Below are 56,477 nucleotides of genomic sequence, written 5' to 3' on the forward strand. Positions count from 1 at the left end.
GCCTTCCTCCTTCGGCGCGAACATGCTCGCCGCCGAAATGCCGGAGACATCGCCAACGACCACGCCATCCCTTCGGTAGCGTAGCGGAAGGGCAATGCCGAACGGCGTATTCAGCCGCACCGTCTCTCCGGCAATCAGCTTCTTGATCTTTGGGCCGTCCAGTTCTTCGGCCGCCGCGGCTCCAGCAGTCAGGCACAGCATGGACAGCAGAGCCAATGCGAAGGATCTTGGAGCAGGAAGTGACATGATCAAGTCCTTCTTGGTCTTCCACCTTTGCGGGCGTGGCAGGGGGCGGACCAGTCCCGTCAGCGCCGGGAAAATTCCACCCGCGTCAGTGCCACCGGTAGCCCGAACTTCGTCACAAGCGCCTTGTTCAGCAATGTGCCGTCGTCCTGCAGGCTCATCGTGTCGTGAAACCGCACGCGGTTGCTCCTGTTCCTGGCGTCGAGGTCGACCAGATAGCTGAAGCGGGCCGTACCGCCGCTGATCGTCACCAGCGTTTCACCGATGACGTCCTCGCGTGTGCCGCGATACTTGTCCTTGGCGATCTTTTCGAACCGCCAGGTCTTTCGGTCGTGCTCGCCATTGTCGTAGACGAAGTCTTCCACCAGGGTCAGCGTCTTGCCGTTCCATTTGCCGAAGAGATCGACGGTGAATTTCCGCTTCACGCCATTGATGGCGCTGAAGCTGCCAACGGCGGATGTCCTTCCGGCAAAATAGCCTTCCAATGAAAAGTCCCCCGCAGCCGCGGGTGACCAGCCAAGCAGAAGCGTTATTGCCAGACCCGACAGGCCTAGTTTCCCGCTGTCCATCGCATGCCTCCAATCTCTCGAGAACTTGCACACGGATTGTGATACGGCGCCGCGACCCGGGTGGATCACCGGGCGGGCGCAAGCGGGTTTGGCAACCCCAGTCAAGATTCGCTTGGTGAGGGACGGGCTGCGCTCGACAAGGCCCTTCCACATCGGCGAGAAGCGCAACGTGCCCAGTTGGAGGCGCACCTCCGCCAGGCTCGCACGTCCGGTTCAACTCTCAAAAAAAGAAGAAGCACCCAGCCCACGCTGGAGACCGGGGCACACCCGCCGGACGCCTTTAGCTCTTTACCCTTTTCTATCGATTGTCGAGTAGGAGGCCAAGTGTTCCAGCGATGCAGACGCCGGAGTCGTGACCGGGCTCGACGGATAGCAGGCCGGGATTTTCCAGTTTAACAAAAGCGAAACGCCACCGTCGCCTTGGTCTGAAGTCCAGCTTTAGGCTGTTGCCCAGCCGACGACGGGCAAGACGAATTGGAGCAGGGACCTACCTATGAGCAAAGCAGCTGGGGCAGCGCGCGAAACAGAACGGTTTTTTGGCTGCGATCGTCTCGGCCTTCCGGTCATCGCCTTTGGTCATGATGGAAGCGTTCGATATGCGAACGGGCCTGCAATTCGACAGGCAGGAGTTGACCCGTCTTCGCAACGAGCGTTCTTCGATCGGCTTTATCGCTCTCGACGACTTCCAGAACACGCATCCGGCATTCGGCGGTCTGGCACCGTCGAGTTGGGCGATGGCAGCAGCCAGGTAATGTGGGAAACGACGGACGACGATCTCGTCGTTGTCGCCCTGACTCCGGCAGAGGAGCCGGGGGCCGAGCATGGTGTCTTTCCCTTGGATGAGCTGACCGGCCTCTGCGGCCGTGCGGAACTCCTGTCCCGGCTGGAGGCAGAAACTGCGGATGCCGCGGAGGCGCGCGATGACATCGTCGTATACGCCCTGGATCTCGACCGCTTCAAATTCGTAAATGATACGCTTGGGCACCCAATCGGCGATGCCCTTCTCAAGGCAGTTGCCAAGCGCTTGCGCAACGCTTGCCGCAAGGAGGACATCGTCGCTCGTGTCGGGGGAGATGAATTCATCATCCTCCAGACGCATGTCAGCGGCGCTGCCGACGCAACAGGCCTTGCCGAAAGGCTGGTGGACCTTGTCGGCCGCACTTATGTGATCAGCGGCCATTCGGTGAATATCGGCGTCAGTGTCGGCATCGCGTTTTCAGGAGCCGATGCCTGCACGGCCGAGAGGCTGCTGCAAAACGCCGACCTTGCCCTTTATCGCGCAAAGAACGAGGGTCGCGGCCGGTATGCCTTGTTCGATCCGGAGCTGCACGAAAGGATGCAGCGTCGAAGGGCGCTCGAGATCGATCTGCGCAGGGCACTGGCCTTCAAGCAGTTCGCGCTCGTCTACCAACCCCAGATAGATCTCGCCAATAATTGCATCACTGGTTTTGAAGCGCTCATTCGATGGCATCACCCCCAGCGAGGGGTCGTCTCGCCGTTGGATTTCATTCCGCTGGCGGAAGAGATCGGCCTGATCACGCAGATCGGCGAATGGACTCTTCGAACTGCATGTACCGACGCGTCCAGATGGCCGGGCGATTTGTCCGTGTCGGTCAATGTGTCTCCCGTGCAATTCAGAGGCGGCAACTTGGGCGATGTCATCGTGTCCGCCCTGGGCAACTCTGGCCTGGCACCCCGGCGGCTTGAGCTGGAAATCACCGAAAGCGCTCTTCTGAGTTACACCGACGAAGTTCTCGCAACACTGAATGCGGTCAAGGCACTTGGGGTGCAGGTATCCATGGATGACTTCGGAACCGGCTATTCCTCGCTCAGCTACCTCCAGAAGTTTCCCTTCGACAAGATAAAGATCGATCAGTCGTTCATCCGCGGCGCAGACGACCGGCTTGAGTGTCAGGCTGTGCTCAGAGCCGTTGCAGGACTTGGCGTGAGCCTCGGCATGAAGACCATCGCCGAGGGGGTTGAGACCGAAGAACAGTTGGAACGGGCGCGCGCCGAAGGCTGCACCTCCGTGCAGGGCTACCTTACCGGTCGGCCGATCCCCGAGATCGATATCGACTCGTTTCTGAGCTCATGGAACCAACAAAAAAAGGGGATTGGGAGTGAGTAAAGAGCTCTATCGACTCGTCTATTACAGCCGCAACCGGATACCCAAGCATGGCGAGGAGTTTAAGCGGGCGATCGAGCAGATCCTTGCGACCAGCCGTGCAAACAACTCGCGCTGCAACGTGACGGGTGCATTGATCTTCAACTCGGGTTGCTTCGGCCAGGTTCTGGAAGGCCACCTCAAAGACGTCGAGGAAACCTTCGAACGCATCCAACAAGACGACCGTCACGGTGACGTGTCACTTCTTGCCATAGAGCCGATCGAGCACCGCAACTTTGCTCAATGGTCGATGGCTTTGGTCAGCGGCCTGCCTGAAAATGACAGCGCATTGACGTCGATAGGATCGCAAAGCGGGTTCGACCCCAGCAAACTCAACGGCGATGAACTCCATGCCACGCTGCACCGGCTGCTCTTGGAAGAGGAAGCACTTCTGAGGTGACGCACTGCGAGTTCCGCTTCGGAGGGGATATGGATCGTCTACTGGGTTCCGCCGATCGATCCCAAGGGGAAACTTTCGGGACCGTCTCGAAGGACGCCAGCTACGATTTTCAGCGAACGCCCCGTGCCACTGCGGTTGAGTGACGTTGCCCCCATGTTTTATCCAGTTCTAAGTTCGTTTTCGGCAATGGCGCCGGATGGGGCAAGGTCTTCGGCGATCCCGTGTCGCAACCGCACTGCTCGAAAGGTTGCTTCACCATGCCATCGTTATCCAGAATGGCCTCCTCAGGAGGTGCAAAGGATCTTGGTCCGTTAGACTAGCCTACAGCTTTTCCCGCAAAACCTCCTGGCGGCCGCCGATTGCTCGGGAAGGAGGGCTTTTCCCTCCTTCCCGGTTCAACTCAGCGGTACGGATAGCCGGCCTTCTCCATGTCGGCAGCGTATTTTTTGAAGATCTCGACGACGCGCGCCGCCCGCGGGCTCTCGCTCGCGACTTCGTCCCAGAAGCTCTCGGCGTCCTTGACGACCTTTTTCCACTCCTCGGTGGGAATCGAGGTCAGTTCCATTTTCTCGCCCTCGACGCGGAGCTTCGCCTCGCCGCCCCAGTACCAGACCATGCGGTAATAGTGCGATTGGTCGATGGTAGTGCGGTAGAGCTGCTGTAGATGCGGCGGCACTTTCTCCCAGCTCGGGGTGTTGACGTAATAGGAGCCGAACCAGGCGCCGGTGATGGAGTTGGACAGGGCATAGTTGCAGATGTCGGCCCAGCCCATCTCGTACATTTCGGTGAAGCCGGACCACAGCACGCCGTCGAGATCGCCGGTGCGCAAGGCCACTTCGACATCGTCCCACGGGACCGTCACGGGGATGAGGCCGTAGCGCGACAGGAAGCGGCCGGCAGTCGGGACGCCGAAGACACGCAATCCATTGAGGTCGGCAAGCGAGCGGACCGGCTTCTTGACAGTAAAGACATGCAACGGATCCCAGGCGCCTGTCGAGAGGTAGGTGACATTTTCGACTTCAGAGTAGGCTTCCTGCCAAATCTTATCGAGGCCGCAATACATGAACAGGGCGCCGATGTCGGGACTGTAGCGCGTGGCAAACGGGAAATAGCCACCGAACACCGCAATGTCGACGGGCGCGGCCATAGTTGCCTCATCCGACTGGATGGCGTCGAGCGTGCCATTCTGCAGGGCGCGGAAGAGCTCGGAAGTGGGCACGAGCTGGTCGGCATAATAGAGCTCGATCTCCATCTCGCCATTCGCTGCGGCGTTGAACGCATCGACCTGCCGCTTGATCACATGCTCACCGAGCGACGGCCCGGCATAGGTCTGCAGCCGCCAGCGGATCGGCGCCTGGGCGCGGACGATGGCCGGGGCGGCCAGGGCCGCCGGCGCGGCGAGGCCGGCCGCGGCGAGAAACTTGCGCCGGCTGGCGAGGATCCTTTCAGATGGGGAAGGCCTGTTGCTGTCTGTCATTCTTTCTCCTCCTGTGGTTAGCGGCATCAGCCTCGGAAATAGCTGGGGAGCCAGGTTGCGATCTGCGGGAACAGCATGAGCAAGGCGATGGAAAGCCCCATCATCAACACGAACGGAACGATGGAACGGTAGATGTCGATGAGCGTGATCTCCTTCGGCGCCATTCCGCGCATCAGGAACAGATTGTAACCGAAGGGCGGCGTGATATACGCGATCTGACAGGTCATCGTGTAAAGGATGCCGAACCACACCATCTGGTGATCGATGCCGAGGTCGAGCCGCTGCACCAACGGGATGTAGAGCGGCGCGACGATCACCAGCATCGCCGTGTCGTCCAGGAACATGCCCATCAAGATGAAGCTGAGCTGCATGAGCAGGATGACCATCCAGGGCGACAGTTCCCAATTGTGGATGAAAATGTTCTCGATGGCGCGGACCGCGCCAATCCCGTCGAAGACGGACGAAAAGGCGAGCGCGGCGAGCACGATCCACATGAACATGGCCGTCACTGACATAGTCTCGCGCGCCGTCTCGATCAGCAGCCCGATGCTCAGGCGCCGCTTCCAGGCCGCCGCCACCGTGGCCGAGGTCGCGCCAACAGCCGAGCTCTCGAGCAGGTTGGTGTAACCCGTCACGAACAGCCCGATCATGAGCAGAAAAATGACGACCGGAGCGATGCCGGCGCGCAGGAGAAGAATCTTCTCCCGCAGCGGCATGGCTAATTCCTCCTCGCTCAATTCGGGAGCCAGCTTCGGATTGATCTTGACCCGAAGATAAACATAAGCGGCGAAGATCCCCGCCATCATCAGGCCCGGGAAGATCCCCGCAAGCCACAGATCCGATACCGGCTGGCGGGCGATGACTGCAAAGAGCACCATCACGACCGATGGCGGCAAGAGTATGCCGAGCGTCGATCCGCCCTGAACGACCCCGGTGATCAGCACCTTGTCATAGCCGCGGCGCAGCATTTCTGGCAGTGCTATCGCCGAGCCGATTGCAAGTCCGGCGACCGACAGGCCGTTGATGGCGCTGATGATCACCATCAGCAAGATAGTGCCCATGGCGAGGCCGCCGGGGAGCCTGCCGCACCAGATATGCATCATCTTGTACAGATCTTCGGCAATGCCTGACTTCGCCATCATGTGGCCCATGTAGACGAAGAGCGGTAGGGTTAGCAGCGCGTACCAGGAGAACAGCTTGAAGACCGCGTTGAACGGCAGCTCGGCCGACGCGTTGCCGTAGAGTGCCAGGGCAGAGGCACACGCTACTGCGCCAATCATCGCAAAGACGCGCTGGCCAGTCAGCATGAGCAGAATCATGCCGGCGAACATGATCAGCGCAACGGTCTCATAGCTCATCGTGCGTCTCCGTCACGGATGCGCAGGACGTCACGCAAGAAGATCGCGATGCATTGCAAGATCATGAGCAGGACACAAATATTCATGAGAATCTTGATCGGTACCAGGGAGGGCGCCCAGAGCGACGGAAGGCGTTGATTGGTGATCCAGGAATATTGCAGTGAGGAGATGCCGCCCCACAGCAAGACCGCCAGATAGAAGATGACCAGCCAGATCGTGATCGAATCGACGATCGCCCGGCCGCGCACGCCCAGGCGGGCATAGAGCAGGTCGAGGCGGACATGACCCTCGTCCTTCAGAGTCTTGGGGCCGGCGAGGAAGTAGAAGGCGGCTAGGGTGAATTGGGCTGTTTCCAGGGTCCAGTTCTGTACGACGCCCAACGCCTTGTCTGAAAAAACGTCGTACAACAGCACCAGGATCATGACATAGATCAGGACCATGGCGAACCAGCCGATCCAGTCCGACATGCCGTCCATGAACCGCACATATCTTTGAGCCATCGAAGACATTGATTTCTTTCTTGTTCCGCCTGCCTGCCTGCTAGATGAGCTTGACCTTCGCCGCGTCTAGCGCAGCCTGGACATCCTCGCCCGGCAGCTGATCGCTGACGATCATGTCCACATCTTCGAGAGGGCAAACCCGGTGCAGGGCACGCTTGCCGTATTTGGCCGAGCCTGCGACGACAATGATCTTTGACGCGTGCGCGCACATGGCACGCGCGATCGCCGCCTCCTCGAAATTGGCGTCCATGGGACCCACTTCCGCGTCTAGCGCCGCCACGCCGATAACGGCATAATCGGTGTGAAACTGCGTGATCTGCGCCAGCGCTACGGGCCCGACGGTCTCGACGTTGTCCGCTGCAAAACTACCTCCCAGAAGGAATACCCGGGCCTGCCCTGAGCCCAACACGCGGGCGATGAGCAGGGAATTGGTGATGACCGTAATGTCCTGCGCATCCGCCAGCGCCTTCGCGCAGGCCAGCGTTGTGGTTCCCGTATCGATGAAACAAGTATCGCCAGGAGAGATCAGGTCTCGGAGCTTCTGGGCGATAATCGCCTTTTCGGCCGCCTGTTCCGACATGCGCTCTTCGAAGCTGCTCTCCACATGCAGGCGGATGCGGCGCGCACCTCCATGCACCTTCTGCAGCGCGCCAGTCTCGGCGAGATGAGCCAAATCCCGGCGGATGGTCTCGGCTGAAACGCCGAAGTGTGTCGCCAGATCCGGCACCGACACTTCGCCGTCCCTTTCGACGCACAACAGGATTTCTGCTTGTCGATCCCCCGGCCTCAATGCCCAACCCCCACATCAGACGAAGTACCTAACGCCACAATTTCTGCCTGTGTCAACAGATGGCTGAGCATGAATTGCCCTTTTGCGCAAATCCCGCTGTAATAATTGACTATTTGGTCATCTTGCGGAAGAATCCCCCATTCAACGAGGGACAGGAGTTCCAATAAAGATGCCGGTTCAGGCACTGACAGGGCGCTTTGACGTGGCAATCATCGGCGCGGGCGTAGTCGGCTGCGCCATTGCCCGGCGGTTCGCGCTCGCAGGCGCACGCGTCGCCGTGATCGAAAAGGCGGTGGACATTCTCGACGGTGCTTCCAAAGGCAATTCTGCCATTCTGCACACCGGCTTCGACGCACCGCCAGGCTCGCTTGAACATGCCTGTATCCGGGCGGGCTATGAGGAATATTTGTCCATGCACGACCGGCTTGGTTTGCCGGTTTTGCGCTGCGGCGCGCTCGTCATAGCCTGGAACGAGGAGGAGCAAGCGGCCCTGCCGGCGCTAATGGATAAGGCGCGCGAAAACGGCGTAACGGATATCGAGCCCCTGGGGCAGGCTCGACTCCGCGAAGCCGAGCCTGCACTCGGGCCGGCGGCGTGCGCGGCTTTCCGTGTTCCCGGCGAATATCTCATAGACCCATGGGCAGCTCCCTTCGCCTACCTGCTGCAGGCGGTCGAGAACGGCGCCGAGGTCTTGCGCGGTGCCGAGGTCACGGCCGCGCGGCGGGAGGGCGATTGGCTGCTCGACACAACGCGCGGAGAGGTGCGCGCTGGGCTGGTGATCAATGCGGCCGGAAATTTCGGCGATCTGGTCGACGAACTGCTGATCGGGCGGCGCGATTTCACCATCAAGCCGCGCAAGGGCCAGTTCGTCGTCTATGACAAGCCGGCTGCCGCGCTGGTGCGGCACATATTGCTGCCCGTGCCGACCGCGATCACCAAGGGCGTCGTCGTCTGCCGCACGGCGTTCGGCAATGTTCTGGTGGGGCCGACCGCCGAAGATCAGGAAGACCGGCTGCGTGCCGGGCTTGACCGGGAGAAGCTTGCCGCCCTGATGCGCCGCGGAGAGGAGATCTTGCCTGCGCTGAAGGATCACGAGGTCACGGCAATCTATGCCGGCCTGCGGCCCGCGACCGAGCGCAACGATTATTGCATCACCGCGCATGAAGGGCTGTCCTGCATCACGGTCGGCGGCATCCGCTCGACCGGCCTCTCGGCAGCGCTCGGCATTGCGCAGCATGTCGAGCGGCTGGCGGGCCTCGTGCTCTCGCCTCCTGCCAATCCTGTCTGGCCGAGCGTCCGCAATATTTCGGAGTTCCAGCCGCGCGATTGGGAAAAGCCCCGCCATGGCGGCGTCGTTTGCCATTGCGAGTTGGTCACCCAGCGCGAAATCATGGATGCGCTTTCCGGTCCCCTGCCGGCGCGTTCGCTGGCAGGGCTGAAGCGGCGCACCCGAGTCACCATGGGGCGCTGCCAGGGCTTTTACTGCTCAACAGAACTGTCGCGCCTGACGCGGGGCCATTTCGACCAGCCCATGTCGGAGACGATGGAATGAGCCTTCCTTCCCAGGTCGATGTCCTCGTGGTCGGTGCCGGCCCCGCCGGGCTAGCAGCAGCGACGGAGCTCGCCGGTCACTGCAATGTTCTGGTTGTGGACCGGGAAAGCGCCGCGGGCGGCATTCCGCGCCATTGCGGCCATTATCCCTTCGGCATGCGCGAGTTTCACCGCCTGATGAGAGGCCCGGATTACGCAAGAGCGCTGGCAACGCGCGCTGAGGCTGCTGGCGTGCAGCTGGCGCTGAATGTCAACGTAATCGCGCTCCATCCCGGCCCGTCCGTCACGGTCACGGCCGATGGCGGCGTCTCAACAATCGCGGCCAGACGCGTGCTGCTCGCCACCGGCGTGCGGGAAAGTTCCCGCGCCCAGCGGCTGATCGGCGGCACGAAGCCGGGGGGCATCCTGTCGACGGGGGCGCTGCAGGGCCTGGTCTATCTGGAGGGCAGCAGGCCCTTCCGCCGTCCGGTCATTCTCGGCACGGAACTCGTTTCCTTCTCGGCTATCATGACTTGCGCCCATATCGGCATTCGCCCGGTCGCCATGATCGAGCCCAACGTGGCGCCCACAGCGCGCTGGCCCTCGGCGCTCTATCCGCGCCTCAAGGGGATTCCGCTGCATCTGTCGACACAACTTCTCGCCATTGAGGGCCGCGATCGGGTTGAGGGCGTGGTCGTCGAAGGCCCTGCCGGGAAGCAGCACATCGAAACGGACGGCGTGATCATCAGCGGCAGATTCCGGCCCGAGGCGGCGCTGCTTGCCAATGGACCTGTGGCGCGCGATCCGGCGAGCGGCGGTCCTGCCATCGACGCTATGGGCCGCTGTTCCGACCCGACATATTATGCCGCCGGCAATATGCTGCGCCCAGTGGAAACCGCCGGCTGGTGCTGGGCGGAAGGGCGGGTGGTCGGCCTGGCGATACTGGCCGACCTGAAGGATAAGGCGCCAGCGCAGCGCCAGCCGGTGACCCTGTCCGGGGATGCGCTTTCCTGGGTCGTGCCGCAATTCCTGAGCGGGTACCGCGCCCTCGACTGGCTGCAGCTGCGCGTCAACCGGCCGGTCAAGGGGCGTCTGTCCGTGCGCGTGAATGGCCACGAGGTTGCCTCGCGCCGCATCCATAGCCGCCAGGAGCGGCGCATCCTCTTGCCAATGCCGTCTCAGGATGGCCCAGTTACGATCCTTCTGGAGGAATGATGCGAGCGCTCGCCATCGATCAGGGAACGACTTCCACTCGAGCCTTCGTGGTCGACGAGTCGGGAAATCGCCCCGTTCACGCAGTCGAGCACCGGCAATATTATCCGCAACCCGGCCGTGTCGAGCATGATCCGGAGGAATTGCTGTCGAGCATCCGCGCCTGTCTCGACGCCGCGCCGGATGTCGATTGCGTCGGCCTCGATAATCAAGGTGAGAGCTGCCTCGCCTGGGATTCGCGCACCAAGCAGGCAATCACGCCGGTCATCGTCTGGCAGGACGACCGGACGGCGGACATTTGCGAGCAGCTCAAGCAGCAGGGCCTCGAACGGATGGTGCGCGAGCGGGCCGGCCTGCCGCTTGATCCCTACTTCTCTGCCTCGAAGCTTGCCTGGATTCTGCAGCATGTCCCTGAGGCAAAGAAGCTTACCCAGCTGGGACGGTTGCGGCTCGGCACGACGGACGCATTCTTCCGCGACCGGCTGACTGGCAATTTCGCCACCGATCCGACGACGGCCTCGCGCACTTCGCTGATGAACCTGCGCACGCGCGAATGGGACCCGGAGCTTTGTCGCATCTTCGGCGTGCCGATGGAGGCCCTGCCGCCGATCCGCCCGACGTCCGGTTATCTTGGCAAGCTGCCACATGGCGCGCCGCTGACGGCGAGCATTGTCGACCAACAAGCGGCGCTGTTCGGCCATGGCGCGCGTCTTCCGGGCCATGCGAAAATTACCTTCGGAACCGGCGCCTTCGCGTTGGTGCTGACCGACGGGCTTCAGGACAGCGGCACGCTTCTGCCGACCATTGCATGGGCCGAAAGCGGCGCTGAGCCGATGCACGCGCTCGATGGCGGCGTTTATACCGCATCTTCTGCTGTCAACTGGGCGCACAACCTCGGGCTTTTTGATGAATTGTCGCAGATTGACCGGTTTGCCTGCAAGCCCGCCATTTCGCGCGGCCTGGTCTTCGTGCCAGCGCTATCTGGCCTTGCCGCGCCGCATTGGGATAGATCGGCGCGCGGCGCATGGTTCGGCCTCAGCCTCGACACGACGCGGCTCGACATGGTGCAGGCCGTACTGGAAGGCATAACCTTCCGCGTCGGCGAAGTTCTTGCCGAGATGGAGAAGCGGGTGGCGATCCGGCCGCCAATCAGCATTGATGGCGGCATGAGTCGCAACCCCTGGTTCTGCCAGTTCATCGCCGACATTCTCGGCCGCCAGATCCGCGTCTCCGGCGAACCGGAGCTCACCGCGCTTGGCTGCGGTCAACTCGCAGCGCGGGGAGCAGGAGGCGAACTGCCCTATGCACCGGCGGACAAGATCATCGACCCGCGGCCCATCCCTGCAGCCTGGGCGGAAACCTTCCGCACCGCGCGTGAGTCGGTGCAGCAATTCGGCCGGCGCTGAAGCCTCAAGCCACCTCCCTCGCGCCGCCGGGCTTGGTGCCCGGCCAGTCACTCGCCGCCATCGACGGCGCGCGCAGGGCCAGTCATGGTAGAAACCGGCCGGCGACAACGAGATGGCTCCGGAGATTTCCCTGGACCTGGCGAAACGCCCATCGGCACACATTGGCGATAGAGTGCTTTAGCGCCTCCCCACCGCTCTGCTGACTGATGTAGGGTCCTTGAAAAGGTGTATCCTAGCAGATTGCAGGCACAGCGACCCCGCGTGGCTTGATCGATTCGACAAAGCCATCGAACAAACGGGGTGCCGCCATGAGCGTCCGTGCTTCATCAGCCTAGATATTTTGATGGCAAGAGCGATTGCGACGAGCATACGGGGTTTGCGCACCAACACAGCCATGAGTTCTCCGGCGGAGCCTTGCGGCTAGGGGGTGCCTTCTTGCGCCGCTCGAACGTAATCGAGCGCAGCCGTCCGATCATGCGCGAACTCATGCTGGAGACGGGCGAAACATCCAATCTCGGCATCGACAAGGACGGGAACGTGTTGTTCGTGAGCCAGGTCGAAACGCATGACTCGATCCGCGCCTTTTTTTTCCGCTCGGAACATTGTCCCCGCTGCACGCCTCCGGTATCGGCAAGGCGCTTCTGAGCGCGTATGACGAAGACCGGCTTGCCCAATTGTTCGAAGGAAGACCTGGAACGGTTCACGGAAAACACGGTACGCAGCTTCGACCAGCTTCGGGATGAACTGAACAGGACGCGGGACCGGGGCTACGCCTTTGATGACGAAGAGCGGACGACGGGGATGCGCTGCGTTGCAGCCCCGATCTTGAACGTCCACGGTGAAGCGGTTGCGGGGATTTCCGTATCGGGACCAAAACACCGCGTTGGCGATTCCGACGTCCACCGGATCGGCGAGCAAGTAAGACGCGCCGCAACAATGGTGTCGCGACGCCTTGGCGCTCCCTGATGAAATTCCCGCCAACTGGTGCGCCGCCGCGGCGAGAGGCGGTTCCGGCCTCCTGTCGCCCAATCGTTGGTGACGGGCGCGCTGAACACGCGCCCCGCCATCTTGCCGTCAATCCGCAAATTCAAGCGACGAGGCGGCTTGAAGTGCGTCTGTCACGATCTTCACGGCATTTGCATCCAGCGGTGTCTGCGGGCGGATCGGATCGCCAACCGCATAACCCTGGAACTGCAACGCCGCCTTGAGGCAGCTTGCCAGGCGAAAGCGCGCGAAGACTTCGTTGAAGCCCCACAGCCGCTTCTGAACCCTGGTGGCATACTCCCATTCCCCGCGCTTGCAGGCGCTGTAAAGTTCGACGCTCTGCTCGGGCAGCACGCAGGCAGGACCTGCAAACCAGCCCTTCCCTCCCATCATGAGCACGCTGACAGCAATGTGCGACGATGCGGCAAACACGTCGAGCTTGCCCTCGCAGCGGTTGAGGATCGACAGCAGGCGGCCCGTGTTCGTCGAGGCATCCTTCAGGCCGACAATGTTCGGATGTTCCGCTATCGTGCAGATCGTGTCGATGGAAAGATCCGTGCGCTGAAAATTCGGGTTGGTATAGACAACGATAGGGAGATCCACACTGTTGGCAATGTCGAGGAAATAGCTCCTGACTTCCTGTTCGCTGAGCGGAAAATAGGAATCCAGAACCCCTACGATGCCATCGACGCCAATCTTCTTGTAGAGTTTTGCCTGCTCGATGGCTCCTTCGGTGGAGACGCTTGCGACACCCGGCACGACCGGAACCCGCCCGCTGCTCGCCTCAACGACGACCTCCACGATACGGCGCTTCTGCTCGTCAGTGAGATAGGCATATTCGCCGCTGCTGCCGAGGGGGGTCAGTCCGGTCACGCCTTTGACGATCAGGTCGTTGCAAAGATCGCCCAACACTTTTTCATCGATGTTGCCGTCGGCTGTCAGCGGGCTGACAAGGTACGGTATGACGCCGTAAAAATGCGACATGTATTGTCTTTCTGCCGTTCGTTGGAAGATTGAAGGATACAGGGCTGACGAGTCAGGCCGAGAGGATGACGCGCTCGAAGGCAGCCGAAAGCTGTTTGGCAGCCTTCCTCAGCATCGCCTCGAGTGGCTCCTCGTCCAGATTGCGTATGCGCGAGGAGGGACCGACGATCGACACGGCATAGATCACGCCGATCTCCTTCAGATGGACCGGAGCGGCGATGGCCATCAGCCCGGAATCGATTTCCTCGCGGCAGTAGGCAATGCCCTTGTCGCGGACCCGCACATACTCTTCGCGGACCTTCTCCGGGTCCGTAATGGTCTTTTCCGTCAGCGGGGCCAAGGGCTGACTGAGCACGCGGTTCCAGACCGTCTCGGGCTGATAGGCAAAGATCGCCTTGGCGGCCGCGGCCGCGTGAGCGGGAACGACGCGCCCGGGATTCACATAGCCATGGGCATCCTTTGCGGGCGACGCCATCACCAGGTTTTCCACCTTGTCGCCACGCAGCACGGACAGGAATGCGGTTTCGTTGGCTTCCTTCGCCAGTTCATGCAGCACGGCATGGGCCACCGTCACCGTCTGGTCCGGATCCATTATGCCGCGCAGCAAGCCGCGAATCCGGTCCCCGAGAACATAGATCGCCGAAGAGCCGATGGATTCGTTCTTCTCAAGCTGGACGCAACCGGCACTTGCAAGCGTCTTCAACAGGCGGCTTGTCGATGCTTTCGGCAGGTTCAGGTCATTGCGAATGTCGGTGAATGATCGCCCCTGAGGATAGCTGACAAGCAATTCCAGAATCTGCAACTGCCGCTCCAGCGGATCGCGGCTCTGCTTTTCAGTTTCCTCCATGGCCAGGCCCCTCCCGTATTTGTGCTCATTTCTATCCGGCTTTTATCTTGACCGCTTTCGACCTGTCCAGTAAGAAAGTTCCATTAAATGGAAATAAAGTTCCGTTTAATGGAACTCGTACTTGAGAAAGCAGGGAGGACACGGCGTGGCTTTCAAGTTGAGAATTACAGGTGCTGCAATTGGTGCGGTGATTGCTGGTTGCGCAAGTTTGGGAGTAGCGCAGGCCCAGGACAGCAACGTTACGCTGCGCCTGTCCCATAATCTTCCAACCAACAACGCGCTCCATTACGGCGTCATGGAGCCTTGGGCGAAGGCCGTTTCCGAGGCGTCCGGGGATACGATCAAGATCGATATCTATCCGGCACAGCAGCTCGGCGCCGCCAAGGACCACTACAACATGGCGCGCGACGGCATTGTCGACATCGCTTTCTATCTCGTCGGCATCGAGCCGGGCCGTTTCCCGATCGTTTCCGGCGCTGAAATCCCGTTCCTTGTGTCGAACAACGACAAGGGATCGCGCGCGCTCTATGAGTGGTACTCGTCTTACATGGACGCCGAGATGCCCGACGTGAAGGTCTGCGCCATGTTCTACGACGGCGGCGGCAGCATCCATTCGCGCAAGAAGGTTGAAGTGCCCGAGGACCTTCAGGGCATGAAGATCCGCTCGCCCAACAAGATGGCTGCGGAACTCTACCGCCTGGCGGGTGGCGCACCGATCCAGATGTCGGCGAACGATGCTGCGGAAGCTGTCGAGCGCGGCGTGGTGGATGCGGTTTCCTTCCCGTGGAAGCTGACGACTTCGCTCGGTGCGGATCGTGCGTTGAAGTACCACATGGATACCAAGCTCTATTCGCTGGCGACGGCGCTGCTGATCAACAAGTCTTCCTATGATGCCCTTTCGGACAAGCAGAAGGCCGCGATCGACCAGAATTGCGGTGCTGACGCTTCCGAACACATGCCCAAGGCATGGACGGAATATGAAGATGAGGGCCGCGAGATCCTCAAGAACAAGGAAGGACACGAGATCGTGTCGCTTTCCCCGGAGCATCTTGACCTGTGGAAGGCGATGGCCGCAAGCGTGCGCGCTGCCTGGGAGAAGGAAGTGGCGGCAACCGGCGCTGACGGGGCCAAGATCTTCGACGAGTTGAAGTCGAAGCTGGATAGCTACAACGCGAGCTACTGACCCGGGAGAGGTTGCGCCATGCGTATTCTGCGATCCGCACTCGACCTGGTCCCTGCACTTCTCTTGATGTGCATGGTCCTCTTGACCGCGCTTTCGGTGATGAGCCGCTTTGCAATCAACATGCCGCTGCCGGATGACTATGAGCTGACGCGGCTACTGTTGGGCGTAGTTGTATGTTGGGGTGTTGCCGGTGCTTTCCGGAATGAAAGCCACATCTACCTGGATGTGTTCTGGGGGCGCCTGAGCGACAGGGTGAAAAATGTGGTTAGCCGTATTGGCGCGCTCATCTCGTTTCTGATCATGAGCGGCTATTGCGCAGCCCTTTTCATCAAGGTGCAGGATACGATGCGCGCGCACTTGCAGACGCTCGACCTTGGAATCCCCATTTGGGGATTCCAGGCGGCTGCCTGGCTGGGCATTCTTGCTGCCGCCCTCTTGCTGTTGAAGCAGGTTGTTTCGCCCGCGCGACAAGAAACCACCCAGATCCTCCTGTGACGAGCGAGGCGTCAGCGGATACCTGACGCCTCAATTCGCGGCCCGGGCCGACCTCACCACAAGATCTATCCGGAAAGTATTCCAACATGGATACCAATCTCGTCATTGGCGTCGGCTTCGGGCTGATGCTGCTCCTTTGCGCCCTACGCGTTCCCATTGGCCTGGCCATGGGATCAGCCGGAATGGTCGGATTTGGTCTTTTGACCGGATTTGCACCGGCATTCAAACTTGTGTCCCACTCGGTAATCACGACGTTTTCCGACTATACGATGGGGCTCATTCCGCTGTTCGTCCTGATGGGCGCTGTCGTCGTCGCATCCGGCATCAGCGCCAACATGTTCCGTGCCGCACAGGCATGGTTCGGTGGCTTTAGGGGAGGACTGGCGACAGCTACCATCGCGGCCTGCGGCGGGTTCGCGGCAATTTGTGGCTCATCTGCCGCCACGGCCGCAACGATGACGCGCATCGGCCTGCCGGAAATGCGCGGCTACGGCTATTCCGACAGGCTGGCGACCGGCGTTATCGCCGCCGGCGGCACGCTCGGCATCCTTATTCCGCCCTCGATCGCGCTGGCGATCTACGGTCTCATCACCCAGCAGAGCATTGGCCTGCTTTTCATGGCAGCGATTGTTCCCGGCCTCTTCGCCGTCCTTTTTTACATGCTGACGGTTCGGATCTGGATCTGGAGACGGCCGCAAGACGCACCGACGGGCCAGCCGACACCGCTGGTGGAGCGCGTTTCATCCCTCGGCAAGCTGTCACCCATGCTGCTTCTCATCATCCTGGTGATCGGCGGCATTTATGGCGGGCTGTTCACGCCGACTGAAGCAGGCGCCATTGGCGCAGCCGGCGCAATCGTCATCAGCTTTGCGATGGGAAGCTTCTCCGGCAAGCGACTTGTAGCGGCCCTGATTGAGAGCGTTCACACCGGCGCGGCAATCATCACCATCCTGGCAGGTGCCTTGCTGTTCGGCTATTTCCTCACGATCACGCAGACGCCGCAGAAAATCTCCACCTTGCTGATGGAAGCAAATCTCGGCGCCTATGGCACACTGGCAGTGATCCTGCTCGTCATGCTCCTGCTCGGCTGCATCATGGATGCAACGGCTGTCGTGCTGATCACGGTTCCGATCGTCTTTCCGATCATCACCCAGCTTGGTTTCGATCCGATCTGGTTCGGCGTAGTCGTCACCATGACCGTCGAGATCGGCATGATCAGTCCGCCATTCGGTTTGAACGTGTTCGTCATCAAGGGGCTGTCACGCCAGACCGACATCTGGGAAATTTACAAAGGCGTCACCCCCTTCATCATGGCGGACATTCTTCGCATCGTCCTGGTGTGCGCTTTCCCGGCGCTGGTGATGTTCCTTCCAAACCTCATGAAGTAGCCGCGGCATCCGCCACCAGGCGTGGGAATTTTCCCCTGGCCTATAGGCCGCAGGGTTCCGGGCATTCGCCAGCGGACCCCGTGGACTCGCATATTTCGAAATTCAATGTTCCTGCAGGAGTAGTCTGGTGCCGTTTGTAAACATCAGGAATGGGCAGCTCTATTACGAGGAGGCCGGACAAGGCTCGCCTCTCCTGCTCATCCCGGGTCTTGGTGGGGTGGGAAGCTTCTGGAGAAAGCAGGTCGAGTTCTTCCAGAACCATTTCCGCGTCATCATTCACGACCATCGCGGCACGGGACGCAGCATGGCCGAAACGGAAAAGTTCTCGGTCGATCTCATGGCGGATGACGTCGAAGCCCTGATTGCGCAGCTTGGCCTCGGCGATATTCACATCATTGGCCACTCGACCGGCGGCGCAATTGCACAGACCCTGGCCATCCGCCAGAAATACGACCTGCGCAAGCTGGTTCTCAGCGCCACCTGGGCCTATGGTGACGAGTATTTCCGCACACTTTTCGGAACGCGCCTGCAAATTCTCGAGAAGATCGGAATGCATGCCTACGAGCAGTTCGGACGCATCGTGCGTTATCCGCCCTCGTTCCTCGGCAAGAACCCCGAGTTTCTGCAGCCATCCGGCAACAATGAAAGCGGCGACGCGCCGACTATCGCGTCGCGCATCCAGGCCTTGCTGGATTTCGATTCTCGCGATCAGCTCGATCGGATCGACGTCGATACGCTGCTGATTGGCGCGATCGACGATGCCGTCACTCCGCACCACCTCTGGGACGAACTCGCCGAAGGCATCAAGGGCGCCAAAATGGTGAAGCTGCCGGAAGGGGGGCATTTCTGCCCCCAAACCGCAGCCGACGCTTACAACACTCACGTGATGAACTTCCTGCAAGGCAGGGCGTGATCGCGTCTTCGATCCCCAAAAGACCAATCATTTCCCGGGAGAGCCACATGTCGTGGAAAAAAGAGACTATGCCGACGATGATCGATGCGGTGTCGGCCTATCGTGAAACGCGGATCGAAGAGCGCTTGCCGCGCTGGGAAGCCCGATTGCGCGTCAACGAGGAAGAGTTGCGCAACTTCATGGCAATTCCGCTGGCAACGCATGAGCCCCAGTTGACCGCGCCGCGCCTTCCGCTCAAGACGGAAACTGTCACCGGCTCGGGATCGTACACCGCGAGCAATGCCAGCGCGTTGGCTGACAAGGTGCGCTCCAGGGAAGTGAGCGCGTTGGAGATTGCCGAGGACTATATCGCCAGGGCGGAGGCCGTGAGGAGCCTCAATCTGTTCACGTCATTCGACGGCGACCTCATGCGTGAGGAAGCACGTTCCATCGACGCGCGCATCGCGAAGGGAGAAGACGTCGGCCCTCTGGCGGGCGTGCCGGTTCCGATCAAGGACTTCATGTTCGTGAAAGGCTATCCGCGCACCGGCGGCACGCGCGCGTTGCCGGCAAGCACCGACCATCACGATGCGCCCGTCGTTGCCAACGTCCGCAAGGCAGGCGCTGTCATGGCAGGCATGACCAACCTGCACGAGCTTGCCTATGGCGCGACCGGCATCAACCCGCATTTCGGTCGCGTCGGCAACCCACACAGCCCCTATCATCTGGTTGGGGGTTCAAGCTCGGGCGCGGCAGCCTCCATTGCCGCTGGTCTCACGCCGGTGTCGGTAGGAAGCGACACATCCGGTTCCATCCGCATACCCTCCACCTTTTGCGGCGTGGTCGGGCTGAAGCCTTCCTATGATCGCATCGAGCGCGGCGGCGTTCTGCCGCTGGCATGGTCACTGGACCATCTGGGACCGATCGGGCAAACCGTCGAGGACGCTGCGCTTCTCTACGCTGTGATGGCGGATATCGATCCTTCTACGGTCTGCCCTTCGGCCGACACCGCGATTGCCGGCATTCGCTTCGGCAAGCCGTCTCATTACTTCTACGACGAGGTCGATGATGAAATCCTCGCCCGCATCGACCAGGTTATCGAGAGGCTGGCGCTCAAGGGCCACAGCATCAATCCGGTCACCGTTCCTGCCATTGAAAACTGCCTGCCAATCCATATCCAGACGGTGACCGCGGAAGCTGCCCAGGTCTATTGGGAAGCGATCGAGAAGGCGCCGGAGGTTCTGGGAGAAGATGTTCGGGTGCGGCTCGAAGTCGGACAGTTCCTGTCGAGCGTCGACTATGTCAAGGCGCAGCAACTGCGCACCATGCAACGCGAGAACCTCCAGGCCGTGCTCAAGGACGTCCATGTTCTGATCACGCCGACGGTCGCAACCGTGGCACCCCGCATCGAAGACGAGTTTGTCGTCATCAACGGCAAGGTTCGTCCGATGCACCCGGCCCTGACGCGGTTCACGACCCCGTTCAACCAGTCGGGACTTCCTGCGATCACGCTTCCCTGCGGCTTCAATAGAGACGGACTTCCGATGGGGCTCCAGCTCGCCGCGGCCTTTGGTGAAGAGAAACTGCTTCTGCAGGTAGCGCAACAGGTTCAGGCGGTCATCGCCGAACTGTGACGCGCGTTACGGTGGGAGGCGGTTGCGCAGTACCGCCGTACCCACCCCGGTTCTTACGAGGCTGGTGATGATGTGTCCTTGAAGGTCATCAAGAAATCGCCATGAAGCCACCTTAGGTAACTGATAAAAGGGCTTGATGTTCAGAATGCACGTGTCCACCGACCAATGGCAAACTATTGGTTGTGGTCAGTCGACGATGACGGCAACGAGGACGCGGCTCCGGTGTCGAGCCCACGTGGCTATCGGCGAGGCGCGGGACGGTCCCGCGCCCGCCGCCCGCTTAGAGCCCGAGCTTGTCCAGGGGCGGTCCAGGATATCGGCTGTAGTCGGGCGCGCCTTCTGGCGTTCCCAGCAAGTCGCGCACCGCACGGATCCCCTGGTCCATGGCCGAGTGGGCATACGCGTAGGCGCCACTGTCGGCGTTGGCGATGGCGATACGCCCCCAAGGCTTGCGCGCCGTCATGATCGGCAGTGGACCATCTGGCCAGTAGGCATCCCATGGCCGCATGTATTCATAGGCATATCCATGAGCCCAGCGATTGCAGGTGATTGCCTCGATGTCGCGAGCGGCGTCGAAGCCCCCGGCGCCTAGCGCGCGGTTCAGCATGTCGCGGATCGAGCGCTCCATTTCCTCGAAAGTGAGGCTGTAGAGTTCCCGGCGCCCGGCGAGGAACTGGTTGCGCGCGGTGTCGGCCGGCGGCGCGAAGACCTTGGTGAGGTGAAGTACCACCGGGTCGGAGGGTTTGTCGGCGAACCTGTAGTCACCCACCGACACCGGAAAGTCGATCGAGGCGCCGCTCCAGAAGTTGCCGCGTGCACTGAAGCGGTCAATCTTGAGCTTGTCGAAAGCCTCCCAGTTGCGGATCAGCACGTTTGCGTAGATAAGCGGCACCTTCTGCTGGTCGTTGAGCGCCGTCACCTGCTCTTCTGACAACTCGTCGGTAAGGTATGGGATGACGCGGTTCCAACAAGCGAGCACGACATGGTTGCCGGTAACCGTGAACGGCTTGCCATCTTCGCCGGCATAGGTCACCACCACTCGCTCCGCGCTTTCCGGACTGCCGTCATGGGCCACCTTGACAACAGTTGAGTTCAGCCGGATGCGCACTGGATCACCCGGAAGATCGAGCTTGCTGTAGTCGAGTGTGCCGGTAGAAATCTCCTCCATCGTAGAGCCGGGCAAGGCCGCCGGGATCAGACCGCGCACGAGGGCGCGAGCAATGCCCGCATTGCCTTCGGGGAAATGGTGGATGTAGTCGTCCGGCCCGGCGAAGTTCACCCGGCCGCTGGGAGCCATGTTTTTGTGGACCGACTCGCCAAGGTCCATGCCATCAAACCCGGGGCTGCCATTGGTCCAGGCGTCGAGCGCGCTGGTGCCGTCGATGCCAACACCGAAATAGCCCATGGTCGTGGTCTTGTAGAGGTCGACGAGCTGCGGGTCGGCTTTCACGAAGTCGAGCAGGAACTGCTTGTAGGTGATGGCGCTGAGTTTCTGGAGCTTGTCCTCGCGCGTCAGACCCGGCAGGTAGTCGGCAGGAGCGTCGATGAGCTTGATGAGATCGGTCTTTGCCTTGTCGTTCAGCGGAGTCTGCGCGACCCACGCGGCGGTATCCTTGGTACGGACGACCAGCTTATCCTCGCCCCATTGCTCGGAGAAGAAGAACAGCGCCTTGTTTGACAGGCCCCGCTCGTCGCGCCATTTCTGATTGAACCAAGTCTCGAAGCGGCTGAGGTCGATTCCCACGTCGCTGATCAGTTTCTGCACCGCTGGGCTGAAGAAGCTTGGCGTGTCGATCGACTGCGAGCCACCATAACCGACGATCTTCTGGCCGTTCGAGGCAACATACTCGTTGCGCTTGGCATGGCCGCCGAAATCATCCAGCGGGTCGATCACCAGCACGCGCTTGTCCGGACCGGCCTGCTGGCGGTAGATATAGGCTGCAGTAAGGCCCGAGATGCCGGCGCCAACGACAACGAGATCATAATGTTCACCGGTCGGGGTGATTGCGCCAGCCATCTCCCAGTAAGCGCCGTCCCGTACCGCATGCATGACGTTCTGCGCTGCATCCGTTTGGCCGCGCAGGCCAGCGACCCCGGGCGGGTAGGCGGTGGCAGGGCCCGCTTGCGCCTGGACGGCGCTGGGCTTGAACGCTCGCATCGCCAGAGCCCCACCCACGGTGAATGCGAGTCCATCGAGGAAGTCGCGCCGGCTGATCGGCCGGTCCATGCCCAGTCGCTTGTCTTCTTCAGTCCAGTCCATTTTTTTGACTTCCTCAATCGTTACATTCAAATACATTCGCTCAATTTGCCAATGACCTTTCGGCCCAAACACTAATTAATATGGCACTGTATTGAAAGCGTATTTTGCTGCTAGACGGCATGTCAATATCGACCCATAGCACATTCTTCAACTGGTGAAGCATTGATCAAAATATTCTCAGGTGGAGCCCCTTTTCCCTGCGAACAGTAAGATCCTGTGACTTATCGAAGCTATACTCGCTCAGCCGGTTATCCCTCGAGAAGACATCGTCGCGAGAGGCGGCACCGACCATCTGGTGGCGAGGGCGATACGCGGTCGTGGCATGGCGGCCACCATGGGTACCGGCGCGCATCGCGTGAGAGCCGCGATTTGAAGCCACATTCTGGAGATCGGTTGTGCCGGGTAGTTAGCCACATAAAGCATTTTCGGCTCGTACTGCGGCACATAGATCTTGTCTGCGACCGCTGACTGGATGATGACCTTGTCGTTTTCCCCCGTCACGTTTCGAACAGATAGTGGATCTGCAGCCACAGTGGTGAACCATCGTCGCACATAAGATGTTGCAGCGGGGCCTCAAGAGCCTTCATACCCTCGCTGACCATTGCCATCCTCCGGGCTGGAACATTCGCGTCGATTTTCGCCAAGAAGGCCTTTATTGCGTGCAGGCCTGCCCAAAAATCAGCGGTTCCTTTGTGCCCCGTCACGGAAAGCGGCGTGTTCGTTTCGGGGGCCTCGCAGAGGCCTTCCGGTCGGTGGCTGAGATCTTCAACCATGGCCTCGAGCTCCGCGGCACTGTAGTGTATCCAGTTGACGCCTAAGCCGCCGCATTCGTTGCAGCCGCTACCTACGTCACAACCGAATATGTTGCTGTGCTGGTACCGGGCGATTGGTCGACCTTCTTCGATGTCATAGCAACCACTGCACGGTTGCCACCCCCAGGCAGCGCCACTAAGACTTTCCTCCTTAATGGTTTCGGCGATCGATGTCGCGAAGTCGGGCTCGGCCGTGGCTTTGGTAACTGCGAACTCTCGCTCGATCTGGTTGCGAACACGATGGGCGGCGCAGACTGCCGTATGATGTTCCCGTCCATCCTCCCCTTCGGCGCCAATACTGGTCGAGCAAATCCGATAACTGCATTCGTGCTCTCCTGGATGTCAGATACTGCGGCCGAGCGTTGTGCTCGGCGCCATCTAGGAGCCGGCCGCAATAGGCTTTGCCGACGCGCACAGTCTCATGTTCCCAGTCGGCGGGGCAATGGTCATAGGAGCCGAAACCAGGACCCACTCCGCCCCGCAGATTTCGAAGATCTGGGACGCCGATCCACTCGCCGTCCTGCTTGTGGTGGTAGGCGGTTCCGGTGTCCGCGCAGTCGTCGCGCAGGGACGCATCGATGCGCAGCATCTTGGCGCCGAACTTCTCCTCACGGGCGCGGCCGAAATGCCGGCGGCGGCCGAAGATTTCGACGACTCGAAGCCTTCGGTGTCGGGGGTTTCTGTCATGCTTTCATCCTCGTTTGCATGAGCGCCCAAACCTTCCGGGCGCGGTGTTCATCGGAGCGGATAAGGAAACGGAACAGATCTCGGGCGAACATTGCCCAGGCGTTGTGGTCACCATGGAGGATGATGCCGGCGTCCTCGAGTTGCCCGCGCTCGAGATTGAGCAAGATCCGCAAGCCGTTGTGAAACTCGTCGAGGGTCAAGGCGGGCCCTCCCCACCGCCGCTCGTAGCGTCGATGTTGCGGTACTCACCGGTGAAGGACACGGCTATCACCCAAGGGTTGGCATCCCAGCCGAAGCCGCGGGAGGCGTTGAGGCCGTCCCAAAGATCAACGAAAGGAAGTATGAACCCGCTTGAAGACGTGTTTCTGAGGGTACCGCCAGGTCAGCGGGTCGAACCAACATAGGGTTCGACGCCTTCCGCCCGCGCGTCATCTTCGCTGATCTCTTGCAGCCGCTGCACGCGCACGTCGGTGACGGTCAGCGTGAGGCGGGAGGCCCAGCGAGGCATATGCATGCGTCCGCCAATGCTCGCGCACCCATAGCCGGTCGCCCGGTCGCGCGCTCACGCCATGCCTGCTCGATGGCCGACTTGCTCGGGAGCTGAATGTCGTGAAAGCCGAAAACTGTACGCCAGGACCGTGCAGCGGCCGGCGGCGGCAGCGCAGCAAAGCCGGCGAACATCTCAGCCATGTTGGCGACGCCATAGCGCTCGATGGCGCGGGTAGCCTCTATGTGCTTGGCGATCGCCGCGATGTTGTCGGCTACGCGGTCGTAAGTATCGCATGGCAGGCAGTGCGGCTTGTCGCCGAGGTGGAAATACAGCGCCACCCGGGGATCGGTTGGCTGAGGCTGGCCAGATCGCGGCCGGCCGTCGAGCCGAGGCTCGATGTTTCGTGGAGATGACGTACTGGCGCACCCCGAGGCGATCGATCTCCAATTCCAGGCGGTCGACGGCGTCAGCGATGGTCAGCGATTTCGTTTCCATGTAGCGGCCGTTATGCACCTTCTTGTTGAAGGGCGCCGATTTGCGGCTGGTGGATCGTGGGCGGCCGGCCGGCCATGTCAGCGGATAAGCAGACGTCATGTCACTTCCTCCGATAGGAACCGCTATTGGGCTTGCCGTCCTCACGGGTGAGGCCGGCGAGCTTGGTCACGCTGGTGGGTTGCTGAAATTGGCGGTACGCGGGATTGACCGTGTAGACGTTCCTGTCGCGATCATTGATCGCTGTGGCGCAACTGGCGCCGGCAGCGACGAGTGCATCAACTCAAGCGACTGCGTCCTTCCGATCCGAGAAGTCGTCTTCAATCCAGGAGCGGGTCTTGCCGCTCTCCTCGACCCAGCCGACAACGCGATACATCCCGATCGGCGCCCCGAGTTCGATATGAGGGCGCGTGGTTTGCCAGCGCCGAGGGGTTTTTCCGGCACCGACGTCATGCGGGATCTCCGCCTGGTCGCTGCGCCTTGCCCTCGTCGACCTTGCGGTGCTCGTCTTTGAGCCAGGCCAGCAGGTCGGCGCTGCTGGTGAAGGCGCCGAGCGGGAGCTCCAGCCGGTGCTGATCGTGATGTGCGGAAAACACGATCCAGCCGCCATTATCGGCGGACAGCACCCGATAGCCGAGCTGCGGCAGCGCGGGCTTCTGGGGGATCGACTCGACGCGGGCGCCGAGGGGCGTCGCTATCCCTTCCGACGTCACCATGACACAGCTCCGACAGCTCGCCGCGCGATCGCACGGCGGCCCCCGGGACTGTGTAACATGAATTAAGAATGCCGGATTTCTGCGGATCTACGGGACCAATCGAATCCCATCCTCTCCGCCAGCGCTCATTACCAGCGATCGCGGTTCCCCGGCTTTCCTTCCGACCCACTGAACGAATCGTCCCCAAAGGCCCTTGCGTGCGCCATGCATGCCCAAGCCGGCAGGAAGATTGCTGAACCCTCGCCGAATCGGACTGATGCGCCTCGCCCGCTGCATTTCCTTTCCTGGCTCCGCGGCACGTCATCGACCAAGAATCACGGACGACAAGGCCATGCGGCCTGGAACTGCGTGCGCCTCGGCGCGGGAAGGTTGCATTTGAATCAAATGCCCCTGTGCATATTGAGACTTGGATAAAGGAATCGCTGCCCAATGGCGGCATGGAAACGACAGACCGCTACGACCTTATTCTCGATCCCTCGGACACCTGGACCGTGTGGGACCTCATCAACGACGAACCGGCGATGTTCGGCGATCATCTCCTGGCGGGGATGACCGAGACCGAGGCAAAAGCCGCGCGCGATGTGATGAACGACGCCTGGCGACGGCTTAACGAGAACGCCAAGCTGCAGAAGCGGACAAACGCGGCATAGCCAGGCGCGCCGGATAGCCCGGGCGAAGCGACTCGCGACTCAAGCTGCCCGACCCATCCGTCGCCCTGCCTAAGGCCGGGCCATCAGGCCGTCGCTTCCACCATAGCGGCGAGCGAGCGGAGAACCGTTTCCCGTTCATCCGGCGTAAGGACGTCCACCTCGAAAAGCCGCAGGCTCCGCATGCCTTCGAGCGCGAGATAGACGATAAGCGCCTTGGCTGCGTTGCTGGAGTTCGCTTCGAGGCGGTCGAGAAGCTTTCGGTTGAAGCGCCTGACGGGGGCCAGGAACTCGGGGCTCTCCGCCATCGCCGCCAAAACACCCGAAGCGGGCGGCTGGGACTGCTCGAGTTCGGTGACAAACATTTTTAGGTAGGACGAGATCAGGCTGTTGGGACAACCCTGTTGCTGCTCCTCCTTCCTGTTCAGGGCCGCGTCGAACTCGCTCAGATGCTGCTCCACCAGTGCCTCCAGCAGCTTGGCCTTGCTGGGGAAGTGATAGAGAAGACCGCCTTTCGAGACCGCGGCACGCTGCGCGACGGCATCAAGCGAGAGGTGAGCCGGCCCGACGTCGCGCGCTACTTGTGCGGCCGCCGCTAGGATTCTCTGCCGGGATGTCACCTTCTCAGCCGCCATTGGAATCTCCGAAATACATTGACATTACCGTCCAGACGGTACAGTAAATGCCACCAAGTTTTCAACCACTGCTTTTTCCGGAAGGCAGCGTGGGGATGAAGACGTGTGCCTGAGCCAGCTCAACCCAGTTTTTCGATGTCGGTGACGCTATGATAAAGCGCTTCCTTATTGCCTTTGTTCTCCTTGTGCTCGTTTGCGGCGGGATCGTCGGTTTCAACCTGTTCCGCGACAACGCCATCAAGCAGTTTTTCGCCAACATGCCGGTGGCGACGCTCACCGTGTCGTCGCAAGAGGTCGAACCGGTTACCTGGACGCCCGGTATCGAGGCCATCGGCACGGTCAGCGCATCAAGGGGTGTCGACCTGACCGTCGAGACCGCCGGGCTGGTCAAGGAAATCCGTTTCACCGCCAACGAGCAGGTGAAGGCCGGCGCCGTGCTTATCCAGCTCGATGACGCCGTTCAGCAGGCGGATCTTGCCGCGGCCAAGACGCAGGCCGCGCTCGACAAGACGACCCTGGAACGCGCCGCTGTGCTGCAGAAGCGCGGCGTGGGTTCGGATGTGACGGTCGATTCCGCTCGCGCCGCAGCCGATGCCTCTGCCTCGCAGGTCGCCAAGCTTCAGGCGCTTGTGGACCAGAAGCAGCTTCGCGCCCCCTTCAACGGCACCGTCGGCATTCCCAGGGTCGATCTGGGCCAGTATCTCGCCCCCGGCACCATCGTCGCCACCCTTCAGGACCTGGAGACGATGTATGTCGATTTTTCGATTCCCGAACAGCAGATTGGATTGCTGAAGATCGGCGGCCATGTCCGCTTCGGCGTCTCGTCCGAGGATATGCCGTTTGAAGGAACCATCATCGGCGTCGAGCCGAAGGTAGACCCGGTTTCGCGCCTCGTGGCGGTTCGGGCCGAAGTGGCCAATTCCGGCGGAAAGCTCAGCCCGGGCCAGTTCGTCCAGGCGCGCGTTATCCTGCCTGAGGAGAAGAACGTGGTCGCGTTGGCGCAGACCTCCGTGGTGACCAGCCTTTACGGAGACTATGTCTTCGTGATCCGCCCGGAAGAGCCGCAGGCAGCGGCGAATTCTGGCGGCGCGGGCGTCGTGGACGAGGCCAAGGCCTCCGAGCAGCCCGAGCCGAAGCTCGTAGCACGTCAGGTTTTCGTGAAGACGGGACGCCGCTCCGACGGTCTTGTCGAGATCCTGCAAGGGGTTGCCGCGGGCGACCAGGTGGTGACGGCAGGCCAGAACCGGCTTTCCAACGGCGCGCCGGTGGCCATCGACAACACCGTCAACCCTGCCCTTCCGACCCAGCCGGAGCAGGCAAAGAAATGAGCTTTTCCGACATCTTCATTCGTCGGCCGGTCCTGTCGACGGTCGTTGCCCTGCTGATCCTGCTTCTCGGCTTCCAGGGCATCTTCAATCTTTCGGTGCGGCAATATCCGAAGGTCGATGAAACGGTGATCACCATCACCACGGCCTATCCGGGCGCGAGCCCGGATCTGATCCAGGGCTTCATCACCGCGCCGATTTCCTCTGCGGTCTCCACGACCGAGAACATCGACTATGTCACGTCGCAGAGCCGGCCTTCGGCCAGCATCGTGACGGTGCAGATGAAGCTCGGCTCCGATCCCGACGTGGCGCTGACCGAGGTCATGTCCAAGGTGCAGCAGGTCAAGAGCAAGCTGCCGAGCGACGCCAAGGACCCGACCATCGTGAAGGGCACCGGCCAGCAATTCGCCATCATGTATCTGGCGATGCAGAACCCGAACATGACGTCGGAGGAGCTGACCGAATATATTGAGCGCGTGATCCGCCCGCGCGTTTCCACCATCCAGGGCGTGGCCGAAGTGCAGGTGCTGGGCGCGGCGAACTACTCGATGCGCGTCTGGATCGACCCGATCCGCCTGGCCGCCCGCGGCCTGACCGCCGCGGAAGTTCTGAACGCTATCAATTCGTCCAACTTCCTTGCCGCCCCCGGCAAGACCAAGAACGAATATGTCGCACACTCCATCACGCTGCGCTCCACGCTGCAGAACCCCGAGGCCTTCGGCGCGCTGCCGCTGCGGTCCGACAAGGGCAATGTCGTGCGGCTGCGCGATGTCGCCAAGGTCGAGCTCGCCGCCCAAAGCACCGACACGGTGGTGAATTTCAACGGCAATCCGGGCACCTTCATCGGCGTGTTCCCCACCCCGTCGGCGAACCCGCTCGACACTGCCTCGGCCGTCATCAAGGAACTGCCTGCCATCCAGAGCAGCCTGCCGGATGGCATGACGATCAATCTCGTCTACGATTCCACCGAGACGATCAGCGCTTCGATCTCCGAAGTCTTCAAGACCATCGCCGAGGCGGTCGCCATCGTGATCGTGGTCATCCTGCTGTTCCTCGGCTCGTTCCGCTCGGTGGTGATGCCGGTGGTCACCATTCCGCTGTCGCTGATCGGTGTCTGCTTCATCCTTCTGACGATGGGCTATTCGATCAACCTGCTGTCGCTGCTGGCGATGGTTCTGGCCATCGGCCTTGTGGTCGACGACGCCATCGTGGTGGTGGAGAACATCCACCGGCATATGGAAGAAGGCATGTCGCCGATGCAGGCGGCGTTCAAGGGCATGCGCGAAATCTTCGCGCCGGTGGTGGCCATGACCATCACGCTTGCCGCCGTGTTCGCACCGCTCGCCTTTACCGGCGGCCTGACCGGTTCGCTGTTCAGGGAATTTGCCGTTACGCTGGCAGGCGCGGTCATCATTTCGGGCTTCGTCGCCGTCACCATTACGCCGATGATGTCGGCCCGGCTGCTGAAGCCCGGCCATGGCCGTTTCCAGAGCCTGGTGGACCGGACCTTCGACAGCATTGCCAATCGCTATGAGCGGCTGGTTTCCGGCTCGCTGAAATACCGCCCGGTGACGATGCTGGTCGTCGTGGCGCTGGTGGCGGTGACCGGCTTCATGTTCGTCAAGACCTCGAGCGAGCTGGCGCCCGAGGAGGATTCGGGCGCGCTGTTCTCGCTCATCCAGGCGCCGCGCTACGCCACGACCAAATACACCAGTCTCTATGCCGACCAGATTCGCGACCTGACGGCGGATCTGCCCGAACTGCGCGCCAACTTCTCCATCGTCGGCCTCGGCGGCGAGACGAACAGCGGCTTCTCGGTCTGGGCGTTCAAGGACTGGGCCGATCGCACGCGCTCGCAGAAGGAAATCCAGCAGGACATCCAGAACCGGCTGAAGAAGGTGGCCGGTGCCCAGGCGCTGGTCTTCGCGCCGCCATCTCTGCCCGGCGCCGGCGGCGGCCTGCCGATCTCGCTGGTCATCCAGTCGACCGGCGATCCGAGCCAGGTGTTCGAAGTGGCCGAGGCGATCAAGCAGAAGGCGACGGCTTCCGGGCGATTCATCATCGTGCAGAACTCGCTCTCCTTCGACGCGCCCCAGGTGACGATCACCATCGACCGGGACCGCGCGGCGGCGCTCAATATTCCCATCCGGGATATCGGAACGACGCTCGGTCTGCTGGTCGGCGGCGGCGCCATCGCGCAATTCGATCGCGACGCCAACAGCTACGACATCATCACCCAGGTGCCGGATACCTTCCGCGGCAATCCGGAAAAGCTCGGGCAGTTCTTCGTCCGCAGCATGACCGGCGAAATGGTGCCGCTGTCGGCCGTAGTGAACATCAGCACCAATGCCTCGCCGGCCTCGATCGAGCAGTTCAACCAGCTGAACTCGGCCACGATCTCGGCCCTGCCCCTGCCGGGCGTGACCACCGGCGACGGCCTGGCAACGATCGAAGAAATTGCCAAGCCGCTGCTGCCTTCAGGCTTCTTCGTCGACTATTCCGGCCAGTCGCGGCTGGAGAAGGAACAGGGCAATACGATCCTGATCGCCTTCGCCCTCGCCATTGTGGTGATCTATCTGGTGCTCGCGGCGCAGTTCGAGAGCTTCCGCGATCCGCTGATCATCATGATGTCGGTGCCGCTTTCGATCTTCGGCGCCCTCGTCCCGCTGAACCTTGGGCTCGGTACGCTGAACATCTACACGCAGGTGGGCCTGATCACGCTGATCGGCCTCATCACCAAGCACGGCATCCTGCTGGTCGAATTCGCCAACCAGCAGCGCGAGGAGCATGGCCTTTCTCGTATGGAGGCGATCGTGGCTTCGGCCAAGGTACGCCTGCGGCCGATCCTGATGACCACCGCCGCCATGGCGCTCGGCGTGGTGCCGCTGATCAAGGCGGCAGGCGCTGGCGCCGCTGCGCGCCATTCCATGGGCCTGGTGATCTTCTCGGGCGTTCTGGTGGGAACGCTGTTCACCCTGTTCGTGGTCCCGATGTTCTACACGCTGATTTCCCGCAAGGATTTCGCGCGCAAGGACGCCGGCGAAGCGGCGCCCGCGGCGGAAGTTGCTGCACACTGACGCTTACCCGGCGCGCCCGGCCGATCTGTTCGGGCGCGCCGCTTTCTGCCGGTGGAATTGACGGCTTCCAAACCGCCTGGCACGCAAGAATCCTGAGGCCTGCCCGGCCGAACTCTGCTATCTGCGGGCAGACGCGATGGCCCATGAGGTTGTCGCCCCCTGAAATTTGAGAGCCATGAAACCATGAAGCAGCGCCCGCCCCTGACCCCGATCATCGCCGCCCTTCCGGCAATGGTGCCTTTCGTCGGCCCGGAGGCGCAGGTGAGAATGAGCGGGCGGCCGTTCCGCGCCCGCATTGGTGCGAATGAGAGCAGCTTCGGCCCCTCCCCGCGCGTGATCGCAGCGATGCAGGACGTCGCCAAGGATATGTGGATGTACTGCGATCCCGACAATCATGATCTGCGCACCGCGCTCGCAGCTCACCTCGGACTCGGCTCCGACAATGTGGTCGTCGGCGAAGGCATCGACGGTGTGCTGAACCTGGCGGTTCGCATGCTGGTTTCGCCCGGCGACGCGGTGGTCACTTCGCTTGGCGCCTATCCGACATTCAACTTCCATGTCGCCGGCGTCGGCGGCAGGCTGGTGACGGTGCCCTATGAGAACGACCGTGAAAGCCTGGACGGGCTGCTGGCGGCGGTGAAACGGGAAAATGCGCCACTGGTCTATCTCTCCAATCCCGACAACCCGATGGGCACCTGGTGGGAGACGGACGAGCTGATCCGCTTCATGGACGCATTGCCCGAAACCACCATGCTGATCCTGGACGAGGCCTATGGCGAAACGGCGCCGGCCTCCGCGCTGCCGCCGATCGAGGTCGATCGCCTCAACGTGCTGCGCATGCGCACCTTCTCCAAGGCCTATGGCCTCGCCGGCATCCGCTGCGGCTACGCCTTCGGTGACGCCCAGCTGATCTCCGAGTTCGAAAAGATCCGCAATCACTATGGCGTCAGCCGCATGGCCCAGATCGCCGGCGAGGTAGCTTTGGCCGATCAGGACTACCTCGCCACGGTAGTGGGCAAGGTTGCTGCCGGGCGCGACCGCATCTCGGCGATTGCTCGCGAGAACGGCCTCGCTCCCATCCCGTCCGCCACCAATTTCGTGACCATCGATTGCGGCGGCGACGCCGATTTCGCCATGAAGGTGATGCAGCACATGCTGGCTCGCGGCGTCTTCATCCGCAAGCCGATGGCGCCGGTGCTCAACCGCTGCATCCGTGTCAGCGTGGGCCTTGACCACGAACTGGAGATTTTCGGCGAGGAACTGCCCGGTGCACTGGCAGCAGCCCGCGGCTGATTTCCCCAGGGCGCGGCGGGCGAACTGCAACTCCGCGCCTCTCGCTTACGCCGATCCAATACCGGCCCCCGCTCTCTGATCGGAGCGGTGGCCGGCTGCTCCTCGCCTCCGGAATTTTGCACGCAACAGGGCTGCCGCCCCTGCGAAGCCTGACGCCAAGTCCGGGCTACATAGGCCGTTCCAGAAGGCGATCCTTCTCCCACTCGAGGCGGAAGCCCAGCTCTCCATTTGCCCTCTGCTGCCCCCGGTAAGGCGCCATTCCATGCTGTCAGTCGCGCCTTGAATTAATTGAACGCTCGTTTTATTATTTTCTCCAGCAAGGGAGCAGTGGATGGCGCGAACGACAGGCTCCGACGGTGGAAGGACGGAAGCCGCCATTCGGGACGCGGCGATCAGTCTGATGGCGCGTTTCGGCTATGAGGCTGTCTCCATGCGCCAGCTTGCCGCCGAGGTCGGCGTGCAGGCCGCCGCCCTCTACCGCTACTTTCCCACCAAGGAAGACCTGCTTTTCACGCTTATGCGCGAGCACATGGAAGGCTTGCTTGCCGCCTGGGAAGCTGTGCGCCCGGCCACCGACGATCCGCGCGCGGAGCTTGCCGCCTATGTGCGAAACCACATCCGCTTCCATGTCGAGCGGCGGCATTCGACCCATGTCTCCAACATGGAGCTTCGCAGCCTTTCGCGCGATAATTTGACCGCGATCCTTCGGCTGCGCACTGCCTATGAAAAGGAACTGCGCCAGATACTGCGTGACGGGACGGAAGCCGGCGTTTTCGACGTCGACGACATCGGGCTGACGGCAATTGCAATCATCCAGATGATCACCGGCGTGATTGTCTGGTTCCGCCCGGACGAGCGTCTCTCGGTGGAAGAAGTGGCCGAGACCTACCTTGCCATGACCATGCGCCTGACCGGCGCGGACAAGCCCAGGGAGCGCCCCTATGTACACGCAAACGCTTGATTTCGGGCAAGGCGAGGACATCGAAGCATTGCGCGACCTCGTGCGGCGCTTCGCCCAGGACAGGATCGCGCCGCTGGCGGCGGAGATAGACCGCGCCAACCAGTTTCCGGAGCATCTCTGGGCCGAGATGGGCGCGCTCGGCCTGCTTGGCATCACCGCTTCGGCCGATTTTGGCGGAAGCGGCATGGGCTATCTCGCCCATGTCGTGGCAATGGAGGAGATTTCGCGCGCTTCCGCCTCGGTCGGCCTGTCCTATGGCGCGCATTCAAACCTCTGCGTCAATCAGATCAACCGCTGGGCCACGCCGGCGCAGAAGGAGAAGTTTCTGCCGCCGCTGTGCTCCGGCGAGAGGGTCGGCGCGCTCGCCATGTCGGAATCAGGTTCGGGATCGGACGTGGTGTCGCTGAGGCTGCGCGCCGAAAAGCGCAATGACCGCTATGTGCTCAACGGCACTAAGATGTGGATCACCAACGGCCCCGACGCCGATACGCTGGTGGTCTATGCCAAGACCGACCCGGAGCAGAAGTCGCGCGGAATAACCGCGTTTGTGGTCGAGAATACCATGCCCGGCTTTTCCGTGGCGCAGAAGCTGGACAAGCTCGGCATGCGTGGCTCCAATACCGGTGAACTCGTGTTCGAGGATGTGGAGGTGCCGTTCGAAAACGTGCTGAACGAGGAAGGCGCGGGCGTGGAGGTTCTGATGTCGGGCCTCGACTATGAGCGTACCGTGCTGGCCGGCGGCCCGCTCGGCATCATGGCCGCCTGCCTGGACGTGGCGGTTCCCTACGTGCGCGAGCGCAAGCAGTTCGGGCAGCCGATCGGCGAGTTCCAACTCGTGCAGGGCAAGCTCGCAGACATGTACACAACGATGAACGCCGCGCGCGCCTATGTCTATGGCGTGGCCGGCGCCTGCGACCGAGGCCACACCACCCGCAAGGACGCGGCCGGCTGCATCCTCTTCGCCGCCGAAAAGGCCACACAGATGGCGCTCGACGCTATCCAGCTTCTCGGCGGCAACGGATACATCAACGACTATCCAACCGGCCGCCTGCTGCGAGACGCCAAGCTCTACGAGATCGGCGCCGGAACGAGCGAGATCCGGCGCTGGCTGATCGGCCGCGAGATGATGGCGGAGAGCCTCTGACATGCCTGTCATCCAGTCCCAGCTTTCCCCCTCCTCCGACACCTTCAAGGCCAATGCCGAGCACATGCGCACGCTGGTGGCCGATATTGCCGAGAATGCTGCCATCGTCGAGGGCGGCGGTTCGGAGGAAGCGCGCAAGCGCCACACCGCGCGCGGCAAGCTCCTGCCACGCCAGCGCCTGGCCCAGCTGCTGGATGCCGGTTCGCCCTTTCTCGAAGTCGGTCAGTTCGCGGCCTGGAACATGTATGGCGGCGATATTTCATCGGCCGGGATGATCGCCGGCGTCGGCCGCGTCGAGGGGCGCGAGGTGATGGTCGTCGTCAACGACGCCACCGTGAAGGGCGGCACCTACTATCCGGTCACGGTGAAAAAGCACCTGCGGGCGCAGGAAATCGCCATGCAGAACAACCTGCCTTGCGTCTATCTGGTCGATTCCGGCGGGGCCAACCTGCCCAACCAGGACGAGGTATTTCCGGACCGCGAGCATTTCGGCCGCATCTTCTACAACCAGGCCAACATGTCGGCGGCGGGCATTCCGCAGATCGCCTGCGTCATGGGCTCCTGCACGGCAGGTGGAGCCTATGTGCCGGCCATGTCCGACGAAACGATCATGGTGCGCAACCAGGCCACCATCTTCCTGGGCGGCCCGCCGCTGGTGAAGGCAGCAACCGGCGAGGAGGTGACGGCCGAGGAACTGGGCGGTGCGGATGTCCACACACGGCTCTCAGGCGTTGCCGACCACTACGCAATGGACGACGCGCATGCGCTGGCGATCACAAGGCAGATCGTCAGAAACCTGAACCGAAAGAAGATGATTGGGCTCAATCTGAAGAAGCCGATCCCGCCGCTCTACGCGCCGGAAGAGATTTATGGCGTCGTGCCGACCGATACCCGCCACCCATACGACGTACGCGAGATCATCGCCCGCATCGTCGACGGCTCCGAGTTCGACGAGTTCAAGCAGAACTACGGCTCCACGCTGGTGACCGGCTTTGCCCATATCCACGGCATGCCGGTGGGCATTCTCGGCAACAATGGCGTGCTGTTTTCGGAAAGCGCGCTGAAGGGCGCGCATTTCATCGAACTGTGTTGCCAACGCAAGATCCCGCTGATCTTCCTGCAGAACATCACCGGCTTCATGGTGGGGGCGAAATACGAGGCCGGCGGCATTGCCAAGGACGGCGCCAAGCTGGTGACGGCGGTGGCCACCGCACAGGTGCCGAAACTCACCGTCATAATCGGCGGCTCGTTCGGCGCCGGAAACTACGGCATGTGCGGTCGCGCGTTTTCGCCTCGCTTCCTGTGGATGTGGCCCAACGCGCGCATCTCGGTCATGGGCGGCGAGCAGGCCGCAACCGTGCTTGCGATGGTCAAGCGCGAGGGCATTGAGCGCAGGGGCGGCACGTGGACCGAGGAGGAAGAAGCTGCATTCCGCGCGCCGATCCTCGAAAAATATGAACACGAGGGCCACCCGCTTTATTCCTCGGCGCGGCTCTGGGACGATGGCATAATCGACCCGGCAAGAACCCGCGACGTGCTGGCGCTAAGCCTTTCGGCCACGCTCAATGCACCGGTGCCGGACACGAAATTCGGCCTATTTAGGATGTAGCGTCACTCCGGCGCGGGCTCGAAAGAGCAACCTGACGACGAAGGAGCCTGACATGACTGCCAATCCGAGCAAATTTGTCTGGTATGAGCTGATTACCAGCGACGTCGATGCTGCAGAAAACTTCTACAAGACCGTGGTGGGCTGGAAGTGCGAGCCCTGGGAAAGCGGCGGCGAGATGCGCTACGTCATCATGAAGGCGGGCGATACCGGGGTGGCCGGCGTCATGGCCACTCCCGCGGAAGCGGCCGGCATGAAGCCCGCCTGGATCGGCTATCTCTATTCCGCCGACGTGGACGCGGCCACCGAAAGCGTGCGCAAGGCCGGCGGCAAGGTCATACGCGAGCCTGAGGACATCCCGGAAATCGGCCGCTTCTCGGTGGTGACCGACCCTCAAGGGGCGTTGTTCATGATGATCACGCCCAAGGGCGAAGGCGGCACGCCAGCCCCGCAGATGACCCCCGGCCATGTCGGCTGGCACGAGCTTCTCGCGGCAGACTGGAAAAGCGCTTTCGACTTCTATGCAAGCCAGTTTCACTGGACCAAGGGCGACGCGGTCGACATGGGGGAGATGGGCACCTACCAACTGTTTGCAGCCGGTGGCGACGCGATCGGCGGCATGATGACGAAGCCGCCGCAGATTCCCTCGCCGCCCTACTGGCTCTATTACTTCAACGTCGGCGACATCGACGCGGCCGCAAAGCGGGTCGCCGAAAACAATGGCAAGGTTCTGATGGGGCCGATACAAGTGCCGGGCGGTGCCTGGATCGTACAATGCACCGATCCGCAGGGCGCACTCTTCGCGCTTGTCGGCAGTCGGGCCTGACCGGCGAGGTCGGACGTTTCGGGAGGGTTGATGTTCAGCAAGATTCTGATCGCCAATCGCGGCGAGATCGCGGTTCGCGTCGTCCGAACCGCACGGCGCATGGGCATTCGCACCGTCGCGGTCTATTCCGACGCGGATGCCGGCTCCCTACACGTGTCCATGGCCGACGAGGCGGTGCATATCGGCGCCTCGCCGGTCGGCGAGAGCTATCTGCGCGGCGACAGGATCGTAGCGGCAGCCAAGGCCACCGGCGCCGAAGCAATCCATCCCGGCTACGGCTTTCTTTCCGAAAATCCGGACTTCGTTGAAATGGTGGAGGCGGCCGGACTGGTGTTCATCGGCCCTTCCGCTGCCTCCATCCGCGCCATGGGCCTGAAGGACGCTGCCAAGCGCCTGATGGAAGAGGCAGGTGTGCCCGTGGTGCCGGGTTACCATGGCGAAGCGCAGGACATTGTCCTATTGGCCTCCAAGGCTCGCGAGATCGGCTATCCGGTTCTGATCAAGGCGCGTGCCGGCGGCGGCGGAAAGGGCATGCGCCGGGTCGAGCATGCCGACGAATTCGCCGACGCGCTGTCGGGTGCGCGGCGTGAAGCGCAGGCGGCGTTTGGCGACGACCGCGTGCTGATCGAGAAATACGTCGAAAAGCCTCGCCACATCGAGGTTCAGGTCTTCGGCGACAATTTCGGCAACGCCGTCCATCTGTTCGAGCGCGATTGCTCCGCGCAGCGCCGGCACCAGAAGGTGATCGAGGAAGCCCCCGCTCCCGGAATGACTGATGGAATGCGCCAGGCCATGACCGAAGCGGCGGTGAAGGCCGCCAAGACGATTTCCTATTCAGGCGCAGGCACCATCGAATTCATCGTCGATGCTTCCGCTGGGCTGAGGCCTGACCGCTTCTGGTTCATGGAAATGAATACCCGCTTGCAGGTCGAGCATCCGGTAACGGAGATGATCACCGGCATCGATCTGGTGGAATGGCAGCTTCGCGTCGCCGCTGGCGAGAAACTGCCGAAAAGCCAGGAAGAGATCGCGTTCTCCGGCCACGCCTTCGAAGCGCGCATCTACGCCGAAGACCCCGAGCGTGATTTCCTGCCAGCCATCGGCACGCTGCACCACCTGGAGTTCCCGAAGAAGGCTCCGGAGGGCTCGCCGGTTCGCATCGAGACGGGAGTGCGCCAGGGAGATGCCATCTCGCCCTATTACGACCCGATGATCGCAAAGCTTGTGGTCCACGCTGATGACAGGCGTTCGGCGCTCGACACGTTGGTGGCTGCGCTGAAGAAGACCCGAATTGCGGGCTCTGTTACCAATGTCGGCTTCCTGACCGCGCTTGCCCAGGACGCGGATTTCGCCGCGGGCGACGTCGACACCGGCCTGATCGGACGCAAACAGGCGGCGCTGACTGCGAAACGCAAACCTGATGCTGGCACTATTGCCCGTGCTGCCTTGGCAGTCTCCGGCATAGTTCCGCTCGAGCTCCTCCCGGACGATCCATGGGTGGCTCTGGCAGGCTACAGCCATTTCCATCCGATAGAACGGCAAGTGTCCCTGCATTTCGACGCGCAGGAACATACGGCCACCCTTGTCACTCTCGCGGAAAATCTCTTCGCAGTTCGCGTCGACACCGCCGCCCCCATCACCCTGTCGCGGGACGACCTCGCCGCAACCGCGCTGTGGCCGGGCCATGTGACGGTTTTCGGAAACGGCGCCTCCTATACGTTCACCGTGCCCGATCCCTTCGCGAATGCAGCGGATGCCGAAGCTGGCGTCGGCAGCATGCGCGCGCCGATGCCCGGTCTCGTCAAGCTCGTGCGCGCCGACAAGGGCGACACCGTGAAGAAGGGCCAGCCGCTTCTCATTTTGGAAGCGATGAAGATGGAGCACACCATCGCGGCCCTGCATGACGGGACCATTGCGGAAATCGCCGCTGAAGGCGCGCAGGTGACGGATGGAACCGTCCTGGTTCGTTTCGTCGAGCAGGCAGGCGCCTGAGGCGCAGCAAATCCGAACCGTCGAAACGAAAATGGCCGGGACTAGCCCGGCCATCTCGTCAAATCGCCAATATGGCGTCCGGCATTACTGCTCGATCGGAGCGTACTTGCCGTCGTGCCACTGGTTGATGTCGTAGGCGGCGTTCTTGAGGTCGCCCTTCTCGTCGAACACGACCGGGCCGACGACGGTATCGATTGCCTCGCCGTTCTTCAGCGCCTCGGCGACCTTCATCGGGTCGTCGGTGCCGGCGCGCTCGATGCCCTGCGCGAAGGCCTGGATCACGGCATAGGAGAACAGCGTGAAGCCCTCCGGCACGAAGCCGCCGGCCTTGATCTTCTCGATGGCTTCCTTGGCTTCGGGCTTGGCCTGCGGGTCAGACGGGAACACGAACATCGTGCCTTCGCCAGCCGGGCCGGCGATCTGCCAGAATTCCGGCGAGGCGATGGAGTCCGGCATGATCAGCTGGAACTTGAAGTCCTGCTCCGACGACTGGCGCAGAATGAGACCGGCTTCGGGGTGGTATCCGCCGTAGTAAACGACGTCGGCCTTCATGCCCTTCAGCTTGGTGACGAGCGCAGAATAGTCCTTCTCGCCGGCGTTCAGGCCCTCGTAGAGGATTTCCGTCAGGCCGCCTTCGTTCATCGTCTTGCGAACGGCATCGGCCACGCCCTGACCGTAGGCGCTCTTGTCGTGCAGGATAACGACGTTCTTGCCGGCATACTTCTTGGCGATCCACGGGCCGATGAAGGCGCCCTGGGCGTCGTCGCGCGTGTAGAGACGCATGATGGTCGACCAGCCCTTGGCGGCCGCGTCGTCCGTCATGATCGGGTTCGATGAAGCCGGGCTCATCATCAGCACGCCGCTTTCGGCATAGACGGCCGAAGCCGGAATGCTCGAGCCCGAGCATGCGTGGCCGTCGATGAACTTGATGCCATTGGCGACGATGCGGTTGGCCACCGACACCGCCTGCTTCGGATCGCAGACGTCGTCTTCGATCGCGATCTTGACCTGGCGGCCCATCACGCCGCCCTTTTCATTGATAGCCTTTGCTGCGGCCTCAGCACCCTGCTTGAACTGATCGCCGATATTGGCGAGCTGGCCTGTCATCGGGCCAACCACAGCAAATGTAATGTCGTCGGCGCGCGCAGCCTGCGCCGCCAACACGAAGCCGACCAGGGCGGCTCCGAGCAATGATTTCTTTATCACCTTAATGTCCTCCGATATCGGCATGGCGCCGAAAGCCACCTTGTTTATCCCAGGCTACGCGGAAATATCATTTGCGGCGGTGGCGATGCAACACGCCCACGCCGACAATCAAACGCAGAAAGCCGCGCGGCATATTCTTGCTGCGCGGCTTTCTGGTTGCGCGCATCGAACGCGTGTCCCCCGCCAGATGCGATCAGTTGCTCATTCGGTGCGCGGCTCGCCCGCCTCCAAGCTGCCGCGTTCTTCTGGTGGGGCGTTGCCGTCTTCGCGGCTTTGGCCCATTTCATGTTCACATGCCGAGCCAGCGGCTCAGTGCATCGTCATCCATTCGCGCGCTTCACGCAGCGCCCGGGCAATCTCGGGCTTCGACATCGAACCCGAAAGCTCGGCGCGAAGTTCGGCTGCACGGGCCGAGCCCTTGATCGCAGCGATGTTGAACCACTTGTGGGCGGCGACGACGTCAATCTCGCAGTCGCGGCCGGTGGCATACATGATGCCAAGCTCAAGAAGAACATCGGCCTGTGCAGCGGTTCCGATCGCGCCGACGCCGGCCTCCATCATTTCAAAGCGTGCCATTTTGAAGGTCCCTGTCCGTTGCTGGAGAGCGGCCTCTTTTTGTCGTCGCGGGCTGCTCTTCCGATGCTTCGAAGGATGAACCCGAGGCTTGAATTCGCCGTTAAATCGCGTGCTTAATTTGGCGCAAACAAAGTTCAAACAACTGGTAAATTACTGAATTCATTAAGGATGCAAGGCCGCGAAACCGCTGGGGTTTCCGAAAAATTGGATGAAAATTCACGCCTTGGCCGGAAACCCTTTTCTAACCAAGAATGCGGTGAACTTGCGCTGGATACTCCAACATTCTCCTGAAAAAACGTCCGGAGCCCCCCGCAAAAACCCTTCTCTCCTGCCGTTGCGGCAGCGCTTTCGTTTTCCGAGGCGTTGGATTAGCTTACGTTTGCGTAAGCGGCCGATGCCGGCGAGCTCGGCCAGCCACGCCTAAGGGAGGACATGGATGTTTCGCAAACTGAGCATGGCTATTGCCGCTTTGACGCTGATGGCAGGCGCCGCATATGCCGACCCGATCGAGGGCAACTGGAAGACGCAGAGCGGCGAGACCGCAGCGATAGGAAACTGCGGAGGTGCTTTCTGCATCACGCTGAAGACCGGCAAGCACGCCGGAAAGCAGATCGGCAAGATGAGCGCCAGCGGCGAAGGCAGCTATGCCGGCTCCATCACCGACCCGGCCGACGACAAGACCTACAAGGGCAAGGCCAAGCTCAACGGAGGTTCGATGAAGATGAGCGGCTGCGTGTTTGGCGGCCTGATCTGCAAGAGCCAGAACTGGACGAAGCTCTGACGAGAGCCCGGATACCGATCAGGAGCCGGCCCGCGAGCAGCCGCTGCGCGGGCCGGGTCATTTAAAGGTCCATCAGGCGCGGGCGCGCTGGCCGAACAGGATCTTTTGCGCTTCCTTGTCGGTCGCAAGGTTCTGGCGCTCGCGTTCTTCCTTGCCGACATCGATGCCGCGCCGCACCGCAGGCCGTGCCTTCATCGCCTCGAACCAGCGCTTGAGGTTCGGGAACTCGTTCAGGTCCTGACCCTGGCGCTCGTAGCCCATCACCCAGCCGATGCTGGCAATGTCGGCAATCGAATAGTCGCCCGCGAGTAATTCCCGATCGGCCAGGCGCTTGTTCATGACGCCGTAGAGGCGGTTCACCTCGTTTGTGTAGCGCTCGATCGCGTAGGGAACCTTTTCGGGCGCGTAGACGCGGAAATGGTTTGCCTGGCCGGCCATGGGGCCCAGCCCGCCCATCTGCCAGAAAAGCCACTGGTCGACCTCGACGCGCTGGCGTTCATCGGCGGGATAGAGCTTGCCGAACTTGCGGCCGAGATACTGAAGAATGGCTCCGGATTCGAACACCGAGATCGGATCGCCGCCCGGCCCCTCGGGATCGATGATGGCCGGCATGCGGTTGTTGGGCGAGATCTTCAGGAAGGAGGGCTCGAACTGCTCGCCGCGGCCGATGTTCACATATTTCACCGTGTAGGGAACGCCCAGTTCCTCGAGCATGATGGAGATTTTCCAGCCGTTCGGCGTCGGCCAGTAGTAGAGCTCGATCGGCTTGGTCTGCGTCGTCATGAAGTGGCCTCCAATGTCTCACTCGGGGTCTCCTGCACATAAGCAGGCCCCGCGCAAACACAAGAAGCCGTTTCGTAAACGGCGATTAATAAAATTGAACCCAAGATGAATGGACCTATCAGAGGCCATTCAGCCGCGCTCAGGCATTGTCATCCGCATTGAAGGAGGCGCGGACAATGCTTGCTCGTCGGTTCACGATCGTCTGTCTGCTGATGGCGCTGTTCGGCATGTTCTTTTCGATGCTCGTAGCGCAAAGCCACTCGCCTCATTCATGGGAGCACGGCGCGGTTCGCCCCTGCTTCTTCGAAACCGGGCTCGTTTGCGCGGTTGGCCGCCATTGAGATGCCGCATTCCTCTGCGTAAAGAAGCCCGCTCATGAAAAAAGCCTTCGAACTTTTCCCGACATTCTTCACGCTGCTTCCTCGCGCAGCCCTGCTTGTCGGCCTGGTGGCAGGCCCGGCGCTGGCCGTTCCGGCCGCGCGCTCCGGCAGCGGTGCGACCATCGAAGCACCAGCGGCGAAGAAAACCGGTGCCGGTCTTTTCCTGCTGATGAGCCTGCAGCGCTCCAGCTGACAAAATACTGCAGGGTTTCGCGCGTACCCTCTCCCAAGAGCAACGGCGAAACTCTATATTGGGTCATGGAAAAGAGAATCTATCCGGAACCCATTGAAACGATTTCCTGTCCAGAGCCTTTTGGACAGCAGTTTTTCTCGGACGCTGCCGAAGCGGTGAGCGCTCTGAAGATGCTCTACAAGCGCAACACCACGTTCTTGCGGAGTTCTTTCGCTTCGCTGGCAGAGACTGGCGACACCAACAAGCGTTATCGCGCCTTCTACCCCGAAATCAGGGTGACGACGTCTTCCTACACGCAGATCGACTCCAGGCAGGCCTATGGCCACATGCCCTTGCCCGGGCGTTATTCCACGACGATCACGCGCCCCGACCTCTTCGAAAGCTATCTGATCGAGCAGCTTCGGCTGATCATGCGCAATCACGGCGTGCAGGTCACCATTGCCGAGAGCTCGACGCCGATCCCGCTGCATTTCGCGTTCTTCCAGGACGCGAATGTCGATGGCTCGATTGCCGAGCGCCTGAAGCGCCCGATCCGCGACCTGTTCGACGTGCCGGACCTCGACGGGACCGACGACCACATCGCCAACGGCACATTGGAGACCCTGCCGGGAGAACCGCGCCCGCTGGCGCCATTCACCGCTCAGCGCATCGATTATTCGCTGCACCGGCTGGCGCACTACACGGCGACGGTGCCCGAGCACTTCCAGAATTTCGTGCTGTTCACGAACTACCAGTTCTACATCGACGAATTCTGCGCCTATGCCCGCGGACTGATGGCCGATGGCGGCGGAGGCTACGAATGCTTCGTAGAGCCGGGCAACATCGTTACCATGGCTGGGCAGGCAGCGCCCGCCGAAGGCGCGACGCTGGCGCGCATTCCGCAGATGCCCGCCTACCACCTCAAGAAGCCCGGCCATGGCGGCATTACCATGATCAATATTGGCGTTGGCCCGTCCAATGCCAAGACGATAACCGACCATGTCGCCGTGCTGCGCCCCCATGCCTGGCTCATGCTCGGCCACTGCGCGGGCCTGCGCAACACCCAGGCTTTGGGCGATTATGTGCTGGCGCATGCCTATGTGCGGGAAGACCATGTGCTCGATGACGACCTGCCGGTCTGGATTCCCATTCCGGCGCTGGCCGAAATCCAGGTTGCGCTTCAGGAAGCGGTGGCCGAGGTTACCGGCCTTTCCGGCTACGAACTGAAGCGCATCATGCGAACCGGCACGGTCGCCACGATCGACAACCGGAACTGGGAACTGCGCGACCAGCGCGGCCCGGTGCAGCGGCTCTCGCAGTCTCGGGCGATTGCACTGGACATGGAATCCGCCACCATCGCAGCCAACGGCTTCCGCTTCCGGGTGCCTTATGGGACCCTGCTCTGCGTTTCAGACAAGCCCCTGCACGGGGAATTGAAGCTGCCCGGAATGGCGACGGAATTTTACAAGCGGCAGGTTGCCCAGCACCTGAACATCGGCATCAGGGCGGTGGAAAAGCTTGCCGAAATGCCCATGGAACGGTTGCATTCCCGCAAGCTGCGCAGCTTTTCGGAGACGGCGTTCCAGTAACGCCGCCTCAGCCCGGCGCGGCGTATCTGTGCTGGCGGCAGCAATCTAACGACGCGGCGCGTGCGCCGCCGAGTTACGCCCAACGGGCATCTTGAACGACGCGTATTCTTGCCGATAAGGACGGGCATGGACACGACGCTCTTTCGAACCAGGATCGGTCTGGCAGCACTTGCTGCCGCTCTTGCGCTCTCGGTGCCGCTGGTCGCGGGCTTCTTTAACGCGCTGCATCCGGCCTTTGATTCATTCGCGCATTTCCGCATCCATCTGGCCGTGATGATGGCGCTCGCCGCCTTGCCTCTGCTTGCCGGGCGCTTCTGGAAAGTGGGCCTCATGACGCTCGCCTTCGCCCTGGCGGCCACGGCAACCGTCTCGAGTTCGATGCGTCTTGCGGGCTTGGGGTTCGTGCATGCCGGGCCTGCAGCGAAGGATGGCGAGCATCCCGTCTACAGGCTGCTCCAGATCAATCTGCGCTATGACAACCCGGAGCCGAACAAGGTCCTGTCGCTAATAGGCCGTCTCCGCCCGGACGTGGTTACATTCGACGAAGTGTCGGACATGTGGAAGGAAAAGCTGACGCTTTTGTCGTCCGCTTATCCGCACCAGATCTTTTGCCCTTATCCCAACTCCGTTTTCGGCGTTGCGATCCTGTCGGCCCGACCGTTCATCGAGGGGGCGGAAGCAGAGTGCTATGAGCGTGGCTCTCTCGCCATAGCCCCACTCGACTTCGGCGGGCGTGCGGTCGATATTGCAGCCCTTCACCTCGGCTGGCCGTGGCCGTTCGAACAGCCGCGACAGATACCCGCACTGTCGGGCCCGCTGTCCATGCTCGGCCAGACCGCCTTGCTGGCCGGGGACTTCAACGCAACCCCCTGGAGCAAAACCGTACAGCGGATAGGCGCAATGGGTAAGCTGACGCTGGTTCCGTCCGTCGGCCCGACCTGGCAATGGTACCGGCTGCCGGATTTTCTGCGTTTCGCCGGCTTGCCGATAGACCAGGTGCTCCACAAGGGAGACGTGACGGTTCTCTCGATCCGGACCTTGCAGGAGGTCGGATCGGATCATCTGCCGGTATTGGTGGAATTTTCACTCAAGACCGCCCCTCCGCTCGGGGAAGGTGCGGAGACAGCAACGGCTGCTGCCGAGGCAGCACCCCTGCTGTAGCTCGCACTGCGTGCGAGGTGTCGCAAATACCGGAAATCGCCCCCGCTTTCCGGTCGCCGCCTCAATCCCCCAAGACCTGAAGCAGCGGAAAGCCGGCAGGGCTTGATGTAGCCCTGCCGGCTTCGGCGGTATATTAGTTCTGTGCCATCAGGCCGGAGACCAGCTTCTCGACGTTGCCGCCGAAGTGGTGCTCCCTGGCGTCGAACTGCCGCTGGCGGCCTTCATAATTGGCATAAACCTGCTGAACGCGCTGACGCACCTGAGCCTGGGTTCTTGCGCAACCCGGATCGTTGGCGTTCGCAGCGCTTGCAACTGCTGCGTGTGCCGCGTTGACCATGTCCTTGGCGATGCGGCCATGCTGCTCCTCATGGACGCGAACGCCCGCGAAGAACTTCTTCCAGCGCTGCTGGAGATCAGGCGACACCTTCCCGGCGAGGCGCGGAAAACGATAGGTGATGTAAAGGGTCGCGTCGGCGCTCTTCAGCCGGCAGCTGCCGCCCGACTTCGACCAGTCCATGTTCCACTTCACGTCGTAACGCGTCGCGGCCATGGCTCGGGCCTGCAAGCCCTGCCGTGGACCCTTCTGATTCATGGACTTCATGATTTCCGCACCGTTTCTACCGGTGACGGCATAAGTTTCAGTCTTGACGACTACCTTGGTTCCGGCATGGGCGAAATTCGCCCAGCCGCAGGCAAGGGCAAGCACTGACATTCCAATGATACGCATGGCTACACACACTCCAACTAGGGGGGTGGCCAAAAAAGCACATCGGAACGTTTATTTCAACAGTTTGTTAACCATAAAAATCTACATATTGGGGTAGACAGGCCCTTCTCCGCCTTGCGGGGGCTGCCAGTTGATGTTCTGGTTGGGGTCCTTGATGTCGCAAGTCTTGCAGTGGACACAGTTTTGGGCGTTGATGACGAACTTCGCATCGCCGCCTTCCTCGACCCATTCATAGACGCCAGCCGGGCAATAGCGGCTCGAAGGCCCCGCAAAAACGTCGTGCTCGGAGCGCTTCTGCAAGGCCATGTCCTGGACCTGCAGATGGATCGGCTGGTTCTCCTCGTGATTGGTGTTCGACAGGAACACCGAGGACAGCCTGTCGAAGGTCAGCACCCCATCCGGCTTGGGATACTCGATCTTGTGGTGCTTTGCGGCCGGCTCGAGCGAGGCAGCGTCGGTCTTGCCGTGCTTGAGCGTTCCAAAGGGCGAGATGCCGAACAGCGTGTTCAGCCACATGTCCAGCCCGCCCAGACCGACGCCCACCAGCGTGCCGAAGCGCGACCAAAGCGGCTTGACGTTGCGGACCTTCTTCAGGTCCTTGCCGATCTCGCTTCCGCGCCACTCGTTCTCGTAGCCCGCGATCTCGTCATGGCTGCGGCCATCGGCGATCGCCTTGGCCACATGCTCGGCAGCCTGCATGCCCGACAGCACCGCGTTGTGCGAACCCTTGATGCGCGGCACGTTTACGAAGCCTGCCGAGCAGCCCATCAGCGCGCCGCCCGGGAAAGTCAGCTTCGGCACCGACTGCCAGCCACCCTCGGTGATGGCGCGTGCGCCATAGGAGATGCGCTTGCCGCCCTCGAAAGTGCCGCGGATCGCCGGATGCGTCTTGAAGCGCTGGAACTCCTCGAACGGCGCAAGATAGGGGTTCTTGTAGTTGAGGTGGACGACGAAGCCCACGGCAACCAGATTGTCCTCGAGGTGGTAGAGGAACGAGCCGCCGCCTGTCTTCATGTCGAGCGGCCAGCCGAATGAATGCTGCACCAGGCCCGGCTTGTGCTTTTCCGGCGCAACCTGCCAGAGTTCCTTCAGGCCGATGCCGAACTTGCCGGGCTCGCGGCCTTCGTCCAGCCTGTACTTGGCTATCAGCTTCTTGGAGAGCGAGCCGCGCGCGCCCTCTCCGATCAGGACATACTTGCCGAGCAGCGCCATGCCGGGCGCGTAGTTCGGCCCATGCGAGCCGTCGCGCTCCACGCCCATGTCGCCGGTAACCACGCCGATGACTGCGCCTTCCTCGTTGTAGAGCACGTCGGCAGCGGCGAAGCCCGGATAAATCTCGACGCCCAGCGCTTCCGCATGGCCGGCCAGCCAGCGGCAGACATTGCCCAGCGACACGATGTAGTTGCCGTGATTGTTCATCAGCGGCGGCATCAGCATGTTCGGCAGACGCACCGATCCGGCAGGGCCAAGCACGAGGAAATGGTCGTCGGTCACCGGCGTCTTGAACGGATGATCGGCCTCCTCGCGCCAGTCGGGCAGAAGCTTGTCGATGCCGACCGGATCAACCACTGCACCGGAAAGGATGTGAGCGCCCACTTCGGCGCCCTTTTCGAGCACGACAACGGAAAGCTCGGGATTGACCTGCTTCAGCCGTATGGCGGCTGAAAGGCCCGCCGGCCCCGCGCCGACGATGACCACGTCGAATTCCATGCTTTCGCGTTCAATCTCACTCATCAAGTCCTCCGCACCACTGCTTGGCCCTCAATCAGGCATCCTGCTGGCTTTCGGGCTCCCATAGCGCATCCGAAAGCGACGCGAAACCGCGCAACTGACATATTGCGGAGTTTGCACCAGCTTATATTTTTCCGTTGGGGAACCTAGTCACCATTGACGTAAACGTCAAACAATTGCGCAATGGCCACCCACCAATTCACGAGTTTGTGCAGGGGCCTGTTCTCCGTCATACTCCGTCCATGCGTCACATCGAGCCTGCCCGGTCCGTATCGATGCGTTTTGGCGCGGCGCAACACGCCGCAGCGCCCTGGTTGCTCTTCACTCTGCTTTTTGCCTCAACTCTTCTCTTTTCCCCTCCCGCCAAACCGGAGGATACGCCTGCAAGCAGCCCTTGGGTTGCGGGCGGTTATTCCTTTTCCGACGAACTGGGCGGCTTCCGGATCCTGTCGGCGAAAGGCAGCGGCACGAAAGCGGACCCGTTCGTCATCTTCGAGGAGCTTTACTCCGCAAGCCCGGTGACCATGACGATCCGCGCAACAAAGCCGACCCGCGCTTTCGATTTCTCCGGGGACTATGCCAACGGCTTTCTCAACCTGAAGCTGGAAGTAATGAACGGCAGCGGGCAGCCATGGGTGGAATTTGAATTCGAGCTTCAGGAAATCCTTGACCAACCAAGCACGTATGGCGACGGCCTCTCCTTCGACCAGCGAGGCAGCGATGCCGATGCGATCTCGTCGGAGAGCTTCTCCGCCTCCAGCCGCCATTTCGAGCCTTACGATCGACTGCTGTTCCGCGATGGCAAGATCGACCCACGACAGACCGGCTCGTTTGGCTTCCTGATCACAGATTACACGCCGACCAGCGTATTTTATCTGGTGCAGGACCCTCGCATCCCTTCGAGCTGACTTGCATTCGCGGCCCGCGCGGAAGATTGTAGGACATGACTTCCAGCCCCATACATGAGCAGCCCGGCCTGCGCGAGTTGCTCGCCTTCTATTCGGAAGCCGGCGTCTATGAAGCGCTGGTGGAAGAGCCGGTCGACCGCTTTTCGGAAATTGCTCAACCCGGGCCGGTCCAGGCGCCGCGCATGTCGGCTGCGCCGGAGAATCGAGGGCCGGCTGCAGCCGATCGTCCGCGCGCGGCTGCCCAGCGCCCGGCCCCTCCGCCCGCGCCTGCCGCCAGCGCTGCAGTGCCCGACGAGGCTCAGGTAGCACTTGCACGCGAGCTGGCCGCCCGCGCCAGCACGCTGGACGAACTGCGCGAGCAGATGGCGGCTTTCGACGGCTGCAATCTCAAGTTTACCGCCAAGAACCTGGTTTTCGCCGACGGCAACCCCAACAGCGCGGTGATGCTGGTGGGCGAAGCGCCGGGCCGCGACGAGGACATTGAGGGCCTGCCCTTTGTCGGCCGCTCGGGGCGTTTGCTGGATCGCATGCTGGCGGCCATCGGCCTCGACCGGAACTCGGCCTACATTGCCAACGTCATCCCGTGGCGCCCGCCCGGCAACCGGACGCCGACGCCGCACGAAACCGAAATCTGCCGCCCCTTCATCGAGCGGCAGATCGAGCTGGTGAATCCCAAGGTTCTGGTGGCGCTGGGCGGGCCGTCGGCCAAGCTACTGCTGAACACGACCGAAGGCATCTTGCGCCTGCGCGGCAATTGGCGAACGCACCAGACAAGATCGGGCACATCCATCCCGACGATGCCGACGCTGCACCCGGCCTATCTGCTGCGAAACCCCGCCCACAAGAAGCTTGCCTGGCGGGATTTTCTCGAGGTCAAAGCCAAGCTCAAGGAGCTGAGCTAGCCGGCAGCGCAGTATGTTTTGCGGTGCGGAGAAGGCCCGCTATTTGTAGCGCCGCAAACACGGACACCGACGCCGCCTGTGCGCCGACGAAGGCTACGCCCAACGCCGTCGGCGCCAAATGCCCTGAGACCAGCAGACCAATGCTGGCGGCAACCCAGAGCACATTGATGCCGATGATATCGATCAACGTGATCCGCGCTACAGCCGGGCGTTTCGAAACCACTACGAGAAGGGCTACAAACGGCACAAGCAAGACGCCTGCCCAAAACAGGAGTTGCTGCGGAAGCCCCAGGAGAGGCGCAAGGAACGATGCGCCTGCGATGACCAGCAGCGCGATCGCCCCGGTGGCGACGGCATCCAGCAGCAAGGCGTTGCGGATGAAAGGTGAGACGGTAACGGTCATGGCTCTGCTCCAGTTGAGGATCGCATCGGGCGGCTGTGCCCGCGCGGCCTTCAACCTGACAGGAGGATGAACCGCCGGCGATTACGTGGCAGGTAATAGTATTGGCCGCGGCGTTTGAGTAGGTTCCAGCCATGGGCACGCAGCAGCTTTCCGTAGGAGGTCTCATTCGCGAGTGGCGCATGCGCCGCCGCCTGAGCCAGCTCGACCTTGCGGCCGAAGCAGAAATCTCTCAACGCCATTTGAGCTTCGTGGAGAGCGGCCGCGCCGTGCCCTCACGCGAGATGGTGCTGAACCTGGCCGAGCAACTCGAAGTCCCGCTGCGCCAACGAAACCAGCTTCTGCTGGCCGCCGGCTATGCGCCGACCTTCAGCGAAAGCACGCTCGACGACCCCTTGCTGGCACCTGCGATGGCGGCGGTGGAAATGGTGCTGAAGGGGCATGAGCCCTTTCCAGCCATTGCGGTCGACCGTCACTGGAATCTGGTTGCCGCCAATGCTGCCCTCGCCCCACTTCTGGAAGACATTGCCGACGCCTCGTTGCTGGCTCCGCCAGCCAATGTGTTGCGTCTCAGCCTTCACCCGGCGGGTCTGGCGCCGCGCATCACCAATCTGCACGACTGGCGCAGGCATCTGCTTGCAAGGCTCAGGCGGCAGATCGATGCTTCCGGCGATCCGACGCTGACGGAACTCGAACGCGAATTGCTCTCCTATCCGGGTGCTTCACCCACAAGTCGGCCGACGCATCCGGCCGCAGCCGCGATCGCGCATCCCCTGCGGCTCATGATGGGAAGACAAGTTCTGTCGTTCATCAGCACAATCACCGTCTTCGGCACTCCGATCGACGTGACGCTGTCAGAGCTTGCGATCGAATCCTTCTTTCCGGCCGATCCCGACACGGCCGGCCTTCTGCAGAAGCTGGCGGCGGAACGCGATGCAGCGGCGAAGCCACTCACGAACTGAATCGGCCTGACGGGGCTCAGGGCTGCGATGGAGCTGCCTTGCGGGCAGCCTTGCGTTCCAGTCCCAGGCGCTGCTCGCGCCAGATGATGAAGATGCCCGCGCCGACCACGATAAGGCCGCCGACCAGCACATGGATCGTCGGCACGTCGCCGAAGACGAAGAAGCCCACGGCAATGCCAAGGATCATCGACGTATATTCGAACGGCGCCACGGTGGAGGCATCGGCGTAACGATAAGCTTCGGTCATCAGGATCTGGCCCAGCCCGCCGCAGCAGCCCGCCATGACGAGCAAGGCGGCTTGCGTCATCGTCAGGGAAGCCCAGCCGAACGGATAGGTGAACAGCGACAGGACGGTCGCCGTCAGCGAGAACCACAGCACGATCGTCGCGGTGCGCTCGGTGTGCACGAGGCTGCGCACCACGATCATGGCGCAGGCCGACACCGCCGCCCCTATGAGTGCGGCGGCAACGCCCAGCATTTCCTCGTTGGCCAGCCCGCCCCCGCTCTCAAACAAGGTGAGCTTGGGCCAGGAAATGATGCAGACGCCGATCAGACCGACGACGACGGCGCTCCAGCGGAAGACGCGGATAGTCTCGCCCAGGAAGATCGAGCTGAAGACCACCACCAGCAGAGGCTGGGCATAGTTGAGCGTGATTGCCTCGGGCAAAGGCAATCTGGTGAGCGCGAAGAAGCTGAGCCCCATCGCCGTCACGCCAACGGTGCCGCGCAGGATGTGATTCAGCGGACGCCTGGTGTGAAAGGCGGTGAATAACTCTTTGTTGAACCCCAGGAAAACCAGGATCAGCGGCATCGCGAACAAGGAACGGAAGAACACGATCTGCCCCGAGGGCAGCGGCCCCGCCGCCTTGATCAGCGACGACATGGCCACGAAGACGGCGACGGACACGACCTTGAAGGCGATGCCGGTGAGCGGCTTGTTGACCCGCGAACTCTCGGAATTCTTCACTTTGTTGCCACAGCGTCCCGGATCGTTTCCCATATGCGCGACGGTGTCGCCGGCATGTCGATATGACGAATACCATAGGCGCGGTAAAGAGCGTCGATGACGGCGTTCATCACGGCCGGCGCCGCGCCAATCGTGCCGGCCTCGCCCGCCCCCTTGATGCCGAGGGCATTTGTGGTGGATGGCACGTTGTGCGTTTCGAAATGAAACGAAGGCAGGCTGTCGGCACGCGGCACGGCATAGTCCATGAAGCTCGCGGTCAGCATCTGGCCGTCCTCGCCATAGACGGTGGTTTCGCTCAGCGCCTGGCCTATGCCCTGGGCCACGCCGCCATGTATCTGCCCGGCAAGCAGCATCGGGTTCACGGTAACCCCGAAATCGTCGACGATGGTATAGCCGACGATCTCGACATGGCCGGTATCGGGGTCGATCTCGAGTTCGCAAATATGCGTGCCGTTCGGATAGGTGGCCTCGTGCTGGACGAAGTCGCCGGCAGCCTTCAGGTCTTCGGGGTTGCTGGCCGCCTTGGCGATCTCCGCGAAACCGATCGCCCGGTCCGTGCCGACGATGCGCGCGGTACCGTCGACCAGTTCGATATCGCCCGGCGCGGCCTCCAACTCGTCCGCCGCGATCCGGCGCAGCTTCTCGGCCAGCGCCTCGCCAGCGCGGGCGGCGGAAGCCCCGCCCAGCGGGATGGAGCGGGAACCTCCCGTGCCGCCACCCGTCTCCAGACGGTCGGTATCGCCCTGCAGCACCTTCACGCGCGCGACGTCGACATTGAGCTTTTCGGCCACGAATTGCGCGTAAGCCGTGGCATGGCCCTGGCCGTTGGACTGGGTGCCGATCGCCAATGTCAGCGTACCATCCGTTTGGAGTTCCAGATAGGCGGGCTCGGAACCGGGAAATGCGCTTGCTTCGACATAGGTCGCCATGCCGATGCCGCGGATCTTTCCGGCTGCCTTCGACTGCGCGAGGCGGGTTTCGAAGCCATGCCAGCCGGCACGCTCCATCGCCAGCCGCATATGTCCCTCGAAGTCGCCGACGTCGTAATTCCGCCCGGACTGGGTGCGATATGGAAACTGCTTGATGAAATTGCGGCGGCGGATTTCGTCGGGCTCGATGCCCAGATCTCGAGCGCAGGTATCGACCAGCCTCTCGATCATGAACGCCGCTTCGGGACGCCCGGCGCCGCGATAGGCATCAACCGGCGTGGTGTTGGTGTAGACGCCATCGATGGTCACCGCCAGCGCGCCGATGTCATAGACGCCGGTCGACATGGTCGCGCCGATATAGGGAATGAACGGACCGTATTGCGAGCAATAGGCGCCGAGATTGGCAAGCGTGCGCACACACAGCCCCAGGAACCTGCCGTTATCGTCCAGAGCCATCTCGGCGGTGACGACGTTGTCGCGCCCTTGCGCATCGGCCAGGAAATGTTCGGTGCGGTCGGCAACCCACTTCACGGGTCGTCCTAGGCGGCGCGCAGCCTCGAGCACCAGGGCATGCTCGCGATAGACGAAGGCCTTGGTGCCGAACCCGCCGCCGACGTCCGGTGTCACCACGCGCAGCTTCTCGGGCGCGATGTTGAACACTTGCTCGGCCAGAATGGAGCGCATGGAGTGCACGCCCTGCGAACCGGTGGTGAGCTGATAGCGGTCCTCGCCGGCGTGCCACTCGCCGATTGCAGCGCGCGGCTCCATGAAGTTGCTGACGAGGCGGTTGTTGACGAACTCGATGCGCGAAACCCTGGTCGCCGCGGCGAATGCCTTGTTGGTCTTGGCCGCGTCGCCGATCTCGTAGAGGAATGCGCGGTTGGATCCCAGTTCCGGCCACACCAGCGGCGTTTCCGGGTCGAGCGCGGTCGCGGTGCTGCTGGCGGCCGGCTCGGCATCGTATTCGACCTCGATCAACTCGGCCGCGTCCTGCGCCTCCGCGCGGCTGTCAGCGACCACAAAGGCGATGGCGTCGCCCACATGATGCACCCGTTCGCGACACAGGATCGGTACGTCGCGAGTGGGCGCCCGAGAACCGTCCGGCTGCTTCTGCATGACGCCGGACTTGAGATCTCCGAGCCCGGCAAGATCGGCCCCTGTGAGGACAAGGTGAACGCCGGGGGCCTTCCGCGCCGCCTCGGCGGACACCACCTTCAGAGCCGCATTGGCCACCGGCGAGCGCAGCACGTAGCCATGCAGCATGGCAGGCAGCGAAATGTCGTCGGTGTAGCGACCCTGCCCGGTAATAAAAGCTGCATCTTCGACGCGGAGGACGGATGCGCCCACTCCGAATCTGGGCGTGACGTCGGTCATGGCAGCCCCGCGAGCTTCGGTGGAGAGTGTGGGCCTGAAATAGGTCCGAGGTCAGTTTTGTCGAGGGTGGGATTGGTGTAAATGGCAGTGCAGCCAACTTCTTGTGGGCCAGTCGCGAGCGGCCCGGCGAGAAGTCTCGCTCCGTCCTGCGGGGCCACAAGGAGAAAGTCGTGACGATGCGTACAGATACCGGTCAGGTGTTCCGGCTCGAAGACTACCGGCCCAGTGATTACCTGATCCCCTCGACCGAGCTGACTTTCAAACTCTCGCAGGAAAAGACCGTCGTCGTCGCTGAACTCACGATCGAGCGGCGCGAAGGCATCGCGGGCAATCCGCCGCTGGTGCTGGATGGTGATGGGCTGACGCTGCGGCGCATCGCGATCGACGGCAACCCCCTCGATGCCTCGGCATATAGCGTGACGCCGGATGAGCTTGCGATCGCCGCCCCGCCGGCAGCCGGTCGTTTTCACCTGACCCTCGAAACCGAAATCGACCCGTCGCGCAACCAGGCCCTGATGGGCCTCTACCGTTCCAACGGCGTCTATTGCACCCAGTGCGAGGCGGAAGGCTTTCGCCGCATCACCTATTTCCTCGACCGGCCGGACATCCTTTCCGTCTACACAGTGCGCATCGAGGCGCGTCGGGACGAGGCCCCGCTGCTGCTCTCAAATGGCAATCTGGGCGAGCGCGGCGACCTCGCGGACGGCTGGCACTATGCGGTCTGGCACGACCCGTTCCCGAAGCCGTCCTACCTGTTTGCGTTGGTGGCAGGCGATCTCGGCCGCGTCGGCGACAGCTTCATCACGGCCTCCGGCCGCACGGTGGAGCTCGGCATCTATGTCGAGCACGGCAAGGAGCCGCTCGCCGCCTATGCCATGGACGCGCTCAAGCGCTCCATGCGCTGGGACGAGGAAGCGTTCGGCTGCGAATACGATCTGGACGTGTTCAACATCGTCGCCGTGTCCGACTTCAACATGGGCGCGATGGAGAACAAGGGCCTCAACATCTTCAACGACAAATATGTCCTGGCCGACGAGGAAACCGCGACCGATACCGATTTCGCCAATATCGAGGCGATCATCGCGCATGAATATTTCCACAATTGGACTGGAAACAGAATCACTTGCCGCGACTGGTTCCAGCTCTGCCTCAAGGAAGGTCTGACCGTCTTCCGCGACCATGAATTCTCGGCCGACCAGCGCTCGCGCGCTGTGAAGCGCATCGCGGAAGTGCGCACTCTGCGGGCGCATCAGTTCCCCGAGGACCAGGGTCCCCTCGCCCATCCGGTGCGGCCGCGGCGCTATCGGGAGATCAACAACTTCTACACGGCCACCGTCTACGAAAAGGGCTCGGAGGTGGTGCGAATGATCCGCACCATCGTGGGTGCCGAAGCCTTCCGTCGAGGAATGGACCTGTATTTCGAGCGCCACGACGGCGACGCCGCGACCGTCGAGGATTTTCTGAAGGTGTTCGAGGATGTTTCCGGCCGCGACCTGTCGCAATTCGCGCTCTGGTATCATCAGGCTGGCACGCCCAATGTGACGGTTGCCTGCTCCCATGACGCCCGCGCCGGCGAATTTACACTGGAGTTCGAGCAGTCTGTTCCGCCCACGCCTTCGGAAAGCCGCAAGCAACCGATGCACATTCCGCTTGCTTTCGGACTGGTGGGACCGGATGGCCAGGACATCGCCTGGTCGCAAGTAGAGGGAGCGAGCGTCGAGGACGGCGTCATCCATCTGCGCAAGCGCCGGCACGTCGTGCGGTTTTCAGGCATCACAGAGCGGCCGGCCCTGTCCCTCAACAGGGGCTTTTCCGCGCCGATAACCCTTGCCATCGAGCAGAGTGCGGACGACCGGGCCTTCCTGGCGCGGCACGACAGCGACACCTTCTCGCGCTGGCAAGCATTCAAC

The 56,477-nt window shown here is 61.9% G+C and carries 51 protein-coding genes and 1 pseudogene (2 of these 52 only partly in view); 30 read left to right on the top strand and 22 right to left on the bottom strand.

Going from position 1 to position 56,477, the window contains the following annotated elements; translation table 11 throughout:
* Positions 1-246, bottom strand: the 5' portion of a protein-coding gene (locus AC3A4H_RS01340; RefSeq protein WP_487765083.1) for a hypothetical protein. Its footprint begins 153 nt before the window's first position; only the first 246 of its 399 coding nucleotides appear in the window; it begins with the start codon at positions 244-246; its stop codon lies beyond the left edge, outside the window.
* A 59-nt stretch (positions 247-305) separates the two neighbouring features.
* Positions 306-812, bottom strand: coding sequence for a DUF3833 family protein (locus AC3A4H_RS01345; RefSeq protein WP_487765084.1), 507 nt, complete (start codon positions 810-812; stop codon positions 306-308).
* Positions 813-1,305: 493 nt separating this feature from the next.
* On the opposite strand from AC3A4H_RS01345, the gene AC3A4H_RS01350 reads away from it, so the two are divergent.
* The gene (locus tag AC3A4H_RS01350; RefSeq protein WP_487765085.1) at positions 1,306-2,940 is read left to right on the top strand and encodes a putative bifunctional diguanylate cyclase/phosphodiesterase; all 1,635 of its coding nucleotides are present in this window, start codon (positions 1,306-1,308) and stop codon (positions 2,938-2,940) included.
* The gene (locus AC3A4H_RS01355; RefSeq protein WP_487765086.1) at positions 2,933-3,376 is read left to right on the top strand and encodes a BLUF domain-containing protein; all 444 of its coding nucleotides are present in this window, start codon (positions 2,933-2,935) and stop codon (positions 3,374-3,376) included. Before AC3A4H_RS01350 ends, AC3A4H_RS01355 begins: the two co-directional genes overlap by 8 nt.
* A gap of 400 nt (positions 3,377-3,776) precedes the next feature.
* On the opposite strand, the gene AC3A4H_RS01360 is transcribed toward AC3A4H_RS01355, so the two are convergent.
* The 4 genes from AC3A4H_RS01360 to AC3A4H_RS01375 all read right to left on the bottom strand — a co-directional run bounded on the left by AC3A4H_RS01360 (position 3,777) and on the right by AC3A4H_RS01375 (position 7,501).
* A complete protein-coding gene (locus AC3A4H_RS01360; RefSeq protein ID WP_487765087.1) occupies positions 3,777-4,853 on the bottom strand; it encodes a type 2 periplasmic-binding domain-containing protein in 1,077 nt (358 codons plus the stop codon).
* 26 nt (positions 4,854-4,879) lie between these two features.
* Positions 4,880-6,211 carry a TRAP transporter large permease gene (locus AC3A4H_RS01365; protein WP_487765088.1) on the bottom strand — a complete coding sequence of 444 codons (1,332 nt, stop codon included), beginning with the start codon at positions 6,209-6,211 and terminating at the stop codon, positions 4,880-4,882.
* The gene (locus AC3A4H_RS01370; protein WP_487765089.1) at positions 6,208-6,687 is read right to left on the bottom strand and encodes a TRAP transporter small permease subunit; all 480 of its coding nucleotides are present in this window, start codon (positions 6,685-6,687) and stop codon (positions 6,208-6,210) included. The genes AC3A4H_RS01365 and AC3A4H_RS01370 overlap by 4 nt, the downstream gene beginning before the upstream one ends.
* Before the next feature lie 64 nt (positions 6,688-6,751).
* Positions 6,752-7,501, bottom strand: a complete 750-nt coding sequence (locus AC3A4H_RS01375) for a DeoR/GlpR family DNA-binding transcription regulator (protein WP_487765090.1) — start codon at positions 7,499-7,501, stop codon at positions 6,752-6,754.
* 169 nt (positions 7,502-7,670) lie between these two features.
* Between AC3A4H_RS01375 and AC3A4H_RS01380 the strand changes: the two genes are divergently transcribed.
* From AC3A4H_RS01380 to AC3A4H_RS01395, 4 genes and pseudogenes are all read left to right on the top strand, one after another.
* Positions 7,671-9,053 carry an NAD(P)/FAD-dependent oxidoreductase gene (locus AC3A4H_RS01380; protein ID WP_487765091.1) on the top strand — a complete coding sequence of 461 codons (1,383 nt, stop codon included), beginning with the start codon at positions 7,671-7,673 and terminating at the stop codon, positions 9,051-9,053.
* Positions 9,050-10,246 carry an FAD-dependent oxidoreductase gene (locus AC3A4H_RS01385; RefSeq protein WP_487765092.1) on the top strand — a complete coding sequence of 399 codons (1,197 nt, stop codon included), beginning with the start codon at positions 9,050-9,052 and terminating at the stop codon, positions 10,244-10,246. Before AC3A4H_RS01380 ends, AC3A4H_RS01385 begins: the two co-directional genes overlap by 4 nt.
* Positions 10,243-11,649: an FGGY-family carbohydrate kinase gene (locus tag AC3A4H_RS01390; RefSeq protein WP_487765093.1), complete on the top strand. Its 1,407-nt coding sequence runs from the start codon at positions 10,243-10,245 to the stop codon at positions 11,647-11,649. Before AC3A4H_RS01385 ends, AC3A4H_RS01390 begins: the two co-directional genes overlap by 4 nt.
* 411 nt (positions 11,650-12,060) lie before the next feature.
* A pseudogene (locus tag AC3A4H_RS01395) lies at positions 12,061-12,615 on the top strand (IclR family transcriptional regulator); the annotation flags it as partial.
* A gap of 108 nt (positions 12,616-12,723) precedes the next feature.
* Here the strand turns inward: AC3A4H_RS01395 and AC3A4H_RS01400 are convergent.
* Positions 12,724-13,617, bottom strand: a complete 894-nt coding sequence (locus AC3A4H_RS01400; protein WP_487765094.1) for a dihydrodipicolinate synthase family protein — start codon at positions 13,615-13,617, stop codon at positions 12,724-12,726.
* Positions 13,618-13,669: 52 nt separating this feature from the next.
* The gene (locus AC3A4H_RS01405) at positions 13,670-14,464 is read right to left on the bottom strand and encodes an IclR family transcriptional regulator (protein ID WP_487765095.1); all 795 of its coding nucleotides are present in this window, start codon (positions 14,462-14,464) and stop codon (positions 13,670-13,672) included.
* 208 nt (positions 14,465-14,672) lie between these two features.
* On the opposite strand from AC3A4H_RS01405, the gene AC3A4H_RS01410 reads away from it, so the two are divergent.
* From AC3A4H_RS01410 to AC3A4H_RS01430, 5 genes are all read left to right on the top strand, one after another.
* Entirely contained in the window at positions 14,673-15,647 is a 975-nt protein-coding gene (locus AC3A4H_RS01410) for a TRAP transporter substrate-binding protein (protein ID WP_487765096.1), read from the top strand.
* An 18-nt stretch (positions 15,648-15,665) separates the two neighbouring features.
* Complete coding sequence (locus tag AC3A4H_RS01415; protein ID WP_487765097.1) at positions 15,666-16,142, top strand: TRAP transporter small permease; 477 nt, start codon at positions 15,666-15,668, stop codon at positions 16,140-16,142.
* Positions 16,143-16,228: 86 nt separating this feature from the next.
* Entirely contained in the window at positions 16,229-17,530 is a 1,302-nt protein-coding gene (locus tag AC3A4H_RS01420; RefSeq protein ID WP_487765098.1) for a TRAP transporter large permease, read from the top strand.
* 127 nt (positions 17,531-17,657) lie between these two features.
* Entirely contained in the window at positions 17,658-18,443 is a 786-nt protein-coding gene (locus AC3A4H_RS01425) for an alpha/beta fold hydrolase (protein WP_487765099.1), read from the top strand.
* Positions 18,444-18,490: 47 nt separating this feature from the next.
* On the top strand, positions 18,491-20,056 hold the full coding sequence (locus AC3A4H_RS01430) for an amidase (RefSeq protein WP_487765100.1): 1,566 nt from the start codon (positions 18,491-18,493) through the stop codon (positions 20,054-20,056).
* Between the two features lie 280 nt (positions 20,057-20,336).
* Here AC3A4H_RS01430 and AC3A4H_RS01435 read toward each other — a convergent pair whose 3' ends face one another.
* The gene (locus AC3A4H_RS01435; protein WP_487765101.1) at positions 20,337-22,388 is read right to left on the bottom strand and encodes an NAD(P)-binding protein; all 2,052 of its coding nucleotides are present in this window, start codon (positions 22,386-22,388) and stop codon (positions 20,337-20,339) included.
* A 425-nt stretch (positions 22,389-22,813) separates the two neighbouring features.
* Complete coding sequence (locus AC3A4H_RS01440) at positions 22,814-23,089, bottom strand: hypothetical protein (protein WP_487765102.1); 276 nt, start codon at positions 23,087-23,089, stop codon at positions 22,814-22,816.
* Between the two features lie 481 nt (positions 23,090-23,570).
* On the opposite strand from AC3A4H_RS01440, the gene AC3A4H_RS01445 reads away from it, so the two are divergent.
* A complete protein-coding gene (locus AC3A4H_RS01445; RefSeq protein ID WP_487765103.1) occupies positions 23,571-23,837 on the top strand; it encodes a hypothetical protein in 267 nt (88 codons plus the stop codon).
* Here AC3A4H_RS01445 and AC3A4H_RS01450 read toward each other — a convergent pair.
* From AC3A4H_RS01450 to AC3A4H_RS01460, 3 genes are all read right to left on the bottom strand, one after another.
* A complete protein-coding gene (locus tag AC3A4H_RS01450; RefSeq protein ID WP_487765104.1) occupies positions 23,812-24,015 on the bottom strand; it encodes a hypothetical protein in 204 nt (67 codons plus the stop codon). The two genes, AC3A4H_RS01445 and AC3A4H_RS01450, sit on opposite strands and share 26 nt — an antisense overlap.
* Before the next feature lie 182 nt (positions 24,016-24,197).
* Complete coding sequence (locus AC3A4H_RS01455; protein WP_487765105.1) at positions 24,198-24,329, bottom strand: hypothetical protein; 132 nt, start codon at positions 24,327-24,329, stop codon at positions 24,198-24,200.
* Between the two features lie 917 nt (positions 24,330-25,246).
* Positions 25,247-25,513 (bottom strand): hypothetical protein, encoded by a 267-nt coding sequence (locus AC3A4H_RS01460; RefSeq protein ID WP_487765106.1) that lies wholly within the window; start codon positions 25,511-25,513, stop codon positions 25,247-25,249.
* Positions 25,514-25,950: 437 nt separating this feature from the next.
* On the opposite strand from AC3A4H_RS01460, the gene AC3A4H_RS01465 reads away from it, so the two are divergent.
* On the top strand, positions 25,951-26,163 hold the full coding sequence (locus AC3A4H_RS01465; RefSeq protein ID WP_487765107.1) for a hypothetical protein: 213 nt from the start codon (positions 25,951-25,953) through the stop codon (positions 26,161-26,163).
* Between the two features lie 83 nt (positions 26,164-26,246).
* On the opposite strand, the gene AC3A4H_RS01470 is transcribed toward AC3A4H_RS01465, so the two are convergent.
* Complete coding sequence (locus tag AC3A4H_RS01470; protein WP_487765108.1) at positions 26,247-26,795, bottom strand: TetR/AcrR family transcriptional regulator; 549 nt, start codon at positions 26,793-26,795, stop codon at positions 26,247-26,249.
* Between the two features lie 149 nt (positions 26,796-26,944).
* On the opposite strand from AC3A4H_RS01470, the gene AC3A4H_RS01475 reads away from it, so the two are divergent.
* The 8 genes from AC3A4H_RS01475 (at position 26,945) to AC3A4H_RS01510 (ending at position 39,019) form a co-directional block, all read left to right on the top strand.
* Positions 26,945-28,123, top strand: a complete 1,179-nt coding sequence (locus AC3A4H_RS01475; RefSeq protein WP_348778338.1) for an efflux RND transporter periplasmic adaptor subunit — start codon at positions 26,945-26,947, stop codon at positions 28,121-28,123.
* A complete protein-coding gene (locus tag AC3A4H_RS01480; RefSeq protein WP_487765109.1) occupies positions 28,120-31,197 on the top strand; it encodes an efflux RND transporter permease subunit in 3,078 nt (1,025 codons plus the stop codon). Before AC3A4H_RS01475 ends, AC3A4H_RS01480 begins: the two co-directional genes overlap by 4 nt.
* 183 nt (positions 31,198-31,380) lie before the next feature.
* Positions 31,381-32,490, top strand: coding sequence for a pyridoxal phosphate-dependent aminotransferase (locus AC3A4H_RS01485; protein ID WP_487765110.1), 1,110 nt, complete (start codon positions 31,381-31,383; stop codon positions 32,488-32,490).
* Positions 32,491-32,821: 331 nt separating this feature from the next.
* Complete coding sequence (locus tag AC3A4H_RS01490) at positions 32,822-33,451, top strand: TetR/AcrR family transcriptional regulator (RefSeq protein ID WP_487765111.1); 630 nt, start codon at positions 32,822-32,824, stop codon at positions 33,449-33,451.
* The gene (locus tag AC3A4H_RS01495) at positions 33,432-34,595 is read left to right on the top strand and encodes an isovaleryl-CoA dehydrogenase (RefSeq protein ID WP_487765112.1); all 1,164 of its coding nucleotides are present in this window, start codon (positions 33,432-33,434) and stop codon (positions 34,593-34,595) included. The genes AC3A4H_RS01490 and AC3A4H_RS01495 overlap by 20 nt, the downstream gene beginning before the upstream one ends.
* Before the next feature lies 1 nt (position 34,596).
* A complete protein-coding gene (locus AC3A4H_RS01500) occupies positions 34,597-36,204 on the top strand; it encodes a carboxyl transferase domain-containing protein (protein WP_487765113.1) in 1,608 nt (535 codons plus the stop codon).
* Positions 36,205-36,256: 52 nt separating this feature from the next.
* On the top strand, positions 36,257-37,027 hold the full coding sequence (locus AC3A4H_RS01505; protein ID WP_487765114.1) for a VOC family protein: 771 nt from the start codon (positions 36,257-36,259) through the stop codon (positions 37,025-37,027).
* A 30-nt stretch (positions 37,028-37,057) separates the two neighbouring features.
* A complete protein-coding gene (locus AC3A4H_RS01510; RefSeq protein ID WP_487765115.1) occupies positions 37,058-39,019 on the top strand; it encodes an acetyl/propionyl/methylcrotonyl-CoA carboxylase subunit alpha in 1,962 nt (653 codons plus the stop codon).
* Positions 39,020-39,103: 84 nt separating this feature from the next.
* Here the strand turns inward: AC3A4H_RS01510 and AC3A4H_RS01515 are convergent, their stop codons facing one another.
* Both AC3A4H_RS01515 and AC3A4H_RS01520 read right to left on the bottom strand, forming a co-directional pair.
* Positions 39,104-40,225, bottom strand: a complete 1,122-nt coding sequence (locus AC3A4H_RS01515) for an ABC transporter substrate-binding protein (protein ID WP_487765116.1) — start codon at positions 40,223-40,225, stop codon at positions 39,104-39,106.
* 309 nt (positions 40,226-40,534) lie between these two features.
* Positions 40,535-40,801, bottom strand: coding sequence for an SEL1-like repeat protein (locus AC3A4H_RS01520; protein WP_348778329.1), 267 nt, complete (start codon positions 40,799-40,801; stop codon positions 40,535-40,537).
* A 436-nt stretch (positions 40,802-41,237) separates the two neighbouring features.
* Between AC3A4H_RS01520 and AC3A4H_RS01525 the strand changes: the two genes are divergently transcribed.
* A complete protein-coding gene (locus AC3A4H_RS01525; RefSeq protein ID WP_348778328.1) occupies positions 41,238-41,582 on the top strand; it encodes a DUF2147 domain-containing protein in 345 nt (114 codons plus the stop codon).
* A 72-nt stretch (positions 41,583-41,654) separates the two neighbouring features.
* Here AC3A4H_RS01525 and AC3A4H_RS01530 read toward each other — a convergent pair whose 3' ends face one another.
* Positions 41,655-42,365 carry a glutathione S-transferase family protein gene (locus tag AC3A4H_RS01530; RefSeq protein WP_487765117.1) on the bottom strand — a complete coding sequence of 237 codons (711 nt, stop codon included), beginning with the start codon at positions 42,363-42,365 and terminating at the stop codon, positions 41,655-41,657.
* Between the two features lie 176 nt (positions 42,366-42,541).
* On the opposite strand from AC3A4H_RS01530, the gene AC3A4H_RS01535 reads away from it, so the two are divergent.
* The 4 genes from AC3A4H_RS01535 to AC3A4H_RS01550 all read left to right on the top strand — a co-directional run bounded on the left by AC3A4H_RS01535 (position 42,542) and on the right by AC3A4H_RS01550 (position 45,667).
* Entirely contained in the window at positions 42,542-42,706 is a 165-nt protein-coding gene (locus AC3A4H_RS01535; RefSeq protein WP_348778326.1) for a hypothetical protein, read from the top strand.
* Between the two features lie 34 nt (positions 42,707-42,740).
* Positions 42,741-42,938: a hypothetical protein gene (locus AC3A4H_RS01540; RefSeq protein WP_487765118.1), complete on the top strand. Its 198-nt coding sequence runs from the start codon at positions 42,741-42,743 to the stop codon at positions 42,936-42,938.
* A 65-nt stretch (positions 42,939-43,003) separates the two neighbouring features.
* Complete coding sequence (locus tag AC3A4H_RS01545; RefSeq protein ID WP_487765119.1) at positions 43,004-44,506, top strand: AMP nucleosidase; 1,503 nt, start codon at positions 43,004-43,006, stop codon at positions 44,504-44,506.
* A 126-nt stretch (positions 44,507-44,632) separates the two neighbouring features.
* The gene (locus tag AC3A4H_RS01550) at positions 44,633-45,667 is read left to right on the top strand and encodes an endonuclease/exonuclease/phosphatase family protein (protein ID WP_487765120.1); all 1,035 of its coding nucleotides are present in this window, start codon (positions 44,633-44,635) and stop codon (positions 45,665-45,667) included.
* A 133-nt stretch (positions 45,668-45,800) separates the two neighbouring features.
* On the opposite strand, the gene AC3A4H_RS01555 is transcribed toward AC3A4H_RS01550, so the two are convergent.
* Positions 45,801-46,394, bottom strand: a complete 594-nt coding sequence (locus AC3A4H_RS01555) for a DUF922 domain-containing protein (RefSeq protein ID WP_487765121.1) — start codon at positions 46,392-46,394, stop codon at positions 45,801-45,803.
* Positions 46,395-46,475: 81 nt separating this feature from the next.
* On the bottom strand, positions 46,476-48,128 hold the full coding sequence (locus tag AC3A4H_RS01560; protein ID WP_487765122.1) for an electron transfer flavoprotein-ubiquinone oxidoreductase: 1,653 nt from the start codon (positions 48,126-48,128) through the stop codon (positions 46,476-46,478).
* Positions 48,129-48,367: 239 nt separating this feature from the next.
* On the opposite strand from AC3A4H_RS01560, the gene AC3A4H_RS01565 reads away from it, so the two are divergent.
* Positions 48,368-49,033: a hypothetical protein gene (locus AC3A4H_RS01565; RefSeq protein WP_487765123.1), complete on the top strand. Its 666-nt coding sequence runs from the start codon at positions 48,368-48,370 to the stop codon at positions 49,031-49,033.
* Positions 49,034-49,068: 35 nt separating this feature from the next.
* Positions 49,069-49,935, top strand: a complete 867-nt coding sequence (locus tag AC3A4H_RS01570) for a uracil-DNA glycosylase (protein ID WP_487765124.1) — start codon at positions 49,069-49,071, stop codon at positions 49,933-49,935.
* Here AC3A4H_RS01570 and AC3A4H_RS01575 read toward each other — a convergent pair.
* On the bottom strand, positions 49,919-50,338 hold the full coding sequence (locus tag AC3A4H_RS01575; RefSeq protein ID WP_487765125.1) for a hypothetical protein: 420 nt from the start codon (positions 50,336-50,338) through the stop codon (positions 49,919-49,921). The two genes, AC3A4H_RS01570 and AC3A4H_RS01575, sit on opposite strands and share 17 nt — an antisense overlap.
* 131 nt (positions 50,339-50,469) lie before the next feature.
* On the opposite strand from AC3A4H_RS01575, the gene AC3A4H_RS01580 reads away from it, so the two are divergent.
* A complete protein-coding gene (locus AC3A4H_RS01580; RefSeq protein WP_487765126.1) occupies positions 50,470-51,297 on the top strand; it encodes a helix-turn-helix domain-containing protein in 828 nt (275 codons plus the stop codon).
* Positions 51,298-51,313: 16 nt separating this feature from the next.
* Here the strand turns inward: AC3A4H_RS01580 and AC3A4H_RS01585 are convergent, their stop codons facing one another.
* Together AC3A4H_RS01585 and AC3A4H_RS01590 are read right to left on the bottom strand one after the other, a co-directional pair.
* Positions 51,314-52,297: a DMT family transporter gene (locus tag AC3A4H_RS01585; protein ID WP_487765127.1), complete on the bottom strand. Its 984-nt coding sequence runs from the start codon at positions 52,295-52,297 to the stop codon at positions 51,314-51,316.
* Complete coding sequence (locus AC3A4H_RS01590) at positions 52,261-54,567, bottom strand: xanthine dehydrogenase family protein molybdopterin-binding subunit (RefSeq protein ID WP_487765128.1); 2,307 nt, start codon at positions 54,565-54,567, stop codon at positions 52,261-52,263. Before AC3A4H_RS01590 ends, AC3A4H_RS01585 begins: the two co-directional genes overlap by 37 nt.
* A gap of 176 nt (positions 54,568-54,743) precedes the next feature.
* Between AC3A4H_RS01590 and pepN the strand changes: the two genes are divergently transcribed.
* A protein-coding gene (gene pepN, locus AC3A4H_RS01595; RefSeq protein ID WP_487765871.1) for an aminopeptidase N crosses the window boundary here: on the top strand, positions 54,744-56,477 show its 5' portion. It continues 912 nt past the right edge of the window; 1,734 of the gene's 2,646 nt are visible here — the first part of the coding sequence; it begins with the start codon at positions 54,744-54,746; the stop codon falls past the right edge of the window.

The organism is Pseudaminobacter sp. Soil_N_29, from assembly GCF_057656055.1.

Coding starts and splice junctions, on each gene's coding strand:
- AC3A4H_RS01565 (WP_487765123.1), top strand. CDS start 48,368: ATGCGTCACATCGAGCCTGCCCGGTCCGTATCGATGCGTTTTGGCGCG.
- AC3A4H_RS01460 (WP_487765106.1), bottom strand. CDS start 25,513: ATGGTGACGTCGGAAGGGATAGCGACGCCCCTCGGCGCCCGCGTCGAG.
- AC3A4H_RS01430 (WP_487765100.1), top strand. CDS start 18,491: ATGTCGTGGAAAAAAGAGACTATGCCGACGATGATCGATGCGGTGTCG.
- AC3A4H_RS01575 (WP_487765125.1), bottom strand. CDS start 50,338: ATGACCGTTACCGTCTCACCTTTCATCCGCAACGCCTTGCTGCTGGAT.
- AC3A4H_RS01490 (WP_487765111.1), top strand. CDS start 32,822: ATGGCGCGAACGACAGGCTCCGACGGTGGAAGGACGGAAGCCGCCATT.
- AC3A4H_RS01380 (WP_487765091.1), top strand. CDS start 7,671: ATGCCGGTTCAGGCACTGACAGGGCGCTTTGACGTGGCAATCATCGGC.
- AC3A4H_RS01390 (WP_487765093.1), top strand. CDS start 10,243: ATGATGCGAGCGCTCGCCATCGATCAGGGAACGACTTCCACTCGAGCC.
- AC3A4H_RS01525 (WP_348778328.1), top strand. CDS start 41,238: ATGTTTCGCAAACTGAGCATGGCTATTGCCGCTTTGACGCTGATGGCA.
- AC3A4H_RS01405 (WP_487765095.1), bottom strand. CDS start 14,464: ATGGAGGAAACTGAAAAGCAGAGCCGCGATCCGCTGGAGCGGCAGTTG.
- AC3A4H_RS01495 (WP_487765112.1), top strand. CDS start 33,432: ATGTACACGCAAACGCTTGATTTCGGGCAAGGCGAGGACATCGAAGCA.
- AC3A4H_RS01480 (WP_487765109.1), top strand. CDS start 28,120: ATGAGCTTTTCCGACATCTTCATTCGTCGGCCGGTCCTGTCGACGGTC.
- AC3A4H_RS01570 (WP_487765124.1), top strand. CDS start 49,069: ATGACTTCCAGCCCCATACATGAGCAGCCCGGCCTGCGCGAGTTGCTC.
- AC3A4H_RS01415 (WP_487765097.1), top strand. CDS start 15,666: ATGCGTATTCTGCGATCCGCACTCGACCTGGTCCCTGCACTTCTCTTG.
- AC3A4H_RS01455 (WP_487765105.1), bottom strand. CDS start 24,329: ATGCATATGCCTCGCTGGGCCTCCCGCCTCACGCTGACCGTCACCGAC.
- AC3A4H_RS01585 (WP_487765127.1), bottom strand. CDS start 52,297: ATGGGAAACGATCCGGGACGCTGTGGCAACAAAGTGAAGAATTCCGAG.
- AC3A4H_RS01580 (WP_487765126.1), top strand. CDS start 50,470: ATGGGCACGCAGCAGCTTTCCGTAGGAGGTCTCATTCGCGAGTGGCGC.
- AC3A4H_RS01505 (WP_487765114.1), top strand. CDS start 36,257: ATGACTGCCAATCCGAGCAAATTTGTCTGGTATGAGCTGATTACCAGC.
- AC3A4H_RS01475 (WP_348778338.1), top strand. CDS start 26,945: ATGATAAAGCGCTTCCTTATTGCCTTTGTTCTCCTTGTGCTCGTTTGC.
- AC3A4H_RS01385 (WP_487765092.1), top strand. CDS start 9,050: ATGAGCCTTCCTTCCCAGGTCGATGTCCTCGTGGTCGGTGCCGGCCCC.
- AC3A4H_RS01535 (WP_348778326.1), top strand. CDS start 42,542: ATGCTTGCTCGTCGGTTCACGATCGTCTGTCTGCTGATGGCGCTGTTC.
- AC3A4H_RS01560 (WP_487765122.1), bottom strand. CDS start 48,128: ATGAGTGAGATTGAACGCGAAAGCATGGAATTCGACGTGGTCATCGTC.
- AC3A4H_RS01445 (WP_487765103.1), top strand. CDS start 23,571: ATGGTCATAGGAGCCGAAACCAGGACCCACTCCGCCCCGCAGATTTCG.
- AC3A4H_RS01360 (WP_487765087.1), bottom strand. CDS start 4,853: ATGACAGACAGCAACAGGCCTTCCCCATCTGAAAGGATCCTCGCCAGC.
- AC3A4H_RS01520 (WP_348778329.1), bottom strand. CDS start 40,801: ATGGCACGCTTTGAAATGATGGAGGCCGGCGTCGGCGCGATCGGAACC.
- AC3A4H_RS01555 (WP_487765121.1), bottom strand. CDS start 46,394: ATGCGTATCATTGGAATGTCAGTGCTTGCCCTTGCCTGCGGCTGGGCG.
- AC3A4H_RS01420 (WP_487765098.1), top strand. CDS start 16,229: ATGGATACCAATCTCGTCATTGGCGTCGGCTTCGGGCTGATGCTGCTC.
- AC3A4H_RS01485 (WP_487765110.1), top strand. CDS start 31,381: ATGAAGCAGCGCCCGCCCCTGACCCCGATCATCGCCGCCCTTCCGGCA.
- AC3A4H_RS01590 (WP_487765128.1), bottom strand. CDS start 54,567: ATGACCGACGTCACGCCCAGATTCGGAGTGGGCGCATCCGTCCTCCGC.
- AC3A4H_RS01365 (WP_487765088.1), bottom strand. CDS start 6,211: ATGAGCTATGAGACCGTTGCGCTGATCATGTTCGCCGGCATGATTCTG.
- AC3A4H_RS01550 (WP_487765120.1), top strand. CDS start 44,633: ATGGACACGACGCTCTTTCGAACCAGGATCGGTCTGGCAGCACTTGCT.
- AC3A4H_RS01370 (WP_487765089.1), bottom strand. CDS start 6,687: ATGGACGGCATGTCGGACTGGATCGGCTGGTTCGCCATGGTCCTGATC.
- AC3A4H_RS01500 (WP_487765113.1), top strand. CDS start 34,597: ATGCCTGTCATCCAGTCCCAGCTTTCCCCCTCCTCCGACACCTTCAAG.
- AC3A4H_RS01345 (WP_487765084.1), bottom strand. CDS start 812: ATGGACAGCGGGAAACTAGGCCTGTCGGGTCTGGCAATAACGCTTCTG.
- AC3A4H_RS01540 (WP_487765118.1), top strand. CDS start 42,741: ATGAAAAAAGCCTTCGAACTTTTCCCGACATTCTTCACGCTGCTTCCT.
- AC3A4H_RS01530 (WP_487765117.1), bottom strand. CDS start 42,365: ATGACGACGCAGACCAAGCCGATCGAGCTCTACTACTGGCCGACGCCG.
- AC3A4H_RS01465 (WP_487765107.1), top strand. CDS start 25,951: ATGGAAACGACAGACCGCTACGACCTTATTCTCGATCCCTCGGACACC.
- AC3A4H_RS01470 (WP_487765108.1), bottom strand. CDS start 26,795: ATGGCGGCTGAGAAGGTGACATCCCGGCAGAGAATCCTAGCGGCGGCC.
- AC3A4H_RS01440 (WP_487765102.1), bottom strand. CDS start 23,089: ATGGTTGAAGATCTCAGCCACCGACCGGAAGGCCTCTGCGAGGCCCCC.
- AC3A4H_RS01510 (WP_487765115.1), top strand. CDS start 37,058: ATGTTCAGCAAGATTCTGATCGCCAATCGCGGCGAGATCGCGGTTCGC.
- AC3A4H_RS01400 (WP_487765094.1), bottom strand. CDS start 13,617: ATGTCGCATTTTTACGGCGTCATACCGTACCTTGTCAGCCCGCTGACA.
- AC3A4H_RS01545 (WP_487765119.1), top strand. CDS start 43,004: ATGGAAAAGAGAATCTATCCGGAACCCATTGAAACGATTTCCTGTCCA.
- AC3A4H_RS01350 (WP_487765085.1), top strand. CDS start 1,306: ATGAGCAAAGCAGCTGGGGCAGCGCGCGAAACAGAACGGTTTTTTGGC.